55 protein-coding genes and 1 other RNA gene (2 of these 56 only partly in view) are annotated in these 56065 nt (G+C 72.2%); 27 read left to right on the top strand and 29 right to left on the bottom strand.

Annotated elements, in window-relative coordinates:
• On the bottom strand, positions 1-2832 hold the 5' portion of the coding sequence (locus tag HS041_RS23775; RefSeq protein ID WP_307845434.1) for an AfsR/SARP family transcriptional regulator. The gene continues 531 nt to the left of window position 1, outside the view; 2832 of the gene's 3363 nt are visible here — the first part of the coding sequence; its start codon is at positions 2830-2832; the stop codon falls past the left edge of the window.
• Between the two features lie 102 nt (positions 2833-2934).
• Between HS041_RS23775 and HS041_RS23770 the strand changes: the two genes are divergently transcribed.
• The 7 genes from HS041_RS23770 to HS041_RS23740 all read left to right on the top strand — a co-directional run bounded on the left by HS041_RS23770 (position 2935) and on the right by HS041_RS23740 (position 13637).
• Positions 2935-3501, top strand: coding sequence for a YbhB/YbcL family Raf kinase inhibitor-like protein (locus tag HS041_RS23770; RefSeq protein WP_196443017.1), 567 nt, complete (start codon positions 2935-2937; stop codon positions 3499-3501).
• A 183-nt stretch (positions 3502-3684) separates the two neighbouring features.
• Positions 3685-5205, top strand: coding sequence for a hypothetical protein (locus HS041_RS23765; protein WP_196443016.1), 1521 nt, complete (start codon positions 3685-3687; stop codon positions 5203-5205).
• Between the two features lie 73 nt (positions 5206-5278).
• On the top strand, positions 5279-7546 hold the full coding sequence (locus tag HS041_RS23760; RefSeq protein WP_196443015.1) for a SulP family inorganic anion transporter: 2268 nt from the start codon (positions 5279-5281) through the stop codon (positions 7544-7546).
• A 149-nt stretch (positions 7547-7695) separates the two neighbouring features.
• Entirely contained in the window at positions 7696-8718 is a 1023-nt protein-coding gene (locus HS041_RS23755; RefSeq protein WP_196443014.1) for an NAD-dependent epimerase/dehydratase family protein, read from the top strand.
• A 266-nt stretch (positions 8719-8984) separates the two neighbouring features.
• The gene (fxlM, locus tag HS041_RS23750) at positions 8985-10178 is read left to right on the top strand and encodes a methyltransferase, FxLD system (protein ID WP_196443013.1); all 1194 of its coding nucleotides are present in this window, start codon (positions 8985-8987) and stop codon (positions 10176-10178) included.
• A gap of 105 nt (positions 10179-10283) precedes the next feature.
• Entirely contained in the window at positions 10284-12680 is a 2397-nt protein-coding gene (locus HS041_RS23745) for a putative bifunctional diguanylate cyclase/phosphodiesterase (RefSeq protein WP_196443012.1), read from the top strand.
• 201 nt (positions 12681-12881) lie between these two features.
• Positions 12882-13637, top strand: coding sequence for an alpha/beta fold hydrolase (locus HS041_RS23740; RefSeq protein WP_196443011.1), 756 nt, complete (start codon positions 12882-12884; stop codon positions 13635-13637).
• 16 nt (positions 13638-13653) lie between these two features.
• Here the strand turns inward: HS041_RS23740 and HS041_RS23735 are convergent, their stop codons facing one another.
• Both HS041_RS23735 and HS041_RS39450 read right to left on the bottom strand, forming a co-directional pair.
• Positions 13654-13929, bottom strand: a complete 276-nt coding sequence (locus HS041_RS23735; RefSeq protein ID WP_307845482.1) for a putative quinol monooxygenase — start codon at positions 13927-13929, stop codon at positions 13654-13656.
• 184 nt (positions 13930-14113) lie between these two features.
• On the bottom strand, positions 14114-15160 hold the full coding sequence (locus HS041_RS39450) for a lytic transglycosylase domain-containing protein (protein ID WP_196443009.1): 1047 nt from the start codon (positions 15158-15160) through the stop codon (positions 14114-14116).
• Positions 15161-15316: 156 nt separating this feature from the next.
• On the opposite strand from HS041_RS39450, the gene HS041_RS23725 reads away from it, so the two are divergent.
• From HS041_RS23725 to HS041_RS23715, 3 genes are all read left to right on the top strand, one after another.
• Positions 15317-15673 carry an ArsR/SmtB family transcription factor gene (locus HS041_RS23725; protein WP_196443008.1) on the top strand — a complete coding sequence of 119 codons (357 nt, stop codon included), beginning with the start codon at positions 15317-15319 and terminating at the stop codon, positions 15671-15673.
• Positions 15663-16226, top strand: a complete 564-nt coding sequence (locus tag HS041_RS23720) for a GNAT family N-acetyltransferase (protein ID WP_230879570.1) — start codon at positions 15663-15665, stop codon at positions 16224-16226. The genes HS041_RS23725 and HS041_RS23720 overlap by 11 nt, the downstream gene beginning before the upstream one ends.
• 195 nt (positions 16227-16421) lie before the next feature.
• Positions 16422-18530, top strand: a complete 2109-nt coding sequence (locus HS041_RS23715) for a sensor histidine kinase (protein WP_196443007.1) — start codon at positions 16422-16424, stop codon at positions 18528-18530.
• A gap of 153 nt (positions 18531-18683) precedes the next feature.
• On the opposite strand, the gene HS041_RS23710 is transcribed toward HS041_RS23715, so the two are convergent.
• From HS041_RS23710 to HS041_RS23690, 5 genes are read right to left on the bottom strand one after another with little or no spacing between them, the layout of a single operon-like run.
• The gene (locus tag HS041_RS23710; protein WP_196443006.1) at positions 18684-19751 is read right to left on the bottom strand and encodes an ArsO family NAD(P)H-dependent flavin-containing monooxygenase; all 1068 of its coding nucleotides are present in this window, start codon (positions 19749-19751) and stop codon (positions 18684-18686) included.
• Positions 19752-19754: 3 nt separating this feature from the next.
• Positions 19755-20102: an ArsR/SmtB family transcription factor gene (locus HS041_RS23705; protein WP_196443005.1), complete on the bottom strand. Its 348-nt coding sequence runs from the start codon at positions 20100-20102 to the stop codon at positions 19755-19757.
• A gap of 11 nt (positions 20103-20113) precedes the next feature.
• On the bottom strand, positions 20114-21388 hold the full coding sequence (locus HS041_RS23700) for an MFS transporter (protein WP_307845433.1): 1275 nt from the start codon (positions 21386-21388) through the stop codon (positions 20114-20116).
• Positions 21389-21396: 8 nt separating this feature from the next.
• The gene (locus HS041_RS23695) at positions 21397-22866 is read right to left on the bottom strand and encodes an FAD-dependent oxidoreductase (protein ID WP_196443004.1); all 1470 of its coding nucleotides are present in this window, start codon (positions 22864-22866) and stop codon (positions 21397-21399) included.
• Positions 22867-22914: 48 nt separating this feature from the next.
• Complete coding sequence (locus tag HS041_RS23690) at positions 22915-23052, bottom strand: hypothetical protein (RefSeq protein ID WP_196443003.1); 138 nt, start codon at positions 23050-23052, stop codon at positions 22915-22917.
• Positions 23053-23223: 171 nt separating this feature from the next.
• On the opposite strand from HS041_RS23690, the gene HS041_RS23685 reads away from it, so the two are divergent.
• Entirely contained in the window at positions 23224-23391 is a 168-nt protein-coding gene (locus HS041_RS23685; RefSeq protein ID WP_196443002.1) for a hypothetical protein, read from the top strand.
• A gap of 65 nt (positions 23392-23456) precedes the next feature.
• Positions 23457-24038 carry a sigma-70 family RNA polymerase sigma factor gene (locus HS041_RS23680; RefSeq protein ID WP_196443001.1) on the top strand — a complete coding sequence of 194 codons (582 nt, stop codon included), beginning with the start codon at positions 23457-23459 and terminating at the stop codon, positions 24036-24038.
• A 153-nt stretch (positions 24039-24191) separates the two neighbouring features.
• Here the strand turns inward: HS041_RS23680 and HS041_RS23675 are convergent, their stop codons facing one another.
• Entirely contained in the window at positions 24192-25172 is a 981-nt protein-coding gene (locus tag HS041_RS23675; RefSeq protein ID WP_307845432.1) for an RNA polymerase subunit sigma-70, read from the bottom strand.
• Positions 25173-25230: 58 nt separating this feature from the next.
• On the opposite strand from HS041_RS23675, the gene HS041_RS23670 reads away from it, so the two are divergent.
• The 3 genes from HS041_RS23670 to HS041_RS23660 all read left to right on the top strand — a co-directional run bounded on the left by HS041_RS23670 (position 25231) and on the right by HS041_RS23660 (position 28150).
• A complete protein-coding gene (locus HS041_RS23670; RefSeq protein ID WP_196443000.1) occupies positions 25231-25611 on the top strand; it encodes a nuclear transport factor 2 family protein in 381 nt (126 codons plus the stop codon).
• 197 nt (positions 25612-25808) lie between these two features.
• Positions 25809-26390 carry a DUF4240 domain-containing protein gene (locus HS041_RS23665; protein ID WP_196442999.1) on the top strand — a complete coding sequence of 194 codons (582 nt, stop codon included), beginning with the start codon at positions 25809-25811 and terminating at the stop codon, positions 26388-26390.
• A 263-nt stretch (positions 26391-26653) separates the two neighbouring features.
• Positions 26654-28150: an alpha/beta hydrolase gene (locus tag HS041_RS23660; RefSeq protein ID WP_230879569.1), complete on the top strand. Its 1497-nt coding sequence runs from the start codon at positions 26654-26656 to the stop codon at positions 28148-28150.
• Positions 28151-28426: 276 nt separating this feature from the next.
• Here HS041_RS23660 and HS041_RS23655 read toward each other — a convergent pair whose 3' ends face one another.
• Both HS041_RS23655 and HS041_RS23650 read right to left on the bottom strand, forming a co-directional pair.
• Positions 28427-28837, bottom strand: a complete 411-nt coding sequence (locus tag HS041_RS23655; protein WP_196442997.1) for a VOC family protein — start codon at positions 28835-28837, stop codon at positions 28427-28429.
• Positions 28838-28842: 5 nt separating this feature from the next.
• Positions 28843-29301, bottom strand: a complete 459-nt coding sequence (locus tag HS041_RS23650) for a helix-turn-helix transcriptional regulator (RefSeq protein WP_307845481.1) — start codon at positions 29299-29301, stop codon at positions 28843-28845.
• Between the two features lie 168 nt (positions 29302-29469).
• Between HS041_RS23650 and HS041_RS23645 the strand changes: the two genes are divergently transcribed.
• Entirely contained in the window at positions 29470-29937 is a 468-nt protein-coding gene (locus tag HS041_RS23645; RefSeq protein WP_196442996.1) for a flavodoxin family protein, read from the top strand.
• A gap of 213 nt (positions 29938-30150) precedes the next feature.
• Positions 30151-30525: a hypothetical protein gene (locus HS041_RS23640; RefSeq protein ID WP_196442995.1), complete on the top strand. Its 375-nt coding sequence runs from the start codon at positions 30151-30153 to the stop codon at positions 30523-30525.
• An 82-nt stretch (positions 30526-30607) separates the two neighbouring features.
• Here the strand turns inward: HS041_RS23640 and HS041_RS23635 are convergent, their stop codons facing one another.
• The 3 genes from HS041_RS23635 to HS041_RS23625 all read right to left on the bottom strand — a co-directional run bounded on the left by HS041_RS23635 (position 30608) and on the right by HS041_RS23625 (position 33016).
• Positions 30608-31408, bottom strand: coding sequence for a tetratricopeptide repeat protein (locus HS041_RS23635; protein ID WP_196442994.1), 801 nt, complete (start codon positions 31406-31408; stop codon positions 30608-30610).
• Positions 31409-31826: 418 nt separating this feature from the next.
• Positions 31827-32204, bottom strand: a complete 378-nt coding sequence (locus tag HS041_RS23630; protein WP_196442993.1) for a hypothetical protein — start codon at positions 32202-32204, stop codon at positions 31827-31829.
• 311 nt (positions 32205-32515) lie between these two features.
• Positions 32516-33016 (bottom strand): hypothetical protein, encoded by a 501-nt coding sequence (locus HS041_RS23625; RefSeq protein ID WP_307845431.1) that lies wholly within the window; start codon positions 33014-33016, stop codon positions 32516-32518.
• Here HS041_RS23625 and HS041_RS40475 point away from each other — a divergent pair.
• A complete protein-coding gene (locus tag HS041_RS40475) occupies positions 32984-33133 on the top strand; it encodes a DUF6000 family protein (RefSeq protein WP_374058871.1) in 150 nt (49 codons plus the stop codon). The genes HS041_RS23625 and HS041_RS40475 overlap by 33 nt on opposite strands.
• Before the next feature lie 58 nt (positions 33134-33191).
• Here HS041_RS40475 and HS041_RS23620 read toward each other — a convergent pair whose 3' ends face one another.
• Both HS041_RS23620 and HS041_RS23615 read right to left on the bottom strand, forming a co-directional pair.
• Entirely contained in the window at positions 33192-33668 is a 477-nt protein-coding gene (locus tag HS041_RS23620; RefSeq protein ID WP_196442992.1) for an NUDIX hydrolase, read from the bottom strand.
• A gap of 2 nt (positions 33669-33670) precedes the next feature.
• A complete protein-coding gene (locus HS041_RS23615) occupies positions 33671-33937 on the bottom strand; it encodes a hypothetical protein (RefSeq protein ID WP_196443575.1) in 267 nt (88 codons plus the stop codon).
• 54 nt (positions 33938-33991) lie between these two features.
• Between HS041_RS23615 and HS041_RS23610 the strand changes: the two genes are divergently transcribed.
• Positions 33992-34441, top strand: a complete 450-nt coding sequence (locus HS041_RS23610; RefSeq protein ID WP_230879568.1) for a tyrosine-type recombinase/integrase — start codon at positions 33992-33994, stop codon at positions 34439-34441.
• 77 nt (positions 34442-34518) lie between these two features.
• Here the strand turns inward: HS041_RS23610 and rnpB are convergent.
• The 4 genes from rnpB to HS041_RS23590 all read right to left on the bottom strand — a co-directional run bounded on the left by rnpB (position 34519) and on the right by HS041_RS23590 (position 37902).
• An RNA gene (gene rnpB, locus HS041_RS23605) (RNase P RNA component class A) lies at positions 34519-34913 on the bottom strand.
• A gap of 108 nt (positions 34914-35021) precedes the next feature.
• A complete protein-coding gene (locus HS041_RS23600; RefSeq protein WP_307845430.1) occupies positions 35022-36317 on the bottom strand; it encodes a bifunctional RNase H/acid phosphatase in 1296 nt (431 codons plus the stop codon).
• Entirely contained in the window at positions 36314-37054 is a 741-nt protein-coding gene (locus HS041_RS23595) for a zinc ribbon domain-containing protein (RefSeq protein WP_196442989.1), read from the bottom strand. The genes HS041_RS23600 and HS041_RS23595 overlap by 4 nt, the downstream gene beginning before the upstream one ends.
• A complete protein-coding gene (locus HS041_RS23590) occupies positions 37051-37902 on the bottom strand; it encodes a Nif3-like dinuclear metal center hexameric protein (RefSeq protein ID WP_196442988.1) in 852 nt (283 codons plus the stop codon). Before HS041_RS23590 ends, HS041_RS23595 begins: the two co-directional genes overlap by 4 nt.
• Before the next feature lie 107 nt (positions 37903-38009).
• On the opposite strand from HS041_RS23590, the gene HS041_RS23585 reads away from it, so the two are divergent.
• Positions 38010-39446, top strand: coding sequence for a flavin-containing monooxygenase (locus tag HS041_RS23585; protein ID WP_196442987.1), 1437 nt, complete (start codon positions 38010-38012; stop codon positions 39444-39446).
• A gap of 128 nt (positions 39447-39574) precedes the next feature.
• Positions 39575-40615: a dipeptidase gene (locus HS041_RS23580; RefSeq protein WP_307845429.1), complete on the top strand. Its 1041-nt coding sequence runs from the start codon at positions 39575-39577 to the stop codon at positions 40613-40615.
• 91 nt (positions 40616-40706) lie between these two features.
• Here the strand turns inward: HS041_RS23580 and HS041_RS23575 are convergent, their stop codons facing one another.
• Positions 40707-41531, bottom strand: coding sequence for an NmrA family NAD(P)-binding protein (locus HS041_RS23575; RefSeq protein WP_196442986.1), 825 nt, complete (start codon positions 41529-41531; stop codon positions 40707-40709).
• Between the two features lie 94 nt (positions 41532-41625).
• Between HS041_RS23575 and HS041_RS23570 the strand changes: the two genes are divergently transcribed.
• Positions 41626-42582: an AraC family transcriptional regulator gene (locus HS041_RS23570; protein WP_196442985.1), complete on the top strand. Its 957-nt coding sequence runs from the start codon at positions 41626-41628 to the stop codon at positions 42580-42582.
• Here HS041_RS23570 and HS041_RS23565 read toward each other — a convergent pair.
• The 4 genes from HS041_RS23565 to HS041_RS23550 all read right to left on the bottom strand — a co-directional run bounded on the left by HS041_RS23565 (position 42569) and on the right by HS041_RS23550 (position 47357).
• Positions 42569-44041 (bottom strand): AMP-binding protein, encoded by a 1473-nt coding sequence (locus HS041_RS23565; protein ID WP_196442984.1) that lies wholly within the window; start codon positions 44039-44041, stop codon positions 42569-42571. The genes HS041_RS23570 and HS041_RS23565 overlap by 14 nt on opposite strands.
• A 12-nt stretch (positions 44042-44053) precedes the next feature.
• Positions 44054-45130 carry an acyl-CoA dehydrogenase family protein gene (locus HS041_RS40150; RefSeq protein ID WP_196442983.1) on the bottom strand — a complete coding sequence of 359 codons (1077 nt, stop codon included), beginning with the start codon at positions 45128-45130 and terminating at the stop codon, positions 44054-44056.
• 31 nt (positions 45131-45161) lie between these two features.
• Positions 45162-46391 carry an acyl-CoA dehydrogenase family protein gene (locus HS041_RS23555; protein WP_196442982.1) on the bottom strand — a complete coding sequence of 410 codons (1230 nt, stop codon included), beginning with the start codon at positions 46389-46391 and terminating at the stop codon, positions 45162-45164.
• 63 nt (positions 46392-46454) lie between these two features.
• Entirely contained in the window at positions 46455-47357 is a 903-nt protein-coding gene (locus HS041_RS23550; RefSeq protein ID WP_196442981.1) for a DMT family transporter, read from the bottom strand.
• 226 nt (positions 47358-47583) lie between these two features.
• Between HS041_RS23550 and HS041_RS23545 the strand changes: the two genes are divergently transcribed.
• A complete protein-coding gene (locus tag HS041_RS23545; protein WP_196442980.1) occupies positions 47584-48576 on the top strand; it encodes an AurF N-oxygenase family protein in 993 nt (330 codons plus the stop codon).
• A complete protein-coding gene (locus HS041_RS23540) occupies positions 48573-49406 on the top strand; it encodes an SDR family NAD(P)-dependent oxidoreductase (protein ID WP_196442979.1) in 834 nt (277 codons plus the stop codon). The genes HS041_RS23545 and HS041_RS23540 overlap by 4 nt, the downstream gene beginning before the upstream one ends.
• A 129-nt stretch (positions 49407-49535) precedes the next feature.
• On the opposite strand, the gene HS041_RS23535 is transcribed toward HS041_RS23540, so the two are convergent.
• The 4 genes from HS041_RS23535 to HS041_RS23520 form a co-directional block, all read right to left on the bottom strand.
• Entirely contained in the window at positions 49536-50924 is a 1389-nt protein-coding gene (locus tag HS041_RS23535) for a cellulase family glycosylhydrolase (protein WP_307845428.1), read from the bottom strand.
• A 4-nt stretch (positions 50925-50928) separates the two neighbouring features.
• Complete coding sequence (locus HS041_RS23530; RefSeq protein WP_196442978.1) at positions 50929-51774, bottom strand: carbohydrate ABC transporter permease; 846 nt, start codon at positions 51772-51774, stop codon at positions 50929-50931.
• The gene (locus HS041_RS23525) at positions 51771-52757 is read right to left on the bottom strand and encodes a carbohydrate ABC transporter permease (RefSeq protein WP_230879567.1); all 987 of its coding nucleotides are present in this window, start codon (positions 52755-52757) and stop codon (positions 51771-51773) included. Before HS041_RS23525 ends, HS041_RS23530 begins: the two co-directional genes overlap by 4 nt.
• Positions 52758-52857: 100 nt before the next feature.
• Positions 52858-54144 carry an extracellular solute-binding protein gene (locus HS041_RS23520; RefSeq protein WP_230879566.1) on the bottom strand — a complete coding sequence of 429 codons (1287 nt, stop codon included), beginning with the start codon at positions 54142-54144 and terminating at the stop codon, positions 52858-52860.
• A gap of 175 nt (positions 54145-54319) precedes the next feature.
• On the opposite strand from HS041_RS23520, the gene HS041_RS23515 reads away from it, so the two are divergent.
• From HS041_RS23515 to HS041_RS23505, 3 genes are all read left to right on the top strand, one after another.
• A complete protein-coding gene (locus HS041_RS23515) occupies positions 54320-55348 on the top strand; it encodes a LacI family DNA-binding transcriptional regulator (RefSeq protein WP_196442976.1) in 1029 nt (342 codons plus the stop codon).
• Positions 55349-55444: 96 nt separating this feature from the next.
• A complete protein-coding gene (locus tag HS041_RS23510) occupies positions 55445-55678 on the top strand; it encodes a hypothetical protein (protein WP_196442975.1) in 234 nt (77 codons plus the stop codon).
• 201 nt (positions 55679-55879) lie between these two features.
• Positions 55880-56065: the start of a chitinase C-terminal domain-containing protein gene (locus HS041_RS23505; RefSeq protein ID WP_196442974.1), read on the top strand. 2124 nt of this gene lie beyond the right edge of the window; 186 of the gene's 2310 nt are visible here — the first part of the coding sequence; its start codon is at positions 55880-55882; its stop codon lies beyond the right edge, outside the window.

Genomic DNA, 56065 nt, shown 5'->3' with positions numbered 1-56065 from the left:
CAGTTCCCGCGCCGTCGCCCGCTCTCCCAGCAGGTTCAGCCCCACGGCGAGCCGGCCGCGCAGGTAGGCGACCTCGTCGGCCGCCCCGAGCTCCTCCATGACCGCGGTGGCCTCCAGCACCCGGTCCATCCCCTGCCGGAACTCACCGTGCAGGAAGTCCACCTCCGCCAGCGCGGCCAGCGCGGTGCCGGTCCCCCAGCGCTCCCCGAGCTCCCGGAACCCGGCCAGCGCGATCCCCACCTCGCTCTCGCAGCCGTCCACCCGGCCCCCGTTGAGGTGGTCGTACCCGAGGAACAGGTGGGCCAGGGCCGTCACCCAGGGATCGGGGTGGGCGAACATCTCGTCGAGATAGCGTCCGCCGTCCGCGGGGAGGCCGGCGAAGAGCGCGCCGACCGGGCCCGCCGTCACGACCAGGGGGTGCCAGGGCGGCGGGATCTGCGCGCGCGCCAGCCGTACCGCCTCGGTCAGCTGGTCCCGCGCCGCGTCCAGCTCGATCCCCGCCCCGACCGCGTTGACGCCGTAGGCGACCCGGGCGAGGGTGAGCGGCCCGGCGCCGGCGCCGTCCACCCGCTCTCCCGCCGCCAGGGCTCCGTCCACCAGGCCGAGCACCTCGCGGGCGCGGTGCGCGCCCTCGATCCGGTAACTACGCAGCCACCAGTACCAGCCGAGCGCGCCGACCAGCCGCAACGCCAGGTCGAACCGGGCCGCCTCGACGGTCCGGCGCAGCGCCGCCGACAGGTTGTCGTGCTCGCGGGACATCTCGGCGACGGAGGCGGCCTGCCGGTGGTCGCGCAGGCCCGGCTCGGCCGCCTCGGCCAGCTCCGTGAAGAACTCCGCGTGCGCCAGCCGCACCCGTTCCCGCTCGCCCGACTCGGCCAGCCGCTCGGCGGCGTAGGCACGGATGGTCTCCAGCATCCGGTAGCGGGGCGCGGTCCCGTCCTCGGCGGTCGTCACCAGCGACTTGTCCACCAGCCGGGCCAGCATGTCGAGCACGTCGGCCCGGTCCAGCCCCGCGCCGGAGCAGACCTGCTCGGCGGCGTCGAGCGTGACGCCTCCGGCGAAGACCGACAGGCGGCCCGCCAGCGTGCGTTCCTGATCGTCCAGCAGGTCCCAGCTCCACTCCACCACCGCGCGGAGCGTCTGGTGGCGGGGCAGCGCCGTACGGCTCCCGCCGGTCAGCAGCCGGAACCGGTCGTCGAGACGGGCGGCGATCTGCTCGGCCGACAGGGACCGGAGCCGGGCGGCGGCCAGCTCGATCGCGAGCGGCATCCCGTCGAGCTCGCGGCAGATCCGCACCACCGCCCCGGCCTCGGCGGCGGGCCGGTAGCCGGGACGGACCGCCGCGGCGCGCTCGGCGAACAGCCGGACGGCCGGGTAGCCCAGGGCCTCGTCCGGGTCGCCCCCGGACGGCGGGAGCGCCAGCGGCGGCACCGGCCAGGTCAGCTCGCCCGTGATGGCCAGGGGCTCGCGGCTGGTGGCCAGGATCCGCGCCTCCGGGCAGCTCGACAGCACCCGGTCGGCGAGCACCGCCACCGCCTCGACCAGATGCTCGCAGTTGTCCAGGACGATCAGCAGCCGCTTCCCGGCCAGGGCCGAGACCAGGCGGGAGAGCGGGTCGCGGGCCGGGGGGACAGGGAAGGTCCCCGGCGGCCCCGCCGGGACGCTGTCATGCAGTTCCAGGGCCGAGAACACGGCCTGCGGCACCTCGGACGGCTCGGCCACCGCGGCCAGCTCAGCCAGCCACACCCCGCCGGGCATCCGGTCGGCGACCGCCTCCGCCGACTCGACCGCCAGCCGGGTCTTGCCCGCGCCGCCGGGGCCGAGCAGGGTGACCAGCCGGTGCCCGGCGAGCAGCTCCGCCACGCGGGCCACCTCGTGCTCCCGGCCGACGAAGCTGGTGAGCCGCGCCGGCAGGTTGCCGGGCGGCGGGACCCGCGCGGCCTGTGAGGCGCGGCCCGGGGCGGCAACCGCAACCGGGGACGGGAGCGGCGCCCGCGGGCCCCCGGGGACGCCGGGCGGAGATGGGGCCGTCCGGTCCGGGACGCGGGATTGGGGCGCGGGCCGTACCGCGGTCTCCGACCAGTCGCGGCGGAGCATCGCCAGGTGGAGCCCGGTCAGCGCGGGCGAGGGGTCCGCCCCCAGTTCCTCGGCGAAGGCGGCGCGGGCCTCCTCGAAGGCGGCCAGCGCCTCGACCTGGCGGCCCGAGCCGTACAGGGCGCGCATGAGCTGGCCGCGCAGCCGCTCCCGCAGCGGGTGGGCGGCGATCAGCGCGGGTAGTTCCGCGGCCACCTCGGCGCCCCGGCCGAGCAGCAGGTCGGCCTCGATCCGGTCCTCCAGCGCGTCCAGCCGGAGCGTGTCCAGCCGGGTGAGCTCGGCGGCGACGGCCTCGTTCCCGGCCAGGTCGGCCAGGGCAGGGCCGCGCCAGAGCTCCAGCGCGGCCCGTAGCGTGCCCGCGGCCTCGGCCGGCAGGCCCGCGCCGAGGGCCTGCCGGCCCTCGGCGGCCAGCCGGGCGAATCTGTGGGCGTCCACCAGGTCGGGATCGACGGCCAGCCGGTAACCGGTCGCGGTGGCCTCGACCATGGCCCGCTGGTCGCCCAGGACGGCGCGCAGGCGCGAGACCAGGGCCTGCAGGGCGTTTCCCGCCGCGGCCGGCGGACGGTCCCCCCACACCCCCGAGACCAGCCGGTCGAGCGGCACGGGCCTGCCCGCGTCGAGGAGGAGCAGGCCGAGGAGGGCTCTCAGCCGCTGCCCGGCGATCTCCGCCTTCTCACCGCCCCGCTGGATCTCCAAGGGGCCGAGGACGGCGAAACCGGTCTCCGTGTGCAACCTCACCCCGCCCATCTCTCGATTCTGTCCGATTCGCGGCTATTGTCATGCCATGGAAGCTCAGGATCCGGTCGGCGCACCTTCCAGATCCGCGTAGCATCATCCGGCATGGGGCAGTCGAACACGTCTACGCGCCCGCGACGCACCGCCGCAGCGGTGGCCGCCGCGGCGCTCGTCGTCGTCTCCTCCGGCTGCGGGCTGGTGAGCGGCACGGCCTCGGCCGAGCGGCTCCAACTGGAACCACTCAGCGTCACGAGCCCCACGCTGCGGGACGGCAGCCCCCTGCCGTCCGACTACTCCTGCCACGGCACGATGGGGAACCCGCCGCTGCGCTGGTCCCGGGTGCCGGACGACGCCAAGTCCGTCGCGATCGTGGCCGACAACAACAACGCCGGCACCGGCCCCGAAGTGCACTGGGTCGTGTTCGACATCGACCCGCGCACCAGCGAGCTGGCCGAGGGCATGGTGCCGGTGGGAGCCGTGGAGGGCAGCGTTACCAACGGCAAAGTGGGCTATACGCCTCCGTGCCGCCGCCAGGAGAACTATCGTTTCACTGTCTACGCACTCAAGGAGAGAGTCGATCTCGGCAAGGGCGCCCCCCTCTCCGAGACCTTGAGGAGCATCGCGGACAAGACGATCGCCTGGGGACGGCTTACCGCGACACACATCGAGTGACAAGGTAAACACCGGAGGTAGTAATGGTTACCGATTCTTCACTTAGGGTGTGACAACGCTCATAGTGGTCCGACACAATCAGATCCAATGTCCGAGCGCAGGTGATCACAGGGGGCAGGTCGCGTCGATGGCCGCGCGACCTCACCGGCGCCGCTGGGAGGCCATGGCCTTGAAGGTGGTGCAATGACCGCGGTCATAGTAAGCCTGGTCGCCGTCGTGCTCCTCGTGCTCGTCGTCGTGGCACTGGGGATGCGGTCGATGAACCGCAGGGAGAGCGCGCTTCCCGCGGAGCGGCTGCGCGAGATGGCCGAGAAGGAGGCGTCCACGCCTACCCGGTCCACTGACGAGTTCGCCGCCAGGGAACCCAAGATGGACCATTTCACGCCCGACCTCTCGCCGTTCGACGAGCCCAAGCCGCGCCCGCCGCGGCCGTCCGGCGCCCGCGGCAAGCGCGGCGTGAACGAGTTCGGCGAGCCGGACGACTACGACGACGACTACTGGACGCGGCTCCAGGCGGACGAGGGCGGTTTCGGAGGGTCCTTGGCCGCCAAGATGGGCGCGAGCCGTCCCGTGGACCAGGACGCCCGGCCCCAGGCCGACCCGGACGCGGTGACCGTGCAGGCTCCGCTGCCGAGCAGGCCGCAGCCGCCCCGCCCCGCCCCGGCCCCCGCCCCCGCGTCCTCCCCCCTGCCCGCCGCCGCCTCGGCCTCGCTGCCCTCGGGCCTGGCCGACCTGGTCGGGCCGGTCCAGCCGAACCCCGCTCCCTCCGCCGCCGCGCTGGCCGAGCAGAAGACGGTCACCTTCGCCGCGCCCACCCCGGGCGCCTTCGGCGAGAGCCGCACGCCACGAAGCTCCCGGCGGAGCGGCCGCACCTCCGCGTCGAACGCCCCGAGCCCCCAGAGCACCGCGAACCCCCTGGGTGTTCCGGGCCCGGCGGGCAGCGGCGGTCCCTCGCGCCCCGACCCGCTGAACGACCCGCTGGGCGGCTCCTATCCCCACGCCGCCGGTTCCCCCGCCTCCAGCGGATCGGCCGCTTCCGGCGCGCTCGGACCCGCGCTGCCCCCCATGGGTCCCACGACCAGCGGAGGGTTCCCCGTCACGACGCCGGCCACGGCGCAGGGCGCGGACCCGCTGGCGGCGCCGTACGGCTCCATACCCGAACCGCAGCGGCCCACCGCCGACAACCCCTGGGCGCAGGCCACCACCCCGGGCTCCGGCGGCTGGGCGGCCGTGAACACGGCCGACATCCTGGACGACCCCACGCCGTCCTACGACTCGTACCAGACCCCGGTCTACAGCGCCCCGGCCTCCGGCTCCTACGAGGTGAGCTCCGGCTGGGCGACCATCGAGGACGACGCGCTCACCGGCCCGTCCCCGGCGGTCTCGACGAGCCCCTCACGGGCCGTCTCCCCCTACGACCGGCCTGCGGTGGACATTCCCTCCTCCTCCGGCGCGGGCGGCGGCTACGGCTACGAGAGCGGTTCGTACGTCTCACCGGCGACCCCCGCGGCCCCGGCCGCCTGGCCCGAGCCCGCCCCCGCCCCTGCTCCCGCTGCGGCCCCGAACGGGAACGGCAACTGGCCCAGCTACGGCGATCTCTACGGCACGGACTCGGAGAACGCCTCCGACGGGCGGAGCCACGCCGGCTCCCGGGGCAGCCACCACCGCAACCAAGAACCGGACTACCCCGACTATTACCGCTAATTTCCCCCGCGCTCTGTAAAGTTCGCCGCCGACCCCTTAATCGACGAGGGGTCGGCGGCATAAGGTCTGCCCCATGGGGATGGACACGAAGAGTGACGAACGTCTTACAGTAAGTGTCATCACCTCCGTGCTACGGCACGACCTACCCGCCTCCCTGGTGGTCTTCCTGGTGGCGGTGCCCCTCTCGCTGGGCATCGCCGTCGCCTCGGGAGCACCTCTGGCGGCCGGTCTCATCGCCGGCGTGGTGGGCGCGGTGGTCGCGGGCTTCCTGGGCGGTTCGGCCGTCCAGGTCAGCGGCCCCGCCGCGGGGCTCGCGCTGGTGGTCGCCGAACTCGTGTCACGGTACGGCTGGCGGGCCACCTGCATGATCACCTTGCTGGCGGGCGCCCTTCAGGTGGTGCTGGGAGTGTTCCGGGTCGCCAGGGCGGCACTCGCCGCCTCTCCCGCGGTGGTGCACGGCATGCTCGCCGGCGTCGGCGTGGCGATCGCCCTTTCCCAGTTGCACGTGGTCCTCGGCGGCAGCCCGCAGGCCTCCGCGATCGACAACCTGGCCGAGCTCCCCCGGCAGATCGCCGACAACCACGGCCACGCCGTGCTCACCGGCCTGCTGACCATCGCGGTCCTGGCCGCCTGGACCCGGCTGCCGCAGCGGCTGCGGGTGGTCCCCGCCCCGCTGGGGGCCCTCCTCGCCGCCGCGGTGACCGCCTGGGCCCTGGGCTGGGACGTCACGCGGGTCGACCTGTCGGTGAGCCTGGGCGAGTGGTCGACCCCGGTCTGGCCGCAGGGCGACTGGCACGGGATCGTCGCGGCGATCGTGCTCGTCGCCCTGCTCGCCGGGGTGGAGTCCCTGCTCTGCTCGGTGGCGACCGACAAGCTGCACGACGGCCCGCGCGCCAACCTGGACAGGGAACTCACCGCCCAGGGTGCGGCCAACATGGTGACCGGCGCGCTGGGCGGCCTTCCCGTGGCCGGGGTCATCGTGCGCAGCACCACCAACGTCCGGGCGGGGGCGCGCAGCCGCTGGTCCACGATCCTGCACGGCGTCTGGATCCTGCTGTTCGCGGTGGGCCTGGGCTGGACGATCGCCTTCATCCCGATGGAGTCGCTGGCCGCGCTGCTGGTCTTCACCGGGGTGCAGATGGTCAACGTCGCGCACGTCCGGAACCTGCGGGGCCACGGCGAGGTACCGGTCTACCTCGTCACCCTGACGGGCGTGGTCCTGCTCGGCCTGGCCGAGGGCGTCCTGTTCGGCCTCGGCCTCGCCGCGCTGCTCGCGCTGCGCCGCCTCACAGGGGTGAACGTGCACGTCCAGGCGGAGCCGTGCGGGCGCCGCTGGCACGTGCTGATCGACGGCTCTCTGACCTTCCTCGGCGTGCCCCGGCTCACCGCGGAGCTGCACGCCGTACCGGCCGGGGCCGACGTGGACCTGGACCTGAACATCGACTTCATGGACAACGCGGCCTTCGAGGCCATTCACGCCTGGCGGCAGGAGCACGAGCGCGGCGGCGGGACGGTCAACATCGACGAGATCCACGACGAGTGGTACGCCATGGCCGCCAGCGGCGCCCGGATGCTCCCGGCCAAGACCCCGCCGCGTCCTCCGGACCACTGGTGGCTGCCCTGGTCCCACCGGCGGCGCCGCAGGCACGCTCCCGCCTCCGTCTCCGCCTCGGCCTCCGCGCCGGCCGGGCACCTGCCGCAGAGCACGACCGGGGCCGTACCCGACCTGCTGGCCGGGGCCCGGGAGTTCCACCACCGCACCGCCCCGCTGATCCGTCCGGTGCTGCACGGCATGGCCCGCAGGCAGCAGCCGTCACACCTCTTCATCACCTGCGCCGACTCCCGGATCGTGCCGAACCTCATCACCGCAAGCGGCCCCGGCGACCTGTTCACCGTCCGCAACATCGGCAACCTCGTCCCGCGCCGGGGGGCGCTGCCCTCCGACGACTCGGTCACCGCCGCGATCGAGTACGCCACGGGCGAGCTCGGCGTCCGGACCATCACCGTCTGCGGCCACTCCGGCTGCGGCGCCATGGCCGCGCTGCTCAGCGGCGGGGAGACCACCCAGGAGCTGCCCTCGCTCAACCGCTGGCTGCGCCACGGCAACCACAGCCTGGCCCGCTTCATCGCCACCGACGGCGACGGCGACGGCGACAGCGGCCCGCTCGACCGCCTCTGCCGGCTCAACGTCATCCAGCAGTTGGAGAACCTCCGGACCCACCCCCGGGTGGACCGGCTCGTGCGGGCCGGGCGGCTGGAGCTGGTCGGCCTCTACTTCGACATCGCAGCCGCCCGGGTCCACGTCCTCGACCGGCCTCCGGCCGCCCTCGCCCCGCGCTGACCGTGCGGACCGGGCGCACAGAGCCGACCGCCCGGAGCCGACCGCCCGGAGCCGACCGGCCCGCACCGGCGGTCAGCTCTGGGCGTACGGCTTGCGCCATAGGAGAAACCGCCTGGCCCCGCTCCCGCAGCGATCCAAGGATGAGGGCCATGAGAACTCTGGTAATCGGCGGTTCGGTCTTCCTCGGCCGGGCGATCGTCGAGGAAGCGCTGCGGCGCGGACATGAGGTCACGACTTTCAACCGGGGTGTGAGCGGCGAGGACCTGCCCGGGGTCGAGGCGGTCAGGGGTGATCGGGAGTCCCGCGAGGATCTGGCCCGGCTCGCGGACGGCCGGGAGTGGGACGCCGTCGTCGACGTGTGCGGGTTCGTCCCCCGGGTGGTCGGCGACTCGGTGCGCGCGCTCAACGGCCGCGCCGCCACCTACGCCTTCATCTCCAGCATCTCGGCCTGCTCCGCCTGGCCCGCGACGGGCCCGACGGACGAGGACTCCCCCCGGTTCGAGTGCGCCCCGGACGCCGGGCCGCAGGACGGTGACTACGGCGTGCTCAAGGCCGGCTGTGAGCGCGCGGTGGAACAGGGGTTCGACGGCAGCGCGCTGATCATCGAGCCGGGCCTCATCCTCGGCCCGCACGAGAACGTCGGGCGCCTGCCCTGGTGGCTGACCCGGACGGCCCGGGGCGGGAAGGTCCTCGCACCGGGAGATCCGCAGGTCGCGATGCAACTCGTCGACGCCCGTGACATCGCCTCCTTCACCCTCTCCCAGGCCGAGGCGGAGACGGCCGACCGGTTCTTCGTCAGCGGGATCGAGGGGAACTCCACCTACGGCGGCTTCCTGGACGAGTGCCGCACGGTGACGGGGTCGGACGCCGAGTTCGTCTGGGTGGACGACCGGTTCCTGCTCGACCGCGAGGTCCAGCCCTGGACCGAGCTGCCGCTCTGGGCCCCGGACGACCCGGAGTTCGCCGGCGTCTGGCGGCCCTCCTCCGCCAAGGCCCGCGCGGCGGGGCTCGTCTGCCGCCCGGTGGCCGAGACCGTCCGGGACACCTGGGCCTGGTTGCGGGAGATCCCCGAGGACCGGCGTTCCTTCGGGAGCGCGCGGCTGCACCACGGCATCGCCCCGGAGAAGGAGGCGAAGATCCTCGACGAGTGGGAGCAGCGGGCCGCCGGCTGAGCCCGCCGCCGGCGGGCCGTCCCGGGGTTCTCCCCGTGAGTGGATTTCTCCACAGACGTGTCCGCGGGCGCCGTCTAGGTTGACCGGTGTCCGGCCTCGTCCCCCGAACGCCGGACGGCGGTCCATGCTCCCAGGGTCGCGGGTGGAGGGCGGGGCGTCTCCGCGGCGCCCCGCCCTCCACCACCCGGGGCGGATCGGCATGTGCGTTCCCGGCTCCGGGGAGGACACTGGAGGCGGCCCGCCGTACCCCGGACGAGAGGCTGACGATGGCCGATCTGAACGCACTGCGCGAGAGCATGGTCGAGGAAGTACGAAAGCGCGGGGTCAGCGACGCCGTGGCGCAGGCCCTGCGGACGGTGCCCCGGCACGTGTTCCTGCCGGAGATCGCGCCGGAGGCGGCCTACCGCGACGACGCGATCGTGACCAGGCGTGACGCGGACGGCCTGCCGATCAGCTCCTCGTCGCAGCCGACGATCATGGCGGTGATGCTGGACCAGCTCGGCATCGAGCCCGGGCAGCGGATTCTGGAGATCGGGACCGGGACGGGTTACAACGCGGCGTTGCTGGCCCTCCTCGCGGGGCCCGGCGGCGAGGTCGTGAGCGTCGACATCGACCCCGACCTGGTCGGGCACGCCCGCCGCCACCTGGACGCCGCGGGGTTCCCCGAGGTGACCGTGGCCTGCGCCGACGGGTTCGGGGGCTTCCCGGAGCGCGCGCCGTACGACCGGCTGATCGCCACCGTCGGGGTGTGGGACCTCGCCCCCGCCTGGCTGGAGCAGCTCGGGCCCTCCGGCCGCCTCGTCGTCCCGCTGGACCTGCGCGGGGTGCAGCGTTCGGTGGCGATGGAACGGGCGGACGGGCACTGGGCCAGCCGCTCGGTGGTGCCCTGCGGGTTCATGCGCCTGCGCGGTCCCTCCGCCGGGCCCGAGACGACCCGCATCCTGGACCGGGACTCCGACCTGACCATCTCCCTGCCGGAGGCGCGGGAGGTCGGCGACGTCCTGGCCGTCCTCGACGGGCCCTCCTCGGTGCTTCCCACCGGGATCAGCGGCAGCCGGATGGAGCTCCTCGACGGATTCGTGCTCTGGCTGGCGGTGCACGAACCCCGCTGGTGCTCGCTCTTCGAGAACCGGCCGGGACGGTTGCCGTCCGCCCCCATGGATGCTCCGGGATACACGATGACCGCCGGCATCGTCGAACGGGGCGGCCTCGGCGTGCTGGAGTACGCGGGAGAGAACGGCCCGCTGGCCGTCCACGCCTACGGCCCCGAGGGGGCGGGGCTCGCCGCCGATCTCGCCGCCCACCTGCGGGCCTGGCAGGAAGCGGGCCGCCCCTCCTCCGGCAGCCTGCGGATCGAGGCCCACTTCGGGCCCGCGCCCTCCCGGTCCCTGGTCGTCGACAAGCGCCACACCCGCCTTGCGCTGCGGTGGGCCTCCGCCGGAGCGGCCGGGGAGGGCTGAAACCCCCCGGCAACCGGGCGGCACCGCACCGCGCACTGCGCCCGGCTCATGCTGGTCCCTCTAGTGACACCCGATGTCGACGCACGGTGGATCGAGCAGGAGAGCATGAGTCAGACGTCCCTTGGAGCAGGCCTGGCCGCCGGGCCCCGTCCCGCGCGAAAGCCGTACGGCTGGCTGGTCTACCTCCTCGCCGGCGGCCTGCTGACCCTCGCCTCTCCGCTGATCACCGCCGTGTCCCCCACGCTGGGCGTGGTGGCCCTGGTCCTCCTGCAGGTGGTGTCGATGGCCGCCATCCTCCTCGGAGCACGCCGCCACAAGCTGTTCCGCCAGCGGCACTGGCGGCTGATCATCATCGCCGCCGCGTGCTCCTTGGTCGAGAGCATGCTGTTCTGGGGCGTCGGCTGGCTCTGGCTGAAGATCCCGCTCTTCTTCGTCCTGTACCAGGTCACCACCGTTGTCGCGTACGGCCTGGCGCTGACCGGGCTGACGCTGCTCGGGCTGCGGACCGGCGGCCAGCGCTGGGCCGGGCTGCTCGACAGCGCCATCATCACCGTCGGCGTGTCCATGCCCTTCTGGACCTTCCTCGTCGCCCCGGCGCTCGACGGGTCCAGCGGCTCCGAGTTCGTGCTGGCGCTGACCACCTTCGCCATCGACCTCCTCATGCTCGGGATGGTCACGCGGATGGTCTTCGACAGCGGGCGGGCGCCCTGGCTGATGCTGCTGAGCGCGTCCTTCGGAGCCGTGCTCGTGGGCGACGCCGGCCACCTCATCGACCAGGCGGCCGGACGGCCGGACGGGCCGCTGGCCCTGACCGCCTGGCTGGGCTGGGCGCTCCTGATCGGCTGCGCCGCGCTCCACCCCAGCCTGGAGAACAACACGCGCGAGGTGAAGCCCCCGGCGGTCTCCAGCCGGGCGAGGGTCACCACCTTCCTCGCCCTGGCGCTGCTCAGCCCGCTGATCTCCAGCCTGGCCCCGCTGCTCCTCGGCGCGGACGAGCGCCACCGGCCCTACGACAACGTGCCGGTCATCGTGATGACCGTGGCGCTGGCCGCCCTGCTCGTGCTGCGGCTCAGCATCGTCGCCCGCGTGGCCGAGGCCCGCGCCGTCGCCCTGGACGACCAGGCCGAGCAGCTCATCGCCCAGACCGCCAAGCTGACCGTCTCACTGCACAAGCAGGAGTTGCTCCAGCGCAGGCTCGCGCACCGCGCCTCCCGCGACCCGCTGACCGGCCTGGCCAACCGCTCCGTGCTCACCGAGGCCGTGCAGAACGCCCTGGCCGACCCCGGCGCCCGCCCGCCCGCCCTGCTCCTGCTCGACCTGGACGGTTTCAAGGACGTCAACGACACCTTCGGCCACCCGGTCGGCGACGAGCTCCTCACCCAGGTCGCCCGCCGGCTGCGCGAGATCGCCGATCCCGGTCACACCCTCGCCCGGCTCGGCGGCGACGAGTTCGCCATGGTGTTCCCCGGCGCCGACCAGATCACCGCGACCGCCGTCGCCCAGCAGATCCTGAACTCCCTGCAGGCGCCCTACCGGGTCGGCGGGCGCGAGCTCCACCTCACCACCAGCATCGGCGTCCTGGCCGGCATCCCGGTGAGCGATTCCTCCGAGGCGCTCCGCGACGCCGACATGGCGCTGTACGCGGCCAAGAACGCCGGTAAGAACCGGATCGCCGTGTTCGACCCGGGCCTGCGCGACGCCCGGATGGAGCACGCCCGGCTGAGCACCGGCCTGCGCCACGCCATCGCCCAGCGTGAGCTCACCCTGAACTACCAGCCGGTCGTCGGCCTGACCGGTGGCGAGATCACCGCCGTGGAGGCCCTGCTGCGCTGGACCCCCACCGGGGGCACGCCGGTCCGGCCGGACGTCTTCATCCCCATCGCCGAGGAGACCGGGCTCATCGTCCCGATCGGGCTGTGGGTGCTGGAGCAGGCCTGCGCCGACGCGCGCCGCTGGCACGAGCAGCACGGCATCTCCGTCACCGTCAACGTCTCCGGCCGCCAGCTCCGCGACGAGAGCTTCAGCGACGCGGCGCTGGCCATCCTGCGCCGCCACGACCTGCCCGAGCAGGCGCTGGTGCTGGAGATCACCGAGAGCATGCTGCTGGCCACCACCCCGGCGGAGACCCGGCGCATCATCGACGTCCTGACCGAGCTGCGCGCGCACGGCGTGCGCATCGCCCTGGACGACTTCGGCACCGGCTACTCGTCCCTGTCCTACCTGCGCACCCTGCCGGTGGACATCCTCAAGATCGACCGCTCGTTCACCAGCGCGCTCACCGAGGCGGACAGCCGGACCCGCGCGTTCACCAAGGCGATCGTGGAGCTCGCCACGAGTCTGAGCCTGAACACCGTGGTCGAGGGCGTGGAAACGGACGAGCAGGCCGTCATGCTCCAGCAGATGGGCTGTCCTCTGGCCCAGGGGTACCTGTTCTCGCCTCCCGTCCCCGCCCAGCGGGTCGACGACCTCCTCCACACCGCTCCCTGGCGGAACGCCGCGTAACAGCGGGCCGGGCCGCAGGACGCCAGGGGCCGGCGAGGGGCGTAACCGCCCATCGGCGAGACCCCGCACGCGCCGGGGCGGATCTCCTGCCTCCGGTGGAGGGCGGCCTCATCCGCGGCGACGATGACGAGGGGTCCTCCGGTCCGGAAAACTGTGATCACTCCGTCCTCGGCCCGCGAGGCGGAGCCTTCAGGAGGACCGATGCCCCGGTTCGCGCCCATGGTCGCCCTCACCCTGGCCGTCGTGGTCTCCGCCTCGGCGTGCGGCCGGAACGGGCCGGAGCCGGAACTGCTCGGCGCAGTGCGGCAGAGCGTCACGTGCACCGGCACCGGGAGCCCGGCGGTCGTCATGGTCCACGGCATCGGCGACCGCGCGAACTCCGGGAACCTGGCCGACGCCCAGCGGGTCCTGTCGGACGAGCACCGCACCTGCAGATACGACCGGCCGGGAACCGGGCAGAGCCCCGACCCCGCACGAACCGGGCGCGCGGCCGACGACCTGGTGTCCGAGCTGGCCGCCGTCGCCGACCACGCCGACCCCGCGGCGCCGGTGATCCTCGTGGCGCACTCCTTCGGCGGCTATCCCGCCCTGCTCTTCGCCGACCGGCACCCGGAGCGGGTGGCCGGCATGGTGCTCGCCGACACCGTCGACCCCGGCCACGGCCTGCTGGCCGCCCTGGGCGTGCGCACCTGGAAGGACGTGCGCCAGGGACGTGAAGGGCTGGACCTGGAGGCGGTGGAGCGGGAGGTCGCCAGGACGGGGTCGCTCGGAGAGCTTCCCCTGGTGGTGCTGCGGCGAGGGAAGGGTGTGAGCGAGCCGTGGCTCAAGGCGCAGCAGGACCTCGCCGCGAAGTCCTCCCGCAGCAGGCTCATGGTGGCCGGGGACAGCGGCCACGAGGTGCCGGGCGAGGACCCCGAGGCGGTCGGGGACGCCGTGGCCGCGCTCGCCGGACTGTGAGGCCGTACCCGGCCCCTCAGGGGGCTTCGACGGAGGAGATGCGGTACTTCTCCACCTGCGCGACGCGGATCTCGGCCAGTTGGTCGGGCTCCTGACCCGCACCGCGGAAGCGCTGCAGGTGCAGGTCGGACTCCCACCGCTCGTACACGTTGATCCGGCCCGGCTCGACCGGGTCGGCCGAGAGCACGAAGTCGAGGCAGCCGGGAGAGGTCCGCGCCTGTCTGATGACGCCCAGGCATCCGTTCAGGTATCCCTCGCGGACCTCCGGGTCCACGTACAGTTTCCCGGACACGATGATCAAGGCGGCTCCCGGGGAGGATCAGGCGGATGATCCCGGAACTCTACGCCCTCCCGGACCGGCCTGGAGATCACCACCGTCGCGGGGAGGCCTGGCCCGTCCGCACCGGCCCGTCGACGCGACGACCGGCCACCGGCAAGCCCGGTGACCGGTCGTGCCGAGGAGTGGCGCCGCGGGGTCAGGGGCCGCTCAGGCGGCGCTCGCCCCGAGTGGTGATCACGAACACCTGCCAGTTGTAGTAGGCGTAGTAGTTGCGGATGTCCTGCTTGATCTGACGCGCGTGCAGCCGTACCGCGTTGACGTAGGCCCAGGAGTGGTTGTAGGCGTACAGCGCCCGCCGGTAGTTCCGCGGCGCCCCCGAGGCGTGCAGGTAGTTGGCCGCGGCGAGGATGGCGTCGCGGGTGTCGTGGACGTCCCCGCCCATCCCGTAGGCCGCCCAGGTGCCCGGCATGAACTGCATCGGTCCCTTGGCACCGGTGTGGCTGGGCGAGCGCACACGGCCGAACTTGGTCTCGACGAACATCACCGCCGCCAGGATCTCCCAGTCGACGCCGAAGCGGCGTTCGGCGTGCCGGAAGTGGCCGAGCAGGGCGTCGGCGGGCTCGGGCTGCCTGACGCGGAACTTCGCCGGATCGCTGACGGGGTGGGCCAGGGACAGCAGGTCCCGGATGGCCGTCACGTTGGCCCTGGCCGGCCCGGCCAGGGCTTTGGGCAGTTCGGCGTAGGTGCGGGAGGCGGTCTTCTGGTTGCGGGCCAGGTAGCGGTAGATGCGCTGCTGGTGCAGGGCCAGCAGCGCCACCGGCTCCGGGGGCCGCCCTCCGGCGGGGCCTCCGGCGCGCACCCAGTCGTCGATGGCACGCCGGAGTTGTGCGGTGGTGCCGGTCAGGGCGCGGGCCAGCCGGGAGGCGTCCTTGGGAATCGCCGCGTCCGGGGCGGGCGGGGCCGGTGCCCGGCGCGTGAGCTGCTTCGCCGGCGGAGCCGACTGCGCCTGAGCCGGCCGCGTCACCACCGCGCCGGGAGCGGCCGGTGAGGCGGCGCTCTGCGCGCCGGTGCAACCGGAGATCGCGACGGCCAGGCCGACGAGCGAGGCGGCCAGCGGCTTCCCGCGCGACCGGCCCGCGCCCGGCACCCCGCCGCCCGCGGCGTCTCCCTGAGCGGGCGTCGTCCGCCCGCCCGGCCGGTGGACCCGCCCCGGCCGCGCAACCTTCGCGTGCTGATCCTTCACCGGCCCCAACGTACCCGAGCGGTGTCCTCCCGGACCGCTTTCCCGGGCGACACGGCGAGGATCGTCTCACCGCGTCACTCCCGAGCCGGGCGTCGACAGCTTCGCGCGGGGTGAGGCGTTGCGATCGGCAACTTCATCGAATATCGTCGATTATCGATGAATAAGGACACGGAACCACTGGACCGCGCCTCCGCCGAGGAGTACGCGAGCTGGTTCAAGGCGCTGGCCGACGCCACTCGCATCCAGCTCGTCTCGCTGCTGGCCCGCCGGCGGGCGCCCATGACCGTCGGGGAGATCGTCGCGGCCTCCGGGGTGGGCCAGTCCACGGTCTCGCACCATCTGAAAATCCTGGCCGAGGTCCGGTTCGTCCTGGTGGAGCGCCAGGGCACCGCGAGCCTGTACCGGATCAACGAGGCGTGCGTGAGCTGCTTCCCCACCGCCGCCGACGTGGTGATGGGGACCCCCGTCCCGGCCCGCCCCTCTGCGAGTGAAGGAGCCTGCGATGGCACATGACGAGATCGCCGAGCACCGCTTCGGCCCGGTCGGCGTGACCCGGGCCGCCGGCTCCGGCCTGGAGATCCGCCCGATGCGCGAGGGCGACGCCGCCCAGGTGCTGGCGATCTACCAGGCGGGCCTGGACACCGGCCAGGCCAGTTTCGAGACCACCGCCCCGAGCTGGGACGACTTCACCTCGAGCAGGCTTCCGCACCTGCGGTACGTGGTCGCCGACACCGCCGGCGGCGAGGTCGTCGGCTGGATCGCGGCCTCACCCGTCTCGTCCCGGTGCGTGTATGCCGGGGTGGTCGAGCACAGCGTCTACGTCCACCCCGGATGCCAGGCCCACGGCGTCGGCCGGGCCCTGCTGGCGGCCTTCATCACCGCCTCCGAGGACGCGGGGATCTGGACGATCCAGTCGGGCGTCTTCCCGGAGAACGCCCCCAGTCTGGCGTTGCACCGGGCTCTGGGGTTCCGGGTCGTGGGCACCCGCGAGCGCGTCGGGCGCCGTCTCGGCGTCTGGCGGGACGTCGTGCTGCTGGAGCGGCGCAGCACCGTCGCCGGCCGGTGACCGTACCGGGGCGAGCGGTGTGCGGCCGCCGCGACGCCCTCGGACGGCCCGCCTGCGGACGCCGGGGTTCAGTGGCCGGATAGCGCGCGGCCTGCGGGGGATGAAACACCTGTGACAAGGTTGAATCCGGCCATCGGCGCGGCAGCATCGGACCCGCGCCGATCACCAGGGCCCGACCACGCGGACGGCCCGCCGATGTCCGGCAGGGGTACGGCGCTGCGCCGTACCGCGATGTTCGCCGTGCTGCACCTGGTCGCGACGTTCGCCGGGCGGCTGGAGCTGGCCGGAGGGGAGACGCTCGGCCTGGTGTGGCCGGCGGCCGGAGTAGGGGCGCTGTGGCTGCTGGTGCAGCGGCACGAGCGGTCCCGGTGGCTGGACGTGTCGGCAATGGCGATGATCTTCATCGTCGTCAACATGCTGACCGGCGCGACCTTGCCGTCCGCCGTCTTCTTCACCGCGGTGAACCTGGCGCAGATGCTGGTGTTCCTGCAGGTGCTCAGGCGGGTCTGCCCGGATCTGTGGGCCTCCCGCCCGTGGGAGGGTTTCGAGCGGGTGCGGCATCTGTGGGGCCTGCTGGCGGCCGCGGCCGCCGGGGCGACGGTCGGCGCGCTGATCGTCCCCACCGTCATGGGGACGATCACCGGCCAGTGGTCGGCCCCGAGCGCCATGGCGTGGTGGGCGCGCAACAGCGTGAACATGATGGCGATCCCCGCGCTGGGCCTGTGCCTGGGGCGTCTGCTCGACCGGCGGGCCCGGCAGCGGGCCTCATCATGGCGGGCGGTGCGAGAAGCGGCAGACCAGGCCGGCGGCTGGCGGAACATCGAGTTCTGCGCCTTGCTGACGGCATCGGGGGTGGCCTACCTCGTGACGTTCGGCATCAGGCACGATCTGCCGTTGGCGTTCCTGCTGATCGCGGTGACGGTCTGGGCGGCCGTACGATTCAGCACCGCCATCGTGGCGCTGCACAGCCTCGTCACCGGTATGGTCGCCATCGTCTTCACCATGTACGACAGCGGCCCGTTCGCCATAGTCGACTCGCCCGCCGCCCGGGTGCTCGTGGCGCAGGTCTTCGTCGGGGTGATCGCGGTGGTCGGCCTGGCCCTGGCGCTCAGCCGCGACGAGCGGGAGCGGCTGGTGAGCCAGCTGGCCGCCGCCGAGAGGGAGACGTCCAGGCAGGCCTGGACGCTGTCGGCGATCGTCGAGTCGATGGGTGATGGATTGGTCGTCATCGACGCCAACGGACGTTTCGTCATGAGCAACCCAGCCGCCCGGCGCCTGCTCGGTGTCGACGGTGTCACGGGCAGCGTCGCCGACCACCGCCTGTTCCACCCGGACGGGACGCCCATCGGGGCGGAGCGGATGCCGTACCGGCTGGCTCTGGCCGGACAGGAGGTGCGCGACATGGACGTGCTCGTGCGGGTACCCGGCATGGCCGAGGAGCGCATGCTCAACGTCAGTGCCACCCGGCTGCCGGTGGACGACGGCGCGGCGGTCGTGGTCTTCCACGACGTCACCGCCGAGCGGCGGCACCGCGACGAACTGACCGCCTTCGCCGGCGTGGTGGCCCACGACCTGCTCAACCCCCTGACCACCATCGACGGCTGGATGCACATCCTGGCCGCCGCGGTGGAGGCCGAGGCCGGCGACGACGTCCCGGGGGGGGTGGGTGACAGCATCGGCCGTATCCAGCGGGCCTCGGCCCGGATGCGGGAGCTGATCCAGGACCTGCTGGCCCACACCGCCGCCCGGGACGCGCCGATCATCCCCGTCCCGGTCGATCTGGGACGGGTCGTGCGGGAGATCGCCGCCGCCCGCGGCGATCTCCCGGCGGGTCCCGACCAGGCGTGGGAGCCGGTCTTCCACATCGGCGACCTGGACACGGTCCGGGCCGACCGGGCGCTGGTGCGCCAGCTGCTGGACAACCTGATCGGCAACGCGGTGAAGTACACCGCCCCGGGGGTGCGGCCGGAGATCACCGTCAGCTCCGCGCCCGAGCGACCGGGGTGGATCCGGACCGAGATCGCCGATCGCGGTATCGGCATCCCGCCGGGACAGCACGAGGTGATCTTCGAGAACTTCCACCGGGCGCACCAGGACGGCTCCTACACCGGCAGCGGGCTCGGCCTGGCCATCTGCAAGCGCATCGTCGAACGGCACGGCGGCTCGATCGGCGTCGAGGACAACCCCGGCGGAGGGTCGCGGTTTCATTTCACGCTGCCCTCCGCCTCCGCCACCGCCACCGCTGCCGGTGCCGGTGCCGGTGCCGGTGCGGCACCGCCTGCGGACGAGAGCGAGACGCCCTGACCGGTACGGGACCTCGAACGCCACGCGGCCGGCTCCGGCCTCCTGAGGATTCGCGCCCTCCCTCCACAGCCGGCCATCGCCTCTCGCTCCGCGCCACCGCGATGATCGAGAGTGGGCCGGAGCCCGGATTCCCGCGCGTGGCGGGAGCCGGAGTCAGGTCCTGTACGGGGTGAGCTGCCGCGCGATCTCGGCGACGGCCGCGCGGGCGCTGCGACCGGCGCCGATCAGCGTCGCGGAGGCGGGCCCGGTCCAGTCGCCGTAGCCGAGCAGGTGCAGGCGGGGTTCGCCGAGCGCGCGGGTGCCGTCGGTCGGGATCACCCCGTCGGAGCCGCGGAGCCTCAGCGGGGCCAGGTGTCCGAGGGCGGGCCGGAACCCGGTGCACCAGATGATCGCGTCACATGCCAGTTCGGTTCCGTCGGCCCAGGCCACACCGGTCGGAGTGAGGCGGGTGAACATCGGGTCGGCCTTGAGAACGCCCCGGTCGCGGGCCTCGCGCACGGCCGCCGTGGCGACGATGTCGCCCAGATCGGAGATGCTCACCGCGTCGGCGGAGCGGGCGCGGCGGGTGGCCAGGTCGAACAGCGCCCGGCCGTCGATCTCGTCGGGCAGCAGCCGGGGCGGGCGCAGGGTGGTCCAGGTGGTGGCGGCCACGGTGGAGAGCTCGGCCAGGATCTGCGCGGCGGAGTTGCCGCCGCCCACGACCACCGCGCTCATGCCGTGGAAGGGTTCCGGGCCCGGGTAGGTGGCGGTGTGCAGCTGGCGGCCGCCGAAGTCGCCGATGCCGGGACAGTGCGGCACGTACGGCCGCCACCAGGTGCCGGTGGCGCTGATCACGATACGGGCGTGCCAGGTTCCGGCGTCGGTCTCCACGACCAGGCGTTCGCCGCCGTCGCGGACGGCCCGCACGCGCACCGGCCGGATGACCGGCAGCTCGTAGCGCTGCTCGTAGTCGGCCAGGTAGGCGACCGCCTCGGCCGCGCTCGGATAGCCGCCGCCCTCGGGGACGGGCATCATCCGGCCCGGCAGCGAACTGTACTGGGCCGGGGAGAACAGGCGCAGCGACGGCCAGGCATGCCGCCAGGCCCCGCCCGGCTCCTCCTGGGCGTCCAGGACGACGAAACCGGCCCCGGCGCGACGCAGGTGATAGCCGGCTGCCAGGCCAGCCTGACCTGCGCCGATGACCAGTACATCGACCAGGTGCGGGGCAGCGGTGGCGGGCACGGCTCAGACGGCGGCGGGTTCGGCCAGCGGGGAGAACAACTCCCCCAGCCTGGCCACGGCGGCCGGGACGATCCAGTAGTACACCCAGGTGCCGCGCCGCTCGCAGTCGATCAGCCCGGCCGTCCGGAGCACCTTGAGGTGGTGGGAGATGGTCGGGGCGGTCAGGTCGAAGGCGTCGGTCAGGTCGCACACGCAGGCCTCTCCGCCGGCGTGGGAGCCGATCATCGACAGCAGGCGCAGCCGGACCGGGTCGGCGACCGCTTTGAGCAGCACCGCCAGCTCGGCGGCCTCGGTCTCGGCCAGCGGCTCGCGGGCGATCGGGGCACAGCAGGTGGCGGTGGGGGCGGCCATGGGAAGACTCCTTACTTCGACGCTGGTCTAAATGGTACGCGGTAGTAGGCCGTCAGCGCGACCGCGGCCAGACCGCAGGCGAACGCCACCCCGGCCATCACGGTGGTGTACCCGACGATCGGGACCATCGTCGCGGCGAGCAGGGGGGCGCCGGCCTTGGCCGCCATGACCGGCAGGGCCAGAGCGCCGCTGATGCTGCCGTAGGCGCTGGTGCCGTACCGCTCGGCCAGCAGGGCGGGCCGGGCGATGGTCGCCACCCCGAAACCGAGCCCGAACAGCGTCACCGCCACGACCGCGCCGGCGGTGCTGCGGCCGATCAGCGGCATCAGGACGGCCGCGGCGCCCTCCAGGGTGAAGATCGCGGCGGTGACCAGGGCGACGGGCCAGCGAGTCGACAGCGCGGTGCTGACCAGGCGGCCGGTGACCGACAGAACGCCCAGCAGCCCGGCCACGGTGGCGGCCAGCAGCGGCGGATGGCCGAGGGCGATCAGGTAGGCGACCAGGAGTACCCCCATCACGGCGACCGCACCGGTCTGGGCCAGGAAGGCGGCGGCCAGCAGCCAGAAAGCCCGCCCGCGCAGGGCCGTGCGCACGAGCTCGGACCGGTGCGGCCCCGGCGCCGGACCGGCCCGGCCGCGAACGCGGTCGCGACCGGGCAGGGTCAGCGCGTGCAACGGGACGGCCAGCAGACCGTAGGCCGCGCCGAGGAGCGTCAGGGCCGTGCGCCAGCCGAACTCTCCGACCAGGAACCCGGTCAGCGGCAGGAACACGCTGGAGGCGAAGCCCGCCACGATGGTGATCGCCAGCAGTGCCCGGGGCCGGCGCGCGGGGGTGGAGACGGCGATGACGACGGCGAAAGCCGCCTCGTACAGCACCATGGACGCCGCCAGGCCGACGACGGCCAGCACCGCGTACAACTGGACCAGGGTGGTGACCTGCGACCAGGCCAGCACCGCCACCGCACCGAGCGCGGACCCGGCGGTCATCGGGCTCCGGCCGCCGCGGGCGTCCAGCAGGCGGCCGACCAGCGGCGCGGCCAGCGCCGTGGTCAGCACCGAGACCGTCAGCGCCCCGGCGATCTGGCCGGTGCCGGCGTGCAGGTCGCGCTGCATGGGAGTGAGCAGGACGGCGAAGGCGTAGTACAGCACGCCGTACCCGGCGGTCTGGGTGATCGCCAGCGCCGCGACCAGCCGCCCGCCGTACCGGTCCCGGCTCCTGCCGTCTCCGCCGCTTCCGCCGGAGGGCGCGGCAGGAACCGGGGCGGCGGATGGGATCGGCTTACGCACGCGGTCGCTCAACCGCAGCAGCCGCCGGTCCCGGCCGCTCCGACTCCGGCGAGGGGAAGCGGGGCGGCCAGCAGGCCGCCGCTGATGCCGGTGGCCAGCCCGACGCGGGCCTCCTGGGCCGCGGCCAGGCTGGAGGAGCAGACCCCGGTCTCGGGCAGGTCGAGCCGGACGTCTCGGGCCGCCTCCCAGTCGCCCGAGAGAGCGGCGACGACGGAGCGGACCTGCTCGTATCCGGTGGCCATCAGGAAGGTCGGGGCACGGCCGTAGCTCTTGACCCCGACGGCGTAGTAACCGGCTTCCGGATGGGCCAGCTCGTCGGCCCCGTGCGCGGGCACCGTGCCACAGGAGTGGTGGTTGGGGTCGATCAGCGGGGCCAGCGCCCGGGTGGAGCCCAGGATCGCGTCCAGGTCCAGACGCAGCTCGCTGGAGATCGAGTGGTCGGGCCGGTATCCGGTGGCGGCCACGATCCGGTCGACGGTGACCTTCTGCTCGTTCCCCGACGGGTCACGGCTGATCACCGTCACCGTCTCGGCGTCGGTGACGACGGTGTGGGTGAAGAACCCGGTCAGCAGGGTGATGCGACCGGTTTCGACCAGCTCGCGCAGGCCGGCGCCGAGTGCTCCCCGGGCGGGAAGGGCGTCGGCCGCGCCGCCGCCGTAGGTACGGGTCGCGTTCCCGGCACGGACCGCCCAGGTGATGCGCGTGTCGGGCGCCTCTTCGGCCAGGCGGGCCAGGGCGAGCAGGGTGGTGGCCGCGGAGTGGCCGGCGCCGACGACCAGGGTGTGCCTGCCTGCGTAGGTCTCCCGGTCGGCGCCCAGCACGTCGGGCAGGGCGTGGTCGACGAACGCGGCGGCCTCGTGCTCGCCGTGGGCCGGCAGGCCGGAGGCGCCCAGCACGTTCGGCGTCGTCCAGGTGCCGGAGGCGTCCACGACGGCGCGGGCGGAGATCTCCTCGCCGTCGGCCAGGCGGATCAGGAACGGCGCGGCCTCGCGGCCGGTGGTGCGGACCCGGTCGAACCCGGCGCGGCTGATGCCGGCGACCCTCGCGTTCAGGCGCAGGTGCGGGGCGACGGCCGGGTGCGCCGCCAGCGGGGCGAGATAGCCCTCGATGAGCTCGGCGCCCGTGGGCAGCCAGTCCTCATCCGGCGCGGTCCAGCCGCCGGCCTCCAGCAGGCGGCGCGCGGCGGCGTCGAGGTTGTACTTCCACGGGCTGAAGGTCCGTACGTGCCCCCACTGCGCGATCGAGGCGCCCGCCTGGGCTCCGGCCTCCAGCAGCAGGAAGTCCAGGCCGCGGGCGGCCAGGTGCGCGGCGGCGGCCAGGCCGACCGGCCCGGCACCGATCACCACGACGGGCAGGGCGTCCGGGCGCGAGCCGGAGTCCTGCGGCCGGACCGCGGTCTGCGGGCTGCGCGTGACCTGTACGGCCTGCGCGTTCTGCTCGGCGGGAGCGGCCACCGGGCCGCAGCATCCACTGCTCATGATCATTCCTCCTGGGTCGGACGGTCGTTCTCGGACGGTGGACGGGCTTCAGCGGACCAGCCAGGCGGCGGTACGGGCCCGCTCGATCGTGGCCTCGGCCCGGCAGGCGCGGTCGCAGACGGCACCGGTGGCCTCGTCGAAGGAGACGATCGCGGCGGCCGGGCGGCGGCGGAACAGGGAACGCATCTCACACCTCGTGTTTCGAAGTTTGTCTAAGCAGCACTCAGACTGCCACTCTGGTTAGAGAGATGTCAAATTAGGCAGCGACCTAACCAGCCAGGTGAACCGGAGTGCATCCATTACCGGGGTTCACCGTCTACCCCTGTGAGTTGTTTTTCCCGAGACGGAGGATCTGCCATGACCACGACCGACACCGGCACTGTCACCGGCGCCGAGGCGCCCGCCGCGGCCTGCTGCCCGACCACTACCCTGCAGACCTGCTGCGCACCCGAGGACAAGGGCGCCTGCTGCGGCACTCCGGCCGACGCCCCGGCCGAAGCGCCCAGCAGCTGCGGCTGCCGGTAACACCCGCACGGACCCGGGGCCGGGCCGGTCGCCCGGCCCCGGGGCACCCGAGAAGGAGGAGGATCGTGACGACGCACCCCGGTCCGACGACCGACACCACGGCGGCGATCACGGACATGCGCACCCGGCTGGTCGCCTTCGTCGCATCACGCATCGACCGGCCCGACGAGGCCGAGGACATCGTCCAGGAGGTGCTGGCGCGCATCAGCCGCGCCGCCGCCGGCCCGCGCGACCCCGGGCGGCTGGAGGCCTGGGTCTACCAGGTCACCCGCAACGCGATCATCGATCACCACCGCGCAACCGTACGAGCCGGACGGGCGCAGGCCCGCGCCGCTTTCGACCGCAGCCTGACCCCGGAGACGGCCGCCCCGGGCGCGCTGGCCGCGCTGGCCGGATGCCTGGCGCCGATGCTCGGGCGACTGTCGGAGCGCGACCGCCAGGCGATCACGCTGGTCGACTACGAGAACCTGACCCAGGCCGAGGCCGCCCGCCGGCTCGGGATCTCGATTCCGGGGATGAAGTCCCGGATCCAGCGGGCGCGGGCCCGGCTGCGCGCCCTGCTGCTGTCGTGCTGCCAGGTCGCCGTCGACGCTCGCGGGGACGTGAGCGGGATCCGGCCCGCGGGACCGTGCCCCTGCGGCGGCTGACCCGCCGCATCCCGGCCGGAGTGGCGGGGATGCGTGTTCACACCGGCAACCGCGGCTCTTCGGAACTCCAACGAATGATCCACGCGGGCGCCGGACCGGGTGGGGCCGGGCACTGACCGGATCGAGCCGGTGGATGCCGTCGCAGGCGCGCGGTCATGCCGCGCCGCCGGAGCCCTGGCCGGCGAGCGGCGGTTCGAAGTGGTGCAGGAGCCGGTTGTCGAGGAACCGCGTGATGCCGTGGAGGCGATCGCCGGTGAGCGTCAGCACGATCAGTCCCGCGGGTCGTTCGCCGGCGTCCAGGAGGCGGCAGCCGAACGCCGGCTGCCCGTTGGCGCGGGTCGGCCGCAGGAGCAGACGCCGGTGCGCACGCCACTCGGTGCTCGCGCGCAGGAACGAGGCGATCGCCGCGGCGCCGTGGTACTCGTGCGGAGCGGGGGGCATGGCCAGCCACGCGTCATCGGTGAGGAGGGCGACCAGCGCGCCGATGTCGCCGGCGGTGAAGGCCTCGGCGAAACGGCGGACCAGGCGACGCTCCTGCGACGACTCCGGTGCGGGCGGTCTGTCTCGGGTGTTTCCACGGTGCCGGTCGAGCGAGGCCCGCGCCCGCTGCAGCAGTCCTTTGACGGCGGCCGGCGTGGTGTCGAGCATCGGTGCGGCCTCACCGAGCGGGTAGCCCAGCACGTCGCAGAGCACCAGCACGGCGGCCTGCCGCGGCGGGAGCCGCTGGAGCGCGGCGACGAACGCCAGCTCGACCGCCTCCCGTGCCGTGTATCGCGCTTCGGGGCCGGGCCCGGCGTCGGGCACGTGCTCCAGCAGCGCGTCCGGGTACGGCTGCAGCCATGGCACGTCACCGTGGCGGCTGGGCTCCGGCGGCCGGAACGGCGGGTTGGGCGCGGGCGGGATCCGCCGGCCACGGTCGCGCAGCGCGTTGAGGCAACGGTTGGTGGCGATGCGGTACAACCACGACCGCAACGACGCGCGGCCCTGGAAGTCGCCCAGGCCGCGCCAGGCCGCCAGCAGCGTCTCCTGCAGCACGTCCTCCGCATCGGTCAGCGAGCCGAGCAGGCGGTAGCAGTGCAGCAGCAGTTCGCGCCGGTACGCCACGATCAGCTCTTCGAACGCGATTTCCGCCACGACCGTTCCGTTCCGCGGGTCTCCGGTGTCGTAATGAGCAACACCGGAAGGAGACATCATGACCAGCCCAGCATTGCAGATCGCGCTGGCCCACCACCGCGCGTGGACGACCGACAAGGACCTCGACCTGGCGATGGGTTACATCGCCGACGACGTCGTGTGCGACGCCCCAGCGGGACGGCTCGACGGCGTCCGGGCGTACCGGGACTTCCTCGCGCCCTTCGCCGAGCGGTTCCTCATCAGAGCGGAGATGATCGCCGCGTTCGGGGATGACAGCACGGCCGTGCTCATGTACGACGCCGAAACGATCCCGGCCAGGAGCGCACCGGCGGCCGAGTGCGTCACGGTCCGCGACGGGAAGATCGTCTACAACCGGTTCGTGTTCGACCGCACGCCGTTCGACGAGTTCCGCCGCCGGCAGGCGCGGGCCCATCCGTGACACGCCGGCCCCGGGATGGATCACGGTGACTCCGGAGGCCTGCGCCACGCCGCCGGGCCTGGCCACACGGGTGCAGCGGGGTCCGGCCCACGCCTCGACCCTGCCGGCGAAGTGGCGCTCGCCCCCGTGGGACGGTCACCATGCTGCGGAGTCCGCCGTTGTCCGGTGGGAGAACCTCGGTCGCTAGGGTGACCGGAATGGACGTCGACACCTGGTGGGACATCATCGAGCGGGCGCGCAAGGCCGCCGGCGGCCGAGCCGGCGACCGGAACCCGCCCGATGATCCGATGGTGGAAATCCTGACCGGCCTGCTCTTGGAGCTGGAACCTGCCGAGATCATCGCGTTCGAGCGGATTCACATCCGGTTGCAGGACTCCGCCTACCGGTGGCCGCTGTGGAATGCCGCGCAGCTCATCGAGGGCGGTTGCGGAGACGACGGCTTCATGGACTTCCGCACCGGGCTCATGCTGCTGGGCCGTACGACGTTCACCCGGGCCGTCGCCGACCCCGACTCCCTCGCCGGCCTTCCCGTCGTGGTGCGGATGAGCCGTACCGGAGACGCCTGGATCGGCTGCGAGGACGCCTCCTACGCGACGAGGTGGGCGTACGAACGCATCCAGGGAGAGTCGGATTCGTTCGATGACGCGGTGACGGCCGTGGTGGCGGTCATGGACCGGCCCGGCAAGCCGGTGGGTGAGAACTGGGACGTGAACGACCAGCACGAGACCCGCCGGCGCCTTCCCCGTCTCAGCGCCCTGTTCCTCGATCCCGCGGGCTGAGCCCGAAGGGCGACCTCCGGGAACCCGTGACCAAACCCTCCAGCTGCGGGAACGCTGTCGTCATCTGGCGTCGCCTGCGGATGCGACGGTGCGGGGCCCTCGGACCGGTTGACATTTGTCATTGAGCTCACCTGCAAGATTCACGAGCGTCCGGTGATATCGACGACTGTCTGCGGGCGGACGAGAAGAACAAGATCGTTCCTGTAAGGACATCTCGCTTCGTCAGGGACTTTCAGATCATGAGAAGAACTTCCGCGCGTCACATGAAGATCACAACGATCGCCGCCGCCCTGCCCCTGGCCCTGGTCACCGCCGGTGGCCCGGCCTCCGCAGCGAGCACCGGCTCGGGCGCCACCGGACAGGGAACGATCACCTGGGGGTCATGCGCCGACATGCGGCCCGCCGAGGGGCAGAAGCTCCCCGCGGGCACCGAGTGCGGCACGCTCACCGTCCCCCTCGACTATGCCGATCCCGACGGCGAGACCATCGACCTGGCGTTGATCCGCATCAAGGCCGCCGGTTCCGGCAGGCGACTGGGCTCGCTGGTGTTCAACTTCGGCGGACCCGGTGGCTCCGGCGTGGACATCCTGCCCCTGGCCGCTCCGGCCTACACCGCGCTGAACACCCGCTATGACCTGGTCTCCTTCGACCCGCGCGGAGTGGAACGCAGTTCCGGCGTCCGGTGCGGCAGCGCCGCAGAGACGGAGAAGTACAACGCCGCCGACTCCACCCCGGACACCTCGGCAGAGCGGGCGCAGCTGAAGCGGGTCACCGCGGAGTTCGTCCAGGCCTGTCAGGAGACCTCCGGTGAGATCCTGCCGCATGTGGGCACCATCAGCTCCGCCAAGGACCTGGAACGGCTGCGTGAGGCGCTGGGCGAGGGCAGGCTCAACTACTTCGGCATGTCGTACGGCACGCATCTGGGCGCGATCTACGCCACGATGTTCCCCGAGAAGGTGGGTCGCTTCCTGCTGGACGCCCCGCTGGATCCGACGCTCTCCTTCCGGCAGCGCACCCTCGACCAGATGAGGGGGTTCCAGCGGTCGTATGAGGCGTTCCTCGCCGACTGCGCCGCCAAGGGCCCCGGCAAGTGCGTGCTCGGCGCGGACCGCAAGTCGGCCGGTAACAAGGTCCGGGCACTGTGGAAGCGCCTGGACGCCAAGCCGCTGAAGGTCGGCCGGAGGGAGCTCACCCAGGGGCTGGCGGTCACCGGCATCGGGGCGGCGCTGTACGCCCAGCAAGCCTGGCCGGTGCTGGAGCAGGCGCTGGGCCTGGCGCTCAAGGGCGACGGCCGGCTCCTGCTGGGCCTGTCCGACAGCTACACCGGCCGCAAGCCCGACGGCACCTACTCCACCCTGATGACCAGCTTCCCGGCCATCAGCTGCGCCGACACCGCTGAGCGGCCCAGCGCCGCAGAACAGGCCAAGACCGAGGCCGCGGCACGGAGAATCTCCCCGATGTTCGGCGGCACCGGCCTGGGCAGCCTCTGCGCGGCCTGGCCGTTCGCCGGCAGCAACGCGGCCAAGAAGGTCGACGCCACCGGCTCGGCCCCGATCGTGGTGGTCGCCACCACCAGTGACCCGGCCACGCCGTACGCGTGGGGGCCGAAGCTGACCAGGCAGCTCAAGACGGCGGTGCTGGTGACGTCCAAGGGCGAGGGCCACGGCGCCTACGGGGTCAACACCTGCACGACGAAGGTCGCCGACGCCTACCTGATCGACGGGAAGGTCCCCGCCGAGGGCACGGTCTGCGGTTCCTGAGGGGAGCTACCGGGCCGGGACCGGACGGTCGCCGCGCGGTGAATGCGCAGGTCACCGCACGGCGACCGGAGTCGGCGTCGCCCGGCTCGATCTGACCGGCCCGGCCTGACACGAACGGCGCAAGCATGCCGGCAGCCGACGACCGGTGGCGGACCCTCCGTTGGCGCGGAACCAGCAGTACGGCGTGGCCGTCCAGCGCCTCGCCGCCCCAGCCGAAGGGCGGCGGCACCGGGTACGGCGCCGTCTCGCAGGTCGTGACCGCGACGGCCGGACGGCTCAGCGCAGTTCCTGGACGCGGATCAGGTTGCCCGCGGGATCGCGGACGGCGAAGTCGCGGACGCCGTACGGCTGCTCGGCCGGCTCCTGGACGACCTCGGCGCCGCCGGCCTGCACCCGCTCGAAGGCGCCGTCGAGGTCGGCGGTGGCCAGGAGGACGCCGGCATAAGTGCCCTTGGCCATCATCTCGACGATGGTGCGGCGCTCGTCGTCGGTGATGCCGGGGTCGGCGGCCGGCGGCTCCAGGACGATGGACGTACCGGGTTGGTCGGCGGGGCCGACCGTCATCCAGCGCATCCCGTCGTATCCGACGTCGTTGCGGACCTCGAAACCGAGGATGTCGCGGTAGAAGGCCAGGGAGGCGTCCGGGTCGTCGTGCGGGAGGAAGCTGGCGTGGATGGTGATGTTCATGGCAGTCACGCTAGGTGCGGCTCGGTGACCGGCGCTTCTCGATTCCTGACCGGTCTGGTCACCCGTTTCGCCACGCATGACGGCATCCCCGCCGCCGCGCGTGCCGCGTGGCGGCGGTAGGTGCTGGGCGGCACACCGACCAGGTCGGTGAAGCGGGTGCTGAAGCTGCCCAGCGACGAGCAGCCGACCGCGAAACAGACCTCGGTGACGCTGAGGTCGCCACGACGCAGCAGCGCCATCGCGCGCTCGATGCGCCGCGTCATCAGATAGGCGTACGGCGACTCTCCGTAGGCGCGCCGGAACTCGCGGCTGAGGTGCCCGGCCGACATGTGCGCGCCGCGGGCGAGCGCCTCGACGTCCAGCGGCTGCGCGTACTCCCGGTCGATCCGGTCGCGGACGCGGCGCAGCCGCGCGAGGTCGCGCAGGTGCTGCGCCGCGGCAGGAGTGCTGGTCACCTGCGAAATCGTGCCACGTCGCACCGGAGTTGCCCAGCGCCGCCGGCGTCCCCCCTCACTCCGCGTCTGCTCTGCCCCGGCCTGCTCCACGTTCAAGGACATCGGGTCCGCCGGGGAGGCCTGCGTGCTCACCTGATCACCTGATCCGGGACGGACGGACATGAGAGGATCGGCACCGTGTCGCGAGATGTCCGGCGTCTGCTGATCGTGCACCACACCGCCTCTCCTGCGCTGCGGGAACTCTTCGAGGCGGTACGGCGGGGCGCCACCACCGACGAGGTCGAAGGGGTGGAGGTGGTCGCCCGAGCGGCGCTGCGCGCCACCGCCGTCGACGTGTTCGAGGCCGACGGGATCGTCCTGGGCACCCCGGTCAACATCGGCTACATGAGCGGAGCGCTCAAGCACTTCTTCGACACGGTCTACTATCCCTGCCTGGAGGAGACCCGGCGTCTGCCGTACGCGCTGTACGTGCACGGCAACGACAACACGGCCGGCGCCGTCCGCGCGGTGGAGTCGATCGCCTCCGGGCTCGACTGGGAGCCGGTCCACCGGCCGGTGACGGTGACGGGCGCGCCGGGCAAGGACGACCTGGCGGCCTGCTGGGAACTCGGCGCCACGATCGCCGCGACGATCAGCCCCGCATGACGGCGGGGTCCACGCCCGTCGGCCGTCTCATGCCCTCGTCCGCCATGGCCCCGCAGACCGGGATGACCTCCGGCGCCGGTCCCGGTCGCCTGCCGCGAAAACGGCTCGATCACGTCCTCGGGCGGGGGTTACCCTTGCGGGCGTCTCATGTCGCTTCTCGCTGGTTCCCGGCTCGCGCGGAACAGGTGACGGGACGAAAACGGAGGCCGCTTCATGGCGATCCCCAAAAAGGGCTCACGGCTCATCACGGTCGACGGCGCCACCTACCGCTGGCGGATCCGCCGCAGGCCCACCTACTGCCAGGGGAACAGCTGGGGGCCGCTGACCTTCGCGGTGGAGGCGGCCGAGCGGCCGGGCCGCGTGCTTCTGGTATCGCTTCCCTGCTCCCGGCCGGACGCCTGGTCCGGGGAGCGCGCCATGGCCGTACGACCGGCGCTCGTGGCGGAGACCGTACGGACGGCCCTGAAACGTGGCTGGGAGCCGCAGCAGGCGGGCAGCGCCCTCGTTCTCGATCTCGACGAGGCCGAGCTGACCGACCTGATGAACGGGCAGCCGCCCTCCTACGAAGTTCCGTTCATGCGGAGATAGCCGACTCCCCGAGGCAGACGGCCGTCCGACCGCATGAAGCCGGCGACGCGAGGGTCTGCGCTGAATCCCCGTGTCACGGGCATCACTGGAGATCGTTCTCTCTCCTGGCCCGTGCCGCCTGTTCCTCGACGGTGGCCGCCTCCTCCCGATCTGCAGGCGTTCCGGTCAGATCGGCCCGTATCCGCAGCCCGGTACTGAGGTTGAACAGGTGCACCGCTCGATCGGGGCGGCCGGCGGGGGTGATCTGAACCGCCTGCCTCCACGCGGCGATGGCTTTCTCCAGATCCTGGGGCGTCTCAGCCCGCTCGAACCGTGTCAGCAACGCGCAACCGAGCTGCGACAGCAGATCCGCTCTGTCGGGGTGATCGGCGGGAAGGGCCTCCAGCGCCTGCTCCCATACCGGGATCGCCTCCTCCAGGTCCGCGGGATCCTCGGTCTGCCCGAACCGCAGCAGCAACGCGACCCTGAGGTTGGCCCACATCACGGCCTGATCGGGGTGGTCGGCGGGGGTGGCGGTTTCGATGCGCTGCCATGCGTCCACGGCTTGCTCGGTCAGGTGCAGATCATCAGATTCGGCTGCCCGCTGCAACAGGCCGGTGGCCAGGTTCACGGCCTCCGGCAGGACATGAGGGATCAGCTTTCGAGGTGGAGGTTCGTCGTCGTAGATCATGCAGCGGGCGAACGCCCAGAACGCGATCGCTGCTTCCTCGGGATCCTCCCCGCCGCGCGCGGTGAACCGGAGCCAGTGGAACAGGCCCACAGCTGACAGGATCTCGGTGTCGGGCCGCTCGTCGTCGTAGGAGGCGACTAGGCGGCGGGCGTGTTCGAGCATCACCGGGTCGAGAACGTGGGAGGGGTCTTCAGTGTCGACGACGCGGTCCACACACTTGCTCAGCGCCTTGAGCGATCTGTCCCGCATCGGTTCTCCCGCGTCGGCCGGCGCCTTCTCTGATCATGATGCCTCGTCGCCGGAGCATGTGCGTGGCCGGTGATGGCGCTCATCCGCGCCGGGATGAGCTGTCCGGCGTGCGGCACCGCCCGGCCGGCAAGGGAGTGGCCGATCCGCAGGCGCGCAGCTCCGCCGCGGTTCGGGGCGGGTGGGGCGGACGAGTCGGCCTGTGGGCCGGGTTCTGATTCAGCCTTCCCGTGACCTGTACGGGGCTGGTGATCAAGCTGTAGAGCTACAGGAACGCTTTCGTCGCTTGACGTTGTCTGCCACCGCCTGCGGATGCGGTGTGCCCCCGATGTGCCCTCCGCAGGGTCTCTTGAGAGGCGAGCAGCGGTGCCTGAGTGGGGCACGCTCAGTCGGCCGGCTGCCGAGTCCGCCGACGGACGCGTTCCAGACGGGCGGCGTCCCGCCCCGGATCACCGGTCCCCAACGTCATCCGTCGCCGCAGGGTGTACTGAACGATCTCCCCCAGAGGCGCGTCCGGGGACTTCTCCCAGGACTTCGGCCGCTTCGTCAGCAGCCGCCGCTCGACCTCCTCTTCGGCGCCCTCGTCGACGGCGCCGACGGCCGCTTCGAGGACCTGGTTCACGCGGTGCCGGTTCGCCCGGTGAGGAGCGCGTTTGTTGCGCCGGATGTTCTTGCGGGAGCTCTTGTCGTTCTCCCCGTAGGCGTTGCGGCGGTCCTTGGCATAGTTCAGGCGCTTCTTCTCTTGTGGACTCCTACGCCTCAACACCCCTCCTGCGGGATCGGCCTGCTCCGATCAGGAAGGTACCCGTCTGTCGCGGGCGGGATCGAGCTGTTTTCCGTCGAGCCGCGTTCCGCCCTCAGCCTGCCGAGCACGCTCCCGACCTGGCTTCCCACGCTTGCCGATGTAGCGCGAACGGCATTGTCCTGACCAGGTCCTACGTACGGCAGGCCTGGTCAGGGCGCATTTCACCTCTCGGCATCTTCCACTGATCCTCGGGGTTTCTCCCGATCATGTGCCCTGGATGTGCCCTGCGGGGTTTTCCAGCAATGACACACGATCTCAACTGTGAGCGGCTACTCCAACAGCCCCGACGACTCACCGCCGACCAGGTGGAGGCCACCCTCGAAGCTCCACGCGACCACACTTCCCGTCTCAAAGACGAACCGCGCCTGCACACGTTGAGCGGGCTGGTCGATGTCGAACCCCTCGACCACGCGCACAAGCCGCTCTCCGACATGTCGCACAAAGGGGGCATCGGCAGGAGTAGGAACGACATCAACACGACTGCCGAGCTCAGGCATCGTGTAGCTCTCCCCCGGCTCGTCAGGCGTGATGTGGAGTGTCCAGTCAGCGGTGACACGAACCACGACGGTCACCGACTCCAGATGGAGCCACACGTGCAGTAGCTCGGGGGCATCGATTCCATGGGTGAACAGAGCCGCGGTGACCGCCACCAGACGCTGACGCTCCAGACTGGAAAGATCCACCAGCCCATCATCCCCGCCCCGGCTCAAAACAGCTCCAGTGACCTGAAAGATCAGATGTACCTGGACGAGCTGCACGCGACCGAACACGCGGCTCGGTTCCTCGCCCCTGGAGGTCTCTGGGACAACTCCACCATGGCGGGCGTGGATCCCACGAGACAGAAGAGGCGCGTAGGGCTGATGTGCGAGTTCGCGGAAGCTGCATGAGCGGCAACCTTGTTCACTGGCTTCCGAAGAGGCGGCACATCCTCGACCAGCGTTGATCTCACCCGATGTGCGGCACCGCCCGGCCGGCCAGGAAATAGCCGACCCTCAAACTCATTGACCGGTCCATCGTCAGCGTCTCGACCTCCCCGCGGGACACCCAGCGCACTTCGCGGGACTCATCGCTCGGCGTCGGCTCGCCCTCGACGGCGCGGCCCGTGAGCACGATGGAGAACTCCTGCCGGGCCTCGCCGTTGGAGGTGTAGAGGATGACGTGCTTGGGATCGGTGTAGGTGCCGACGATCCCGGTGATCTCGCACCGGACGCCGGTCTCCTCCAGCGTCTCCCGGATCGCCGCCTCGGGCAGGGACTCGCCCAGGTCGATCGCACCGCCGGGCACCGCCCAGTTGTCATTGTCGCTGCGGCGGATCATCAGGATCTCGCCCGCGTCGTTGGTGACCACGACGTTGACCGACGGGACCAGGCTGTTGGGCGCGGGCGCGGCGGGATCGTCGTAGAAGTCGATGCGGCGGGCCATGATCAGGAGTCTATGGGGACGGCGTCGGCCCAGACGGCTTCGAAACTGCCGGTGTAGGTGGAGACCATGTCCCCGCCGGCCACCTTGCGCAGATGGAAGACCGGCGCGTTGGCGGCGGGCTGGCCGTACACGTGGGTGTTGACGAGAAGCTGATCGTCCCTGCGGTAGATCGAGTTGTAGAACACCGTGCGGTGAAGCCGGATCTCGACGCCCTCGACCTGCCGGAGCGGCCGGTACAGCACCATCACGTTACGGATCTTGGCGGCCATGCCGTCGTCAATGCCTTCGGCCTGGCCGTCGACCGGATCGACTTCGCCGAGGGCATGCTGACGGTGGACCGGCAGGTCGTGGTGATCGATCGCCGTCCGGTGCTGGCCCCGCCGAAGACGAAGGCCTCCGTCCGCGACGTCCCGATGCCGGCCGTCCTCGCCGACGCGCTGACCGGGCACGTCGACCGGCACAAGCCCGAGGACGTGCTGCTCCGCACGACGCGCGGCAACCTGATCCGCCGCGACTACTTCAACGCCGACATCCTCAAGCCCGCGATCCTCGCGGCCGGGGTGCCGGTGGACATGACGTTCCACGATCTGCGGCACACCTTCGCCAGTACGGCGCTCGCCGAGGGTGTGCCGATCTCCGAGGTGTCCCGGTGGCTCGGGCACGAGTCCATCACCACGACCGTGGACCTGTACGGGCATCTGGTCCCGGAGGCCTCCGGGCGGGCGCGGACGGCACTGGACGACGCCTTCGCCGCCGCATCCGGGCTCACCTGAATGTGCCCCCATTGTGCCCTCTGAGCGCTTCGATCATGCCGGGCACAGCCTCCGCCGCAGGTCAGGGGCGGAGAAGGCGGACGAGTCGGCCTATAGGCCGGGTTCTGTCCTTCGCTTGCGCGAAGGGGCGACCATCCATCTAGGACCGCCGTTGCCGGCGGCCTCAAGCGGTCTACCCGCGCGACTCGGGCGGGCCGCCCTCGAACGCCGCGCGCGGGACGCCCCGGAGGGCGTCCCTTCTTGACCTTGCTCCGGGTGGGGTTTACCTAGCCGCCCACGTCACCGTGGGCGCTGGTGGTCTCTTACACCACCCTTTCACCCTTACCCCTCCGCGAGGAGGGGCGGTCTGCTCTCTGTGGCACTGTCCCGCGGGTCACCCCGGGTCGGCGTTACCGACCACCCTGCCCTGTGGAGCCCGGACCTTCCTCGGCGGGCCTTCGAAAAGACCCGACGCGGCCGCCCGGCCGACTCGTCCGCCGTGTTTCCAAGCTTAACGGCTCCCGGGCGGGTTCCGGCCGGGCGGAGGATCCCGCCCGGCCGGGGAGGGTCCTCCGCCCGGCACCCCCGGGACGTCGCCGGATCAGCGCAGGTGCGAGATGTCGTTGAACGCCTTCACCACGGCGGGGCCGTCGGCGTAGTACTCGATCAGCGAGACGCAGGCCAGGTCGAGGTGCATGCGGTACAGCGCCGCGGGCGGGGCCAGCAGCGCAAGCCGGAGCAGCGTCTTGATCGGCGTGACGTGGGTGACGGCGAGGACCGTCCGTCCCTCGTAGCGCTCGACGAGCCGGTCCCCCGCCTCCTGCACCCGCCGGGCCACCGACTCGAAGCTCTCCCCGCCCGGGGGCGCGACGGACGGGTCGGCGAGCCAGGCCGCCAGCTCGTCCGGCCAGCGGCGCTGGATCTCGGTGAAGGTGTGGCCCTCCCAGTCGCCGAAGTCGGCCTCTCGCAGGCCCTCCTCGACGATCACCTCCAGGCCGGTCCTCGCGGCGACGGCCCCGGCGGTGGCGCGGGCCCGCCTGAGCGGGGAGCTGACGATCACCTGCACGCCGTACGGCTCCCGCGAGAGCCTGGCCGCGGCGGCCTCGGCCTGGGCGACGCCGTTGGGGGTGAGCTCGGGGTCGCCGAGTCCGGAGAACCTGCGCTCGACGGAGAGCGGGGTCTCGCCGTGGCGGAGCAGGATCAGGGTGGTGGCGGTGGTCGTGGGCGGCCGCCAGCCGGTGGCGCCCTTGCCCGTGACCACAGGCGCATCTGACGATATTTCGGAAATATCAGTCGAGTCGAAGAGGGACTCCTGCGCTGCGCCCTCCCGCCCCGTCCGGGTTGCGGTGGCCGTTGCGGTGGCCGTTGCGGTGACCACGGCCTGCGCGACGGCCTGCGCGCCGGGACGCCCGGCGCCCGCGCTCAGGGCACTGGAGGCGGCCGGGCCGCCGGAGACGGTGGAGACGGTCGAGTGCCAGGGGACGCCCTTGGCGGCGGCGTCCATCGCCTCGTTGGCCAGCCGGTCGGCGTCCTTGTTCTTCTCGCGGGGGATCCAGCGCCAGGTGACCCTCAGACGGCGGGCCAGCGTCCCGGCCTCCATCGCGAGCGGGCGCAGGCCCTCGTTCTTGATCTTCCAGCGGCCCGCCATCTGCTCGATCACCAGCTTGGAGTCCATCCGGACCTCGGCGACGGCGCCGTCACCGGCCAGGTCGAGCAGGACCCGCAGGCCGGCGATCAGGCCGCGGTACTCGGCGACGTTGTTGGTCGCGGTGCCGATCGCCGCGGCGTCCTCGACGAGGATCTGGCCGTCGGCGGCGTCCTTGACCACCGCGCCGTAGCCGGCGGGCCCCGGATTGCCCCGCGACCCGCCGTCGGCCTCGACGACGTACGAGGTCACAGGCCCGATTCCGGCGTGCGGACCAGGATGCGGCGGCATTCCTCGCAGCGGACCACCTCGTCGTGCGGGGCGGCCTTGATGCGGTTGAGGTCGGCGATGGACAGACTCGTGCGGCAGCCGAGGCAGCGGCCGCCCTGGAGCATCGCGGCGCCCACGCCGGACTGCTCGCGGAGCTTCTCGTAGAGGGCGAGCAGGTCGGCCGGGATGTCGCCGACGATGCCCGCGCGCCTGCCCTTGGCCTCGGCGTTCTCCTTGTCGATCTCGACGAAGGCCGCGTCTCTGCGGTCCTCGGCGGCGCCGCGGGCGGCGGCGAGCTCGTCGCGCTCGGCGGCCAGCTTCGCCACCTGCCCGTCGGCGGCCTCCCTGCGCTCCATGATCTCCAGCACGACCTCCTCCAGGTCGCTCTGGCGGCGGGTCAGCGAGACGATCTCCGACTGGAGGCTGGCCAGGTCCTTCGGCGAGGAGACCTGGCCGGAGTCGAGGCGCTTCTGGTCGCGCTCGGCGCGGATGCGGACCGAGTCGACGTCGCTCTCGGCCTTGACCTGCTCCCGGGCGAGGTCTCCGGCCTCGGTCTCGGCTGCGATCACCTGGGTCGCCAGCCGGGCCACGCGGGCGGCGAGCTCGTCGATCTCGGCCAGCTCCGGCAGGGTGCGGCGGCGGTGAGCCAGCCGGTCGATCACGGAGTCGAGTTCGGCCAGGTCGAGCAGGCGCTTCTGGGCTGCCGGGGCTGCTTTCACGTGAGTTCCTCGCACTTTGCTGTTGTTATCCAGGCGTCCGTGACCGTCTCGGAGACGCGCGTCTCAACATTAATCCCCCCGGACGCCAGCCCGGACGCCAGCAGCCGTGCCGCCTCGGCCAGCCAGGGCCACTCGGTGGCCCAGTGGGCGGCGTCGATCAGGGCGGGGCCGTCCCCGTCGCCCCCTGCCGCGGCCTCGACGAACTCGCTCGCCGGGTGGTGGCGCAGGTCCGCGGTGAGGAACACGTCCACCCCGGCGGCGCGGGCCGTACCGAGCAGGGAGTCTCCGGCTCCCCCGCTCACCGCGATCCGCAGGACCTCGCGGTCGAGGTCCCCGGCGACGCGCAGCCCGCCCGCCGTACCGGGCAGGCCGGCGGCGGCCCGCCGGACGAAGTCGCGCAGAGGCGTCGGGGACGGCAGGGAGCCGACACGGCCGAGCCCGCGACGGGGGTCGTCGGCGGAAGGGCTCAGCGGGACCAGCGGCCCGGTCAGGCCGACCGCGCGGGCCAGGGCGTCGGAGACGCCGGGATCGGCGACGTCGGCGTTGGTGTGGGCGGTGTAGAGGGCGATGTCGTTCTTGATCAGGGTGTGGACCAGGCGGCCCTTGAAGGTGGTGGCGGCCACACTCGTGGTGCCGCGCAGGTAGAGCGGGTGGTGCGTGACGATCAGGTCGGCGCCCCAGGAGATCGCCTCGTCGGCGACGGCGGCCACCGGATCGACCGCGAACAGGATCTTCGTGACGGGCTGGGACGGGTCGCCGCAGACGAGCCCGACCGCGTCCCACGACTCCGCCCACCGGGGGTCATATCGGGATTCGAGCTCTCTGACGACGTCGGCAAGCGTAGACACGTGCGCAGACTATCGGCCCCCTCCCCCGGCGGGCGCGGACCTGTTCCCGGGCGGGCACGGATCGCCTACTGTAAGTGGATCCTGACTTCCCCCCGGAGGGCTGCGCAATGAGTCCTACTGTCGCGATCATCGGTGCCGGGTTCGGCGGGCTGTGCATGGCCATCCGGCTGCAGCAGGCGGGCCTCCGCTCCTACACGGTCTTCGAGAAGGGCCACGACGTCGGGGGCACCTGGCGCGACAACACCTATCCCGGGGCGGGCTGCGACATCCCCTCCCACCTCTACTCCTACTCCTTCGAGCGGTACTCCAGCTGGACCCGCCGCTACCCGGGCCAGCCGGAGATCCTCGCCTACCTCGAGATGTGCGCCGACAAGTACGGCCTGCGCCCGCACATCCGGCTGGACACCGAGGTCGTCTCGGCCGCCTTCGACGAGGCGCTGGGGAAGTGGCGGGTGCGCACGGCCTCCGGAGAGGAGCTGTTCGACGTGGTGGTCTCGGCCGTGGGCCAGCTCAACCAGCCGCACCTGCCCGACCTGCCGGGGATGTCCTCCTTCGCGGGCCGATCCTTCCACTCCGCCCGCTGGGACCACTCGGTGGACCTGACCGGCAGACGGGTGGCCGTGATCGGGAACGGCTCGTCGGCCGCCCAGCTCATCCCGCCGGTGGCCGAGGCCGCCGCGCATGTGGACGTCTTCCAGCGGACCCCCAACTGGGTGATCCCCAAGCCGGACGCCGTCTTCGCCCCCGCCGCCCGGGCCGCCTTCCGCCTTCCGCTCCTGCAGCGGGCCTACCGCGAGTGGATCTACCGCTACGCCGAGGGCACCCTCTACCGGGCCCTCACCGGCGGGTGGAGCACCGGCCTGCTGCGCAAGCGCGCCCTGGACCACCTGCACGCCCAGATCCCCGACCCGGAGCTGCGGGCCAGGCTCACCCCGGACTACCCGGTCGGCTGCAAGCGGGTCATCATCGACAGCAGGTTCTACCCCGCGCTGGCCCGGCCGGACGTCGACGTCGTCACCGACAGGATCGCCCGGATCGTCCCGGAGGGTGTGGAGACCTCGGCCGGCCTGCGGGAGGCCGACGTGATCGTCTACGCGACCGGCTTCCGGAGCACCGACTTCCTGTCCCCGATCGAGGTCACCGGCAGGCAGGGCCGCCGCCTCGGTGACGAGTGGAAGGACGGCGCCGAGGCCTACCTCGGCATCGCGGTGCCGCACTTCCCGAACCTGTTCCTGCTCTACGGGCCGAACACCAACCTCGGCCACAACTCGATCGTCTTCATGATCGAGTGCCAGGTCCGCTACATCATGGGCTGCCTGCCGTACCTGGCGGACCGCGGACCGATGGAGGTGCGGCCCGAGGCGATGGACTCCTGGCGGCGGAGCCTGGAGCGGGCCATGGGCGGCACGGTCTGGCAGGCGGGCTGCACGAGCTGGTACAAGAACGCGGCGGGCCGGGTGACCAACAACTGGCCGGGCCCGACCCCCCTCTACCGGCGGCTCACCCGTACCCCGCGCCCGGCGGCGTTCCACTTCGCGCGCTGAGCGGCGGCGGTACGGCCCGCGCGGGTGAGGCCGCGCAGACGCCGGGCGCGGGTGGGAGCGGGGGTGCCGCCGCGACGCGGGGCCGGTAGTGTCCCGGGCACAGCCACCCCGCGAGGAGGGACCCGCCCGTGTCCGCCGCTGCCGACCTCCACCACGACGCCGTGGTCGCCGACACCCACAACGACCTGCTGATGGGAGTGACGGCCCGGCCTCCGGAGCGGTGGGCGTCGTTCTTCCGCGAGCGCTGGCTGCCCCAGCTCCGCGAGGGCGGGGTGGACCTGCAGGTGCTGCCGGTCTTCGTCGACGAGCAGTACCGGCCCGAGGGGGCGCTCCGGCAGACCCTGCGCATGATCGAGTGCGCGCACACGCTGGCCGAGGGCAACCCCGACGAGGTACGGCTCTGCACCGACGGCGCCGAGGTCGACGAGGCGCTCGCGGAGGGCAGGATCGCCCTGGTCCTGGCGCTGGAGAGCATGCCGGGCCTGGACGCGAGCGTCGAACTGCTGCCCACGCTGCACCGGCTGGGCGTGCGGATCGCCTCGATCGCGCACTGGGGCCGTACGGCTCTGGCCGACGGCAGCGGTGAGGACGCCACCGGGAGCAGGCTGACGGCGGCGGGCGTGGCGGTGGTCCGGGAGATGGAGCGACTCGGCATGATCTTCGACATCTCCCACCTGGGCGCCTCGGGGGTCGAGCACGTACTGGAGCTCGCCGGCCGCCCGGTCATGGCGACGCACTCGGCGGCCCGGGCCCTGCGCGACCACCACCGCAACCTGACCGACGAGCAGATCCGGGGCGTCGCCGCGACCGGCGGCGTGGTCTGCGTGAACTTCCTGGCCGCCTTCCTGTCGGAGGACCCGGCCGAGTACACGGTGGACCGGCTGGTGGACCACATCGCGCACGTCGCGGGGGTCGCCGGGATCGACCACGTCGGACTCGGCCCCGACTTCGTCCGCGAGGTCCTGCACGACGTGACCCCGCCCTGCTGCGAGTTCACCGTCAGCGGCCTCGACGCGATGGCGGCCGTGCCCGGCCTGGACGGGCCGCGCGGCCTGCCCCTGCTCACCGAGGCGCTGGACAAGCACGGCTTCGCCGAGGAGGAGATCGTCAAGATCCTGGGCGACAACGTGCTGCGCCTGTTCCGCGCGGAGCTGGGCCGGCCCGCCTGAGCCGGGGCCGGCCCCGCTCCCGGTCACGTGACCGGTTCTCCGCCCGGCTCCGCACCCGGCTGCGTGACGGCTCCGCACCCGCGAGGGCCCGTCAGTCCTTCCAGACGCCGGTGGCGGCGGCCTCCACCGCGTAGTCGGCGAAGTCGCGGGGCGGGCGGCCCAGCGCGCGCTGGACGCCGTCGCCCAGGCTGGCGTTGCGGCCGTCCAGGATCTCGGCGAACATACCTGCCAGCATCTCCGCCTCCCCGGCCGGCACGCCGTACTCCACCAGCGTGGCCGCGTAGCCGTCGGCGGACACCGGCACGTACCGGACCTCCCGCCCGGACGCCCTGGAGAGCTCCGCGGCCGCCTCGGCGAAGGTCAGCAGCCGGGGGCCGGTCACCTCGTAGACCTGGCCCGCGTGCCCGTCCCCGGTGAGCGCCGCGACCACGACGTCCGCGATGTCCCCGGCGTCGACGAACGGCTCGGCGACCTCCCCCGCCGGGAGTGCGATCGTGCCGCCGAGCACCGGCTCCAGCAGGTGGCCCTCGTCGAAGTTCTGGGCGAACCAGCTCGCACGCACCACGGTCCACTCGGCGCCGGAATCCCGCACCGCCTCCTCGCTGCGCAGGGCCGCATCCTCGCCCCTGCCGGACAGCAGCACCAGGCGGCGTACGCCGGCGCCCACCGCCCGCCGGGCCAGCTCGCCGACCGCCTCCACGGCTCCGGGGGCCGTCAGGTCGGGGTAGTAGGTGATGTACGCCGACTCCGCGCCCCGCAGCGCGGGATCCCAGGTGGCCGGATCGGCCCAGTCGAACGGCGGGTTCCCCGAGCGGGAGCCGGCCCGCACCGTCACGCCGCGTTCCCGGAGCCGGTCGGCCACCCGCCGGCCCGTCTTGCCGTTGCTTCCGATGACCAACGTCGTCTTCTCTGTCATGACCCCAGTGAACCCCGTTCACCATGAGACGCTCCATGGCCGAGATGCTCAATTCCATGTCTGTTCGTCTATCTCGTGATCTATGCTGGGCGGCATGGACGCACTGACGGGGCTCCTGGACGGGCCGAGGGCGCGGGAGGCGTTCCTGCTGCGCGCGATGCTGAGCCCCCCGTGGTCGGTGCGGATCGAGGACCGGGCGCCGCTCTCCCTGACGGCCGTGGTCCGCGGCGAGATCTGGGTGATCCCCGACCGCGGCGAGGCGGTGCTGCTGCGCCCGGGGGACGTGGCGATCACCCGCGGTCCCGACCCCTGCACCTTCGCCGACGACCCGGCCACCCCTCCCCAGGTCATCGTCCATCCGGGGCAGCGCTGCACCAGCCCGGAGGGTGAGGACCTGTCCGAGGCGATGACCCTGGGCGTGCGGAGCTGGGGGAACGACCCGGACGGGCAGGTGGTGATGCTGGTGGGCACCTACCAGCCGCACTCGGAGATCAGCCACCGGCTGCTGCGGGCGCTGCCCGCGCTGCTGGTCCTGCCCGGCGAGTCCCTGGACAGCCCGCTCGTCCCGCTGCTCGGGCAGGAGATCGTCAAGGACGAGCCCGGCCAGGAGGTCGTCCTGGACCGGTTGCTGGACCTGCTGCTCATCGCCGTCCTGCGCGCCTGGTTCTCCCGCCCGGAGGCCGAGACCCCGGCGTGGTACCACGCCCTCGGCGACCCGGTGGTGGGCCGGGCGCTCCGGCTGATTCACACCCACCCGGCGCGGCCCTGGACGGTGGCCGGGCTCGCCGCCGAGGTGGGCGTCTCCCGGGCCGCCCTGGCCCGTTCCTTCACCTCGCTGGTCGGCGAGCCGCCCATGGCCTACCTGACGGACTGGCGGCTGACGCTCGCCGCCGACCTGCTGCGCGGCTCCGACGCCACCGTGGGCGCGGTGGCCGCGCGGGTCGGATACGGCAGCGCCTTCGCACTCAGCACCGCCTTCAAGCGCGTGCGCGGCGTCAGCCCCCAGGAGCACCGCAGGAACGCCGGCGCCGAGCTGATCAGCTCTCCGTGACGCCTCCGGACAGATACTGCTCGCGGACCTTGGACCGGGAGAGCTTCCCGGTGGGGGTGCGGGGCAGTTCCTCGCGGAACTCGATCACCCTCGGGTGCTTGAAGCGGGCGATGCGCGGGCCGAGGTGCTCCAGCAGCTCCTCCGCCGGAGGCCGGGGGCCGGGCACGGCCTGGACGAGCGCGACCACGACGTGGCCCCACTCGGCGTCGGGCACGCCGATCACCGCGACGTCGGCGACCGCCGGGTGCTCCAGCAGCGCCGCCTCGACCTCGGCGGGGTAGATGTTCACCCCGCCGGAGACGATCAGGTCGGTACGGCGGTCGCAGAGGAACAGGTAGCCCTCCTTGTCCAGGAAGCCGATGTCGCCGGGGGCGTACCACTCCCCCCGCATGCTGGCGGCCGTCTTGCCGGGGTCCTTGTGGTACTCGAAGCCGCCGAGCCCCGACTTGACGTAGATCATGCCGGGCTCGCCCGGGGGGAGCTCGGCCCCGTTCTCGTCGAGAATCCTCGCCTCGAACGTCGGGACCGGCCGGCCGACCGTGCCGGGGCGCTCCAGCCACTCGTGCGGCTTGACGGCGAAGGCGATGGCCGACTCGGTGGAGCCGTAGTACTCGTACAGGACCGGCCCCCACCAGTCCATGATCCCCTTCTTGACCGCCACCGGGCAGGCGGCTCCGGTGTGGACCACCTGGCGGAGCGAGGACACGTCGTAGCGCGCCCGGACCTCCGGCGGCATGAGCAGCATCCGGTGGAACATGGTCGGCACCATCATGGCGTTGGTGACGCGGTACCGCTCGACCAGCTCCAGGATGACGGCCGGCTCGAACCTGGGCGCGATGACCAGCGTGTGCCCCAGGTGCAGCGCGAAGGCGGTGTGCGCGCACGGGGAGGAGTGGTACATCGGCGAGGTCACCAGGTGGACCTCGTCACCCGGCCGCAGGTCGCAGACCTCCCCGAGGAACCAGGTGTAGAGCGGGACGGCCGCCTCCGGCTCGGCCCCGGTCAGCGGCCTCCGCACCCCCTTGGGGAAGCCGGTGGTGCCCGAGGTGTACCACATCACGGCGCCGGCGGTCCGGTCGGCGGGCTCGGTCTCCGGCTGCCCCTCGGCCAGGGCGGCGGCTCCTCCCGAGTCGGGGGTGACGACCAGCCGGGCGTCGCTGTCGCGCACGATGTAGTCGATCTCGCTCTGTGTGAGGTGCCAGTTGACCGGGACGTAGTACAGCCCGATCTGCCCGGTGGCCATCAGCATGGTCACCGCGTCGATCCCGTTTGGCAGCACGCCCGCGATCGCGTCCCCCCGGCCGAGCCCGCGTGCCCGCAGCCCGTGCGAGATCCGGTTGACCCGGACGAGCAGCTCGCCGTAGGTCGTCACCGCGCCGTCGGTGTCGATCACCGCCCGGCGGTCCGGGTCGGCCTGCGCGATCCGGTAGAAGCCGGGCAGCCCGCTGATGTCGGCCATGGGTTCTCTCCTCTACAGCTCCAGCAGGTCGGCGAGACGGGTGCGGTGGGTCCGAGCCGGGCCGAGGAGCAGTTCGTCCGCCTTGGCCCGCTTGTAGAACAGGTGGGCGTCGTGCTCCCAGGTGAAGCCGATGCCGCCGTGCAGCAGGAGGCTGTCGCGGGCCACCTCGAAGCAGGCCCGGCCCACGTAGACCTGGGCGAGCGCGGCGGCGACGGGCAGCTCCGCGGGGTCCTCGTCGGCGGCCCAGGCGGCGTGGCGGACGATCGACTCGGCCTGCTCAAGCTTGCAGTGCATGTCGGCGAGCCGGTGCTTGACGCCCTGGTAGGAGCCGATGACCCGGTTGAAGGCGACCCGGATGCCGCTGTAGGCCACGATCGCCTCCAGCGAGGCCCGCAGCACCCCGAGCTGCTCGGCCGCCACCGCCACCGCCAGGAGGTCCCGCGCCCTGGCCAGACCGGCCGCGTCGCCCTCGGAGAGCACCCGGCCCGTGGCCCCGCCGAAGGTCACCCTGGCCTGGCGGCGGGTGGGGTCGAGCGTGGTGAGCGCCTCGCGGGTGACGCCCTCGCCGCCGGCCTCGACCGCCACCAGCACGGGGCCCTGGGCCGCGGCGGCCTCGACCAGCAGCACGTCGGCGTCCATGCCGTTGATCAGTTGCGGCACGACGCCGCTCAGCGCGGCCCGCCCGTCCCCGCTCAGCGCGTCGGCGGTCACGCCCGAGGCGGGGGCGAACCCGGCGGTCACGCGGCCTCCGGCGATGCCGCCGAGCAGTTCCTTGTCGGGCGCCTGGACCTGGGTGAGCGCGATGGCGGCGGCGGTGGTGGCCAGGAACGGTCCCGGCAGCAGCGCCGCCCCGGTCTCCTCGAGGACGACCGCGAGTTCGGCGTACCCGGCCCCGGCTCCGCCGCACTCCTCGGGGATGATCAGTCCGCAGAGTCCCAGCTCGCCGCCGAGCCGCCGGTAGACGGCCGGGTCGTGGCCCGTCTCCGACTCCATCGCGGCCCGTACGGCGGGCAGCGGCGAGGCGGCGGCCAGGAAGCCTCGGACGGCCTCGCGCAGCTCCCGCTGCTCCTGGGTGAGCACGAGTTTCACACGAACCGCCCTTCCGCGGTGGTCGCCGGCGTCACGAGGAGGACCCGCTCGTCCTCAGGTCCCTGAACGGCACGTTCTTGTCGGTGCGGGGCTCGGGGGGCAGGTTCAGCACCCGCTCGGCCACGATGTTGCGCATGATCTCGTTGGTCCCGCCGCCCAGGGCCATGGCGGGGGCGAGCGCGATCGCGTTGGCCAGCCGTGCGCCGCGCTCGCCCCCGTCACCGCCGCCCCCGTCGCCGGAGTACGCGACGGCCTCCGGCCCGGCCAGCGAGGTGGCCAGGTCGGCCTGGAACAGGGTCAGCTCGGCCAGCAGCAGCTTGGCGGCGCTGCCCCGGGCGCCGGGGAAGATCCCGGCCCTGGTCTCCTGGGCGAGCCGCTGGTTGAACAGGGCGAGGGCGCGGGAGCGGACGTAGAGCTCGACGAGCTGGTCCCTGATCAGGGGGTCACCGGTGCCGCCCGCGTTGTCGGCGAAGGCGGCGCGCAGCGCCTCGAAGGCGGCCGGGTTGTCCTTCTGCCCGCTCATGCCGACCCCGCTGGAGATCGACAGGCGCTCGTGCAGCAGGGTCGTGACCGCGCAGCTCCAGCCGCCGCCCACCTGCCCGACCAGGTTCTCGGCCGGGATGTGCACGCCGTCGAAGAAGATCTCGTTGAAGTGGGCGCGGCCGGTCATGTCCCGCAGCGGCCGGACGGTGACGCCGGGGGCGTGCATGTCCACGATGAACATCGTCAGGCCCTTGTGCTTGGGCACGTCCACGTCGGTGCGGGTCAGCAGCAGGCCCCAGTCGGCGTGCTGGGCCACGGAGGTCCAGACCTTCTGCCCGTCGACCACCCAGCCGCCGTCGGTGGGGACCGCGCGGGTCTGCAGCGCCGCGACGTCGCTGCCGGCGCCGGGTTCGGAGAAGAGCTGGCACCAGATCTCCTCGCCGCGCAGCAGCGGCCGGACGTACCGGCGGCGCTGCTCGTCGGTGCCCAGGTCGACCAGGGTCGGCCCGCACATGCCCAGGCCGATGGAGAACACGTAGGTCGGCAGCGTGAAGGCCGCGGCCTCGGCGGCGAATGCGCGGTCCTCGGCCTGGGTCAGGCCCTGGCCTCCCCACTCCTCGGGCCAGGTGATCCCCGAGTAGCCCGCGTCGTACAGCTTCGCCATGAACGCCTTCGCCGCGGCGACTCCGCTCTCGTCGGGGGTGCCCTCGGCCCTGGCGTCGGGGGCGTTGGCCTCCAGCCAGGCCCTGGCCCGCCGCCGGTAGTCCTCAAGATCCATGCCCGCTCCAATCAGTGCTCACTTACTCTAACGAGCGGGCGATCAGCCGTACAGAGCATTGCTCTATTGAGATCGCGCCCGGAGCGTCCGCCCGCCGGGCAGGACCACCAGGAGCATCGCCCCGGCGATCAGCCCGCCGCCGAGGAAGACGGTCCAGGTGAGCGACTCGCCGTACACCAGGGTGGCCAGGGCGGTCACCCAGATCGGCTGGGCGGACAGGATCACCGCCGCGGGCACCGGCGGGACGTGGACCTGGCCGAACGAGCGGGCCAGGAACCCCAGGGCGCAGGCCACGATCGACAGGTGGCCGAGGATCCCCCAGTCCGCGGGGGTCTCCGGGAGGGTCAGCCCGTCCGGTACGGCGAGCACCCCCGTCATGACGGCGATGACGCCGAGCTGGATCACCGCGATCGCGTAGGCGTCCTGGCGTCCCCGGTCGAATGCGCCGAGCACCAGGGTGTGCGCGGAGTACAGCACCGCGGACAGCAGGGTGACGACCAGGGCGGGCAGGGAGATGTCGGCGCCCTCGGCCCCGCGCAGCAGGGTGAAGACCGTCATCGCGGCCATCGCCAGGGCCACCGCCGCCCAGGTCCGCCCCGAGAGCCTGGCGCCCAGCACGACCAGCCCGAGGACCGGGGTGATCACCACGTAGGACCCGACGGTGAACCCCGAGACCGACGAGGGCAGGTCGTGCAGGGCCACCGCCTGGGCGGTCTGCCCCACCCCGAACAGCAGGCCGAGCAGGATGCCGGTCAGCCAGGTGTTCTCCGGCAGCCCCCGCAGGCAGCTCGGGCGCAGCACGAGCAGCGCCAACGTGGCCAGGGCGTACCGCTCGGCGACCAGGTCGGCGACCGGGATGCGCTCGATGAGGTCTTTCATCAGCGGGAAGGCCGACCCCCAGGCGGCGCTGACGAACAACAGGAGCACGGCTCCCACAAGGGGCCGGGGAGCGGTCGCTGCTGTCATAAGGGAAGAGTGGCATCACCGCGAGCAACCGAGAGCTGACGCGGAGGATCGGGAGTGGACTGAATACAACCCTGAGTTAAGGACATCCCTCCGGCATGAGAGACCTCTCACCCCCAGACGGCTCCCGAGCTACGCAGAGTGACGGACGTCACACCCCCCAGAGGACTTCCCGGCCTATTGGATTCTCCGTACAATTACGGAGCAGGACATCCGATGGGAGTGCACGATGACACCCGCTCCGAGCACCACCGCCGCCAGAGAGAACGACCAGCAGGTCGCGGAGAAACGCGCCTACGAGGCGGTCATCGAGCGCCTCTCGAAGGCCTCGGTCGACAAGCACTGGGAGCCCTACGTCGACATCCCCTGGGACGACCCGGACTTCCTGGTCCGCCAGGACGACCCGCGCTGGGAGCTGCCCGGGGTCGACAAGCTGGGCGGCCACCCGTGGTACCGGGCCCAGCCGCCCGAGGTCCGCGCCAAGATCGGTCTCTGGCGGGTGGCGACCGCCATGAAGATCGGCCTGCAGTTCGAGAACCTGCTCAAGCGCGGCCTGCTCAACTACGCCTACCGGCTGCCGAACGGCTCCCCCGAGTTCCGCTACGTCTACCACGAGACCATCGAAGAGGGACATCACGGGATGATGTTCCAGGAGTTCGTCAACCGCACGAAGCTTCCGATCCGCGGCATGCCCGGCCCGCTCAGCCTGCTCGCCCAGGTCGCCCCGTGGATCCCGCTGATCTCCACCGAGCTGTTCTTCATCTTCGTGCTCGGCGGCGAGGACCCGATCGACCACGTGCAGCGCAAGACCCTCAAAGAAGGTCAGATCAAGCACCCGCTTGAGGAGACCATCATGCGCATCCACATCGCGGAGGAGGCCAGGCACATCTCCTTCGCCCGCCACTACCTGCGCCGCAGGGTTCCCCGGATGCCCCGCTACCGCCGCTTCGTGCTGGGGCTGGTCTCCCCGGTCGTCCTGGGCCTCATGGCCCGGATCATGCTCTCCCCGCCCGGACCCATGATCAGGGCGTTCCGCATCCCGGACCAGGTCGTCAGGGAGGTCTACACCGACAACCCCGACGCCGCCGCGGAGATCCGCGACTCGGTGGGCAAGACCCGGGAGCTCTGCGCCGAGCTGGGCATGATGAACTCGCTCCAGCGCAGGGTCTGGAAGATGATGGGCATCTACGACGACCCCCCTACCAGGAAAGCGGCGCGGTGAGCGGACCATCTGAGAGCGGCGGGGCCCGGCCCGGGGCCAGGACGGCGATCGTGACGGGGGGCGCGTCCGGCATCGGCCGGGCGGTCTGCCGCGAGCTGAGCAGACGCGGCGTGCACGTGGTCGCCGCCGACCTCGACGAGGCGGGGGCCGAGCGCACGGCCAAGGAGTTCGGCTGCGCGAGCGCCCGGCTCGACGTCACCGACGCGCAGGCCGTACGGGAACTCGTCGAAAGGGTGCGAGGCGAGCGCGGGCGACTCGACTTCGTGTTCAACAACGCCGGGATCGCGGTCGGCGGCACCACCGAGGAGCTCACCCTCGACCACTGGAACCGTACGATCGACGTGAACCTGCGCGGCGTGGTGCACGGCGTGCACGCCGCCTACCCGATCATGGTGGAGCAGGGTCACGGCCACATCGTCAACACCGCCTCGCTGGCCGGGCTGACCCCCGCCCCGCTGATGCTGCCGTACACCGCGACCAAGCACGCGGTGGTCGGGCTCTCGCTCGCGCTGCGGGCCGAGGCCCGGACGCACGGCGTACGGGTGAGCGTGGTCTGCCCCGGCTTCACCGACACCCCGCTGCTGGACCACGCCAACCCCGGCCTGCCGCAGACCGCGACGGGTGCGGGCGCCCGCGAGTCCGCGACCAGGACCATGGGACGGCTCTACTCCGTCGACGCCCTGGCGGCGGACATCATCAAGGGCGTCGCCCGCAACCGGGCGCTCATCGTGGCCCCGGCCTCGGGCCGCCTGGCCTGGCGCGGGGTACGGCTCTCGCCCTCGGCCGCGGTCCGGGTGGCCGCGCTCGCCGTCCGGCGGCTGCGCGGCTGAAGCGCCGCCCGGTCCGCGCGCCCGGTCCGGCGGTGCGGCCGGCGGTCGCGCGGCCGGGCCCGCCGAGCGGCGTACGGCCGTCCGGGATCCATGTCGGGTTGCCTCCCGGACGGCCGTGCGTCCCCGCTGTCAGCGCTCTCCGGAGGCTCCCAGGTTCCCGGCGAGCAGCTCGATCAGGGGCTCACGGCGCACACAGGCCGACAGCGCGAACGAGTCGGCCAGCGCGAGCAGCTCCTCGTCGGACAGGCCCTTGAACAGGGCCGCGTACTCCGGCAGCAGCGCCTGCGCGAGCAGGATGTGCCGGATGAGGTCGTCGGTCTGGTAGCGGGCGCCCCACGGGTAGGGGTCCCAGTCCGGGAACTCGGTGACCACCAGCTCGTGCAGCGGTGCCAGGACGCCGGCCGACTCCTCCATGGTGGAGCCCCACCGGTCGGCGCCCAGCCGGTTCTTCTTGGCGATGAACGGCCCGAACCGCTCCAGGTACGGCCCGGCCGGGTCCGGCGTCACCAGGCCCTGCAGCCCGACGTCCTTGTAGGTCCAGAGCGACCAGCCGGCCCCGTGCGCGTCATAGATCTCCAGCTGGTCGCGGAGGATCTGGTAGCGCTGGGCGTCCACCTCCGGGTCCCCGGTGTAGACGGGGCCGAACTCCCCCACCCAGATCGGCGTGCCGGTCTGGCGCTGGAAGACCGTTCGCTTGTCGAAGGTCCGCTCCAGCCGCTCCCGGTCCACCCACTCGCCCCGGGTGTGGCCGGGGTACGGCCCGCCGTGCGCGAAGCCGGCCAGGGCGTAGTCGTGGCAGACGAAGACGGTGTTCTCGTAGAGCTCGCGGAAGACCGAGAAGTCGGTGGAGTAGGTGTTGCCGTCGAGGAAGAGCACGTGGTGCGGGTCGGCGGCGCGCACCGCCTTGACCAGCCGGTCGTAGAACGGGCCGACCGCGCGGCCGGTGGGGTCGCCGGGCTCGTTGACCGGGTTGTACCCGGCCACCCAGGGGTTGTCCTTGTACCGGTCCGCCATGACCTCCCACAGGTGGACCACCCGATCCTGGAAGTGGCGGTGCCGCCAGAAGGAGGCCACGTGCGTCGGGTTGTCGGAGTGCCAGTGCTGGTTCTGCGCGCCCGGCACCGCGTGCAGGTCGATCACGCTGTAGATGCCGTACCGGCCGAGCAGGTCGATCACCCGGTCCAGGTGGCGGAAGCCGTGCTCGATGATCTCGAGAGGCCGCTCGTCGGACTCGAAGTGGTGGTAGTTGACCGGGATCCGCACGCAGTTCATGCCGATCTCGCTCAGGAGCGCCGCGTCGGCCTCGGTGAAGAAGGAGGTCAGCAGCCGGTCGAAGAACAGCTCGGCGCGGTCCTCGCCGATCGCCTCCGCCACGGCCTCGCGCATCGCCGACTCGTTCGCGGGGTAGCCGGTGATGAAGTTCTCCATGTTCATCCAGCCCCCGAGGCCCACTCCGCGCAGCCGTACCGGGGTGCCGTCGGCGGTGACGAGGTGGGTTCCGGACACATGCAGGGTCACGCGTTCATCCCTTCGTAGCTCCAGCGGTCAGTCCGCTGATCAGGTGGCGTTCGGCGACCGCGTAGAAGGCCAGCGCGGGCACCATGGCCAAGACGACGTAGGCGAGGGTCCGGGCGATGTCGCTGGAGTACTGTCCCTGGAACTGCTGGACGCCCAGCGGGATGGTCCACCAGTCGGGGTCGTTGAACACCGCCAGCGGCAGGAAGAAGTTGTTCCAGCTCGCCACGATCGCCAGCACCGAGACGGTGGCGAGGGCGGGCCGCGCCATCGGCAGCAGGACGCGCCAGAAGACGCCGAACGGCGTGCAGCCGTCGATGACGGCGGCCTCCTCCACCTCGCGCGGGACCCCCGCGAAGAAGCCACGCAGGATGATGATCGTCATCGGCAGGCCGAACGCCGCCTGGACCAGGATCACCCCGAGCGGGTTGTCCAGCAGCCCGAAGGCGCGCATCAGGACGAAGAGCGGCAGGATCGCCACCGCGAACGGGAACATCAGGCCGGCCGTGAAGATCGTGAAGAGCACCTCCCGGCCCCGGAACGCGAAGCGCGCGAACGCGAACGCGGCCAGCGCCGAGAGCCCGACGACGAGCACCGTGGTGGCCAGTGCGACGAGGACGCTGTTGCCGATCTGCCGCCAGAAGGAGACCGAGCCGAGGACCTCCGTGTAGTTCTCCGGGTGCCAGGGCGCGGGCAGCCCGAAGGGGTTGGTGGCGAGCTGGGCGTTGTCCTTGAACCCGCCGAGCACGCCGAACAGGATCGGGACGAGGACGAACGCGGCCAGGAGCACGGCCAGCAGGTGCAGGGAGAGCCCCTTGGCGCGCGACGGTCCGGCGGGCCGGCGACGGCTCATCGGTGGTCTCCCATCGTCGTGACGGCGCCCTGGGTGTCGCGCCGCATGACGAAGCGCAGGTAGGCGAGGGCGAAGATCATGCTGAGGAGGAACATCACCACGCTGATCGCGCTGGCGTAGCCGACCTGGGTCCGCTTGAAGCCGAACTGGAACATGGTCACGGCCAGCGTCTCGGAGGCGTGGTCGGGTCCCCCTCCGGTGAGCACCCAGACCAGGTCGAAGAGCTGGACCGTGCCGATGATCGAGAGGAAGGCGGCGATGCGGATGGTCGGGCCGAGCAGCGGGAGCGTGACGTGGCGGAACTGCTCCCAGGCGGTGGCGCCGTCGATGGCGGCGGCCTCGCCGAGCTCGGCGGGGATGCCCTGCCGTCCGGCCAGGAACAGGATCATGTAGAAGCCGAAGTACTTCCAGGTCATGACCGCGAAGAGGGCGGGCAGGACCGTGGACGGGTCGGCGAGCCAGGCGCGCTCCAGTTCCTCCAGTCCCACCGCGCGCAGGAGCTGGTTGGCCAGGCCGCTCTCCGGCGAGAGGATCAGCGAGAACAGCACGCCGGTGATCACTTCGGAGAGGACGTAGGGCGCGAAGAACAGCAGCCGGTAGACCGCCCTGCCGCGCATGCGCCGGTTGAGCAGGAGCGCCAGCCCCAGGGCGAACGGGAGCTGGACCAGCAGCGACAGGACGATGATGATCAGACCGTTGCGCAGGTCGCCGTGGAAGACGTCGCTGTCGAAGAGGCGGGTGAAGTTGTCGAGGCCGACGAAGTCCTCGGGCCACCCGCCCAGTCCGTTCCAGCGGAACATGCTGGTGTACGCCGCGATCGCGATGGGTGCCAGCACCAGCAGGCCGTACAGCACGAGGGCGGGAAGGATGAAGAGGGCGACGGTCGCCAGGCCCCTGAGCCGGCGGCGGCGTACCGTGGCCGGGCCCGGGCCGGGCCCGGGCCGGGCCCCGGTCCGCGGCCGCTTCTCCGGGCGTTCCGTCAACGCCGGATGTGTCATGTGCGTTGCTCCGTGTCGGGGGGTGGTACGGCGGGCGGGCCTGCTCCGGCCCGCCCGCCGTACCGGATGTCACTGCCGGAGGTGGTTATCCTTCGGCCTTGGCCGTCTCGGTGATGGCGGCCGCGACCTCTTCGGGCGTCTTGGACCCTGCGATGAGCCCGGCCACGCTGTCGTTGATCTCCTGGCCGACCGCGGGCGGGTAGGCCTGGTCCAGGTAGAGCTGGAAGCCGGTCGCCCCGGCCAGCGTGGTGGCCACGGTCTTGAGGTTGGCGTCCTTGATGGCCTCTTCGCCTCCGGCTAGGGCGGGGAGCCCGGCGCCGGATTCCACGAACTTCTTGTGGTTGTCCATCTGGGAGATGAACTTCAGGAAGTCCACGGCCTCGGCGGGGGCGTCCGCGCCGATCGCGAAGCCGTTGCCTCCGCCGAGCGCCTCGGTGGCCGCGCCCTGGCCGCCCTCGACCGCCGGGAAGGGGAAGAAGCCGAGGTCCTCGCCGATGCCGCCACCGGCGTCCTTCTGCACGGACGGGGCCCACTGGCCCATCAGCTCCATCGCGGCCTTGCCGCTGCCCACCGTGGCGGCCTGCCCGTCGGGCGTGCTGTAGGCCGCGTTGAGGAAGCCCTTCTGGAAGGGCTCCAGGTCGACCAGCTCCTTGAGCTTCCGTCCCGCCGCGACGAAGCCGGCCCCGGTGAAGTCGTGGGTGGTCGCCGCCTGCTTGAGCGCGTCGAGCCCGGCCATGCGCATGGCGAGGTAGGTCCAGTAGTAGTGGCCGGGCCACTTCTCCTTGCCGGCCAGCGCGATGGGGGTGATCCCCGCCGCCTTGAGCTTCTTGACCGCGTCGAGGAAGGCCGGCCAGGTCGCGGGCGGCTCGGTGACGCCGGCCTCGGCGAAGAGCTTCTTGTTGTACCAGAAGCCCACCATGCCGACGTCGACGGGGATTCCATAGGTCTTGCCGTCGATCTGGTAGGCCGCCAGGGCCGCCGAGGTGAACTTCCCTATCGCGTTCACGTCGCCGAAGTCCTTGACGATCCCGGCGTCGAGCTGCTGCTTGAGAACGCCCCCGCCCCAGGTCGAGAAGATGTCGGGAGCGCTGGCCGCCGTGGTGACGGTGGCCATCTTGGACTTGAACGCGTCGTTCTCCATCGGGGTCACCTTGATGGTGACGTTCGGGTGCTGGGCCTGGTACGCCTTGGCCCACCCGTCATAGATCGTCTTGTTGGGCTCGGCGGTGCCGATGTGCCACCACTCGATGGTGACCTTGCCTCCGGGGGAGGCCTCCGACCCGTTCTCTGAGCCGCCGCCGCAGCCTCCGAGAAGGAGGGAGGCCGCCGTTATCGCCGCACCCATGACCAGACCGCGTCGACGCAGTGACATCGCCGTCAATCCTTTCCGCGTCGCGTTGAAAATTTCGGTTAACCCCCGAATGTTTCGTGCCCGAAGCCTAGGTAAAATGCCGGTTACACGTCAATAGAAGGTGAGGACACAGCTTGGGATCGGCCACCAGGCTGGACGGCCACAGATCCCGAAAGTTTCGGATAGACTGCCGCGCATGTCCAGCAAGAGGCGGGTAACGATCGCTCAGATCGCGGAAGAGGCCGGGGTCTCGGTGCCCACGGTGTCCAAGGTCATCAACGGCAGGCCCGAGGTGGCCCCCGCGACCCGCCACCGGGTTGAGCGGCTGCTCCACAAGCACGGTTACCAGCGCCGCGTCAGCCAGGACGAGGGCCCCGCCGGCCTGGTCGACCTCGTCTTCGCCGAGATCGAGAGCCCGTGGGCCATGGAGATCGTGCGCGGCGCCGAGGACGCGGCCCACGAGGCGGGCGCCAGCGTCGTCATCTCCGTGCTGCACACCCATGCGGGGCCGGGCCGCGACTGGCTGGAGCGGCTCGCCGCCCGGCGCACCGACGGGGTGGTGATCGTCGCCTCCAAGCTCTCGACCACGGTGCAGGCGCAGCTCAGCGCCCGTTCCCTGCCGTTCGTCGTGGTCGACCCCGAGGGCGAGCCCGCGCCCGGCGTCGTCTCGGTCGGCGCGACCAACTGGCACGGCGGCCTCGCCGCCACCCGGCACCTGCTGGAGCTCGGCCACCGGCGGATCGGCATGATCAGCGGTCCCGCCGACATGCTCTGCAGCCAGGCCAGGATCGACGGCTACCGCGCCGCGCTGGAGACCGCCGGAGTCGAGGCGGCGGCCGAGCTGATCCGCCGCGGCACCTTCCTGGTGGACTCCGGGCACGACCACGGCCACGCCCTGCTCTCCCTGGACGACCCGCCCACCGCGATCTTCGCCGGGAGCGACCTGCAGGCCTTCGGCGTCTTCGAGGCGGCCCGCCAGCGCGGGTTGCGCGTCCCCGAGGACCTGTCCGTGGTCGGCTTCGACGACCTGCCGCTCTCCCGCTCGGCGTGGCCGCCGCTGACCACCGTCCGCCAGCCGCTCCAGGAGATGGCCGCGCTGGCGGCCCGGACCGTGCTGGCCATGGGCCGCGGCGAGGCGCCCGAGCTCCGGCGGGTCGAACTGGCCACCGAACTCATCGTCCGCGAGAGCACGGCCCCGCCCCACCCCTTCCCCCCGGCCCCCTGAGGGACTCTTCCGCGCAGCCGGTCGACCCGTCCGCGTTTCCCACAAGACCAAACGGACATAAGGGCATATAAGTCAAATATGCCTCGGGGGTTTCCGATGAGTTCGAAGTCGCGCCAGACGAAGGCTCAGCACGAGCAGAAGAGGGCGGAGCCGGTCCGCAAGGGTCCGGGCCCGGTGACCTCCGCCCAGCTCCGCGAGGAGCGGGGTGCAGGCGCCCAGGGCGGCAAGGGGTCCGGCGGGCCCCAGGCGCAGCGCCAGACCCAGCGCCTCGCCAAGCAGTCGATGCCGCTGCGCCGGGCGCAGCACACCGGGACCAACCGCCAGCCGTGACACCGCCCGCCGCGGCGCCGCCACGCAGGGCCCGCCTCCCCGCCATCCGGCGGGAGGCGGGCCCTGCGTCTAATTATCAATAAAGTTTCCTAAAAGAAAGCATTGACGTGCCTGGTGGGAGCGTTTAGCTTCACGATCAACAACCCGAACGGGGGCGGGTTGCGGCATCGTCCACGCCTTCTTCGAAAGGTGGCACCCCCCGTGTCCTCACGCCTGCGCACCGGCTTCGCAGCCGCCGGTGCGTCCCTCGCGCTCCTCGCCGGAGCGCTCACCGGAGCGCTCTCCGGAACGGCCGCCGCGGCCGCCGACCACGAGACCTGCCGCCCGGACGGCCTCTACAAGACACCGGGCGTCGACGTCCCCTACTGCCAGGCCTACGACGAGAAC

Origin of the sequence: Planomonospora sp. ID67723 (assembly GCF_015711605.1) — a bacterium.
In the GTDB taxonomy this organism is placed as follows: Bacteria; Actinomycetota; Actinomycetes; order Streptosporangiales; family Streptosporangiaceae; genus Planomonospora_A.
Note: the sequence above shows the minus strand (reverse complement) of the source record. Positions and strands in the feature narration are given on the sequence as shown.

Coding starts and splice junctions, on each gene's coding strand:
- HS041_RS23770 (WP_196443017.1), top strand. CDS start 2,935: ATGGGGCAGTCGAACACGTCTACGCGCCCGCGACGCACCGCCGCAGCG.
- HS041_RS23765 (WP_196443016.1), top strand. CDS start 3,685: ATGACCGCGGTCATAGTAAGCCTGGTCGCCGTCGTGCTCCTCGTGCTC.
- HS041_RS23760 (WP_196443015.1), top strand. CDS start 5,279: ATGGGGATGGACACGAAGAGTGACGAACGTCTTACAGTAAGTGTCATC.
- HS041_RS23755 (WP_196443014.1), top strand. CDS start 7,696: ATGAGAACTCTGGTAATCGGCGGTTCGGTCTTCCTCGGCCGGGCGATC.
- fxlM (WP_196443013.1), top strand. CDS start 8,985: ATGGCCGATCTGAACGCACTGCGCGAGAGCATGGTCGAGGAAGTACGA.
- HS041_RS23745 (WP_196443012.1), top strand. CDS start 10,284: ATGAGTCAGACGTCCCTTGGAGCAGGCCTGGCCGCCGGGCCCCGTCCC.
- HS041_RS23740 (WP_196443011.1), top strand. CDS start 12,882: ATGCCCCGGTTCGCGCCCATGGTCGCCCTCACCCTGGCCGTCGTGGTC.
- HS041_RS23725 (WP_196443008.1), top strand. CDS start 15,317: ATGAATAAGGACACGGAACCACTGGACCGCGCCTCCGCCGAGGAGTAC.
- HS041_RS23720 (WP_230879570.1), top strand. CDS start 15,663: ATGGCACATGACGAGATCGCCGAGCACCGCTTCGGCCCGGTCGGCGTG.
- HS041_RS23715 (WP_196443007.1), top strand. CDS start 16,422: ATGTCCGGCAGGGGTACGGCGCTGCGCCGTACCGCGATGTTCGCCGTG.
- HS041_RS23705 (WP_196443005.1), bottom strand. CDS start 20,102: ATGGCCGCCCCCACCGCCACCTGCTGTGCCCCGATCGCCCGCGAGCCG.
- HS041_RS23695 (WP_196443004.1), bottom strand. CDS start 22,866: ATGAGCAGTGGATGCTGCGGCCCGGTGGCCGCTCCCGCCGAGCAGAAC.
- HS041_RS23690 (WP_196443003.1), bottom strand. CDS start 23,052: ATGCGTTCCCTGTTCCGCCGCCGCCCGGCCGCCGCGATCGTCTCCTTC.
- HS041_RS23685 (WP_196443002.1), top strand. CDS start 23,224: ATGACCACGACCGACACCGGCACTGTCACCGGCGCCGAGGCGCCCGCC.
- HS041_RS23670 (WP_196443000.1), top strand. CDS start 25,231: ATGACCAGCCCAGCATTGCAGATCGCGCTGGCCCACCACCGCGCGTGG.
- HS041_RS23665 (WP_196442999.1), top strand. CDS start 25,809: ATGGACGTCGACACCTGGTGGGACATCATCGAGCGGGCGCGCAAGGCC.
- HS041_RS23660 (WP_230879569.1), top strand. CDS start 26,654: ATGAAGATCACAACGATCGCCGCCGCCCTGCCCCTGGCCCTGGTCACC.
- HS041_RS23655 (WP_196442997.1), bottom strand. CDS start 28,837: ATGAACATCACCATCCACGCCAGCTTCCTCCCGCACGACGACCCGGAC.
- HS041_RS23640 (WP_196442995.1), top strand. CDS start 30,151: ATGGCGATCCCCAAAAAGGGCTCACGGCTCATCACGGTCGACGGCGCC.
- HS041_RS40475 (WP_374058871.1), top strand. CDS start 32,984: ATGTACCTGGACGAGCTGCACGCGACCGAACACGCGGCTCGGTTCCTC.
- HS041_RS23620 (WP_196442992.1), bottom strand. CDS start 33,668: ATGGCCCGCCGCATCGACTTCTACGACGATCCCGCCGCGCCCGCGCCC.
- HS041_RS23615 (WP_196443575.1), bottom strand. CDS start 33,937: ATGGCCGCCAAGATCCGTAACGTGATGGTGCTGTACCGGCCGCTCCGG.
- HS041_RS23610 (WP_230879568.1), top strand. CDS start 33,992: ATGCTGACGGTGGACCGGCAGGTCGTGGTGATCGATCGCCGTCCGGTG.
- HS041_RS23585 (WP_196442987.1), top strand. CDS start 38,010: ATGAGTCCTACTGTCGCGATCATCGGTGCCGGGTTCGGCGGGCTGTGC.
- HS041_RS23575 (WP_196442986.1), bottom strand. CDS start 41,531: ATGACAGAGAAGACGACGTTGGTCATCGGAAGCAACGGCAAGACGGGC.
- HS041_RS23570 (WP_196442985.1), top strand. CDS start 41,626: ATGGACGCACTGACGGGGCTCCTGGACGGGCCGAGGGCGCGGGAGGCG.
- HS041_RS23565 (WP_196442984.1), bottom strand. CDS start 44,041: ATGGCCGACATCAGCGGGCTGCCCGGCTTCTACCGGATCGCGCAGGCC.
- HS041_RS23555 (WP_196442982.1), bottom strand. CDS start 46,391: ATGGATCTTGAGGACTACCGGCGGCGGGCCAGGGCCTGGCTGGAGGCC.
- HS041_RS23550 (WP_196442981.1), bottom strand. CDS start 47,357: ATGACAGCAGCGACCGCTCCCCGGCCCCTTGTGGGAGCCGTGCTCCTG.
- HS041_RS23545 (WP_196442980.1), top strand. CDS start 47,584: ATGACACCCGCTCCGAGCACCACCGCCGCCAGAGAGAACGACCAGCAG.
- HS041_RS23530 (WP_196442978.1), bottom strand. CDS start 51,774: ATGAGCCGTCGCCGGCCCGCCGGACCGTCGCGCGCCAAGGGGCTCTCC.
- HS041_RS23520 (WP_230879566.1), bottom strand. CDS start 54,144: ATGTCACTGCGTCGACGCGGTCTGGTCATGGGTGCGGCGATAACGGCG.
- HS041_RS23515 (WP_196442976.1), top strand. CDS start 54,320: ATGTCCAGCAAGAGGCGGGTAACGATCGCTCAGATCGCGGAAGAGGCC.
- HS041_RS23510 (WP_196442975.1), top strand. CDS start 55,445: ATGAGTTCGAAGTCGCGCCAGACGAAGGCTCAGCACGAGCAGAAGAGG.